The sequence below is a fragment of the Bradyrhizobium sp. CCBAU 45389 genome (genome assembly GCF_028128625.1).
In the GTDB taxonomy this organism is placed as follows: domain Bacteria; phylum Pseudomonadota; class Alphaproteobacteria; order Rhizobiales; family Xanthobacteraceae; genus Bradyrhizobium; species Bradyrhizobium liaoningense_B.
This window is the reverse complement of the sequence record NZ_LBIY01000099.1, coordinates 284,063-339,582: the sequence shown is the minus strand read 5'-3', so window position 1 is coordinate 339,582 and position 55,520 is coordinate 284,063. Positions and strand designations below refer to the sequence as shown.

Annotated in this window: 52 protein-coding genes and 1 other RNA gene (1 of these 53 cut by a window edge); 36 read left to right on the top strand and 17 right to left on the bottom strand. The window is 66.1% G+C overall.

Translation table 11 applies throughout. The features are described 5' to 3' along the window. The 3 genes from XH79_RS40770 to XH79_RS40760 all read right to left on the bottom strand — a co-directional run. On the bottom strand, positions 1–1,471 hold the 5' portion of the coding sequence (locus XH79_RS40770; protein ID WP_271585366.1) for a DUF4403 family protein. It extends 98 nt beyond the left edge of the window; the window shows 1,471 of its 1,569 coding nt (coding positions 1–1,471); it begins with the start codon at positions 1,469–1,471; its stop codon lies off the left edge, out of view. 129 nt (positions 1,472–1,600) lie between these two features. Continuing rightward, a complete protein-coding gene (locus tag XH79_RS40765; protein ID WP_271585365.1) occupies positions 1,601–2,239 on the bottom strand; it encodes a Vgb family protein in 639 nt (212 codons plus the stop codon). A 28-nt stretch (positions 2,240–2,267) separates the two neighbouring features. Next, a complete protein-coding gene (locus XH79_RS40760; RefSeq protein ID WP_271585364.1) occupies positions 2,268–3,488 on the bottom strand; it encodes a helix-turn-helix domain-containing protein in 1,221 nt (406 codons plus the stop codon). A gap of 90 nt (positions 3,489–3,578) precedes the next feature. Here XH79_RS40760 and XH79_RS40755 point away from each other — a divergent pair, with 90 nt between their 5' ends. Beyond that, positions 3,579–4,373, top strand: coding sequence for a DUF899 domain-containing protein (locus XH79_RS40755; RefSeq protein ID WP_271585363.1), 795 nt, complete (start codon positions 3,579–3,581; stop codon positions 4,371–4,373). Then, positions 4,366–4,626, top strand: coding sequence for a hypothetical protein (locus XH79_RS40750; protein ID WP_271585362.1), 261 nt, complete (start codon positions 4,366–4,368; stop codon positions 4,624–4,626). The genes XH79_RS40755 and XH79_RS40750 overlap by 8 nt, the downstream gene beginning before the upstream one ends. Before the next feature lie 32 nt (positions 4,627–4,658). Here the strand turns inward: XH79_RS40750 and XH79_RS40745 are convergent, their stop codons facing one another. Both XH79_RS40745 and XH79_RS40740 read right to left on the bottom strand, forming a co-directional pair. Then, the gene (locus XH79_RS40745; RefSeq protein ID WP_271585361.1) at positions 4,659–5,156 is read right to left on the bottom strand and encodes a GNAT family N-acetyltransferase; all 498 of its coding nucleotides are present in this window, start codon (positions 5,154–5,156) and stop codon (positions 4,659–4,661) included. Further along, positions 5,153–5,638 (bottom strand): Lrp/AsnC family transcriptional regulator, encoded by a 486-nt coding sequence (locus XH79_RS40740; protein ID WP_212339697.1) that lies wholly within the window; start codon positions 5,636–5,638, stop codon positions 5,153–5,155. Before XH79_RS40740 ends, XH79_RS40745 begins: the two co-directional genes overlap by 4 nt. Before the next feature lie 132 nt (positions 5,639–5,770). On the opposite strand from XH79_RS40740, the gene XH79_RS40735 reads away from it, so the two are divergent. Continuing rightward, complete coding sequence (locus XH79_RS40735; protein ID WP_212339696.1) at positions 5,771–6,166, top strand: nuclear transport factor 2 family protein; 396 nt, start codon at positions 5,771–5,773, stop codon at positions 6,164–6,166. Between the two features lie 13 nt (positions 6,167–6,179). On the opposite strand, the gene XH79_RS40730 is transcribed toward XH79_RS40735, so the two are convergent. Both XH79_RS40730 and XH79_RS40725 read right to left on the bottom strand, forming a co-directional pair. Further along, a complete protein-coding gene (locus XH79_RS40730; RefSeq protein WP_271585360.1) occupies positions 6,180–6,599 on the bottom strand; it encodes a c-type cytochrome in 420 nt (139 codons plus the stop codon). 109 nt (positions 6,600–6,708) lie between these two features. Further along, positions 6,709–7,434: a L,D-transpeptidase gene (locus tag XH79_RS40725; protein WP_271585359.1), complete on the bottom strand. Its 726-nt coding sequence runs from the start codon at positions 7,432–7,434 to the stop codon at positions 6,709–6,711. Positions 7,435–7,708: 274 nt separating this feature from the next. Between XH79_RS40725 and XH79_RS40720 the strand changes: the two genes are divergently transcribed. The 3 genes from XH79_RS40720 (at position 7,709) to XH79_RS40710 (ending at position 10,379) form a co-directional block, all read left to right on the top strand. Then, positions 7,709–8,761, top strand: coding sequence for a glycosyltransferase family 4 protein (locus tag XH79_RS40720; protein ID WP_271585358.1), 1,053 nt, complete (start codon positions 7,709–7,711; stop codon positions 8,759–8,761). Positions 8,762–8,793: 32 nt separating this feature from the next. Beyond that, complete coding sequence (locus XH79_RS40715; protein WP_271585357.1) at positions 8,794–9,483, top strand: class I SAM-dependent methyltransferase; 690 nt, start codon at positions 8,794–8,796, stop codon at positions 9,481–9,483. Between the two features lie 236 nt (positions 9,484–9,719). Continuing rightward, the gene (locus tag XH79_RS40710) at positions 9,720–10,379 is read left to right on the top strand and encodes a hypothetical protein (RefSeq protein WP_212339692.1); all 660 of its coding nucleotides are present in this window, start codon (positions 9,720–9,722) and stop codon (positions 10,377–10,379) included. A gap of 257 nt (positions 10,380–10,636) precedes the next feature. Here XH79_RS40710 and XH79_RS40705 read toward each other — a convergent pair whose 3' ends face one another. After that, positions 10,637–12,301 (bottom strand): aminotransferase class III-fold pyridoxal phosphate-dependent enzyme, encoded by a 1,665-nt coding sequence (locus XH79_RS40705; RefSeq protein ID WP_271585356.1) that lies wholly within the window; start codon positions 12,299–12,301, stop codon positions 10,637–10,639. Positions 12,302–12,336: 35 nt separating this feature from the next. On the opposite strand from XH79_RS40705, the gene asd reads away from it, so the two are divergent. Together asd and XH79_RS40695 are read left to right on the top strand one after the other, a co-directional pair. Next, positions 12,337–13,200, top strand: coding sequence for an archaetidylserine decarboxylase (asd, locus tag XH79_RS40700; protein WP_212339690.1), 864 nt, complete (start codon positions 12,337–12,339; stop codon positions 13,198–13,200). 64 nt (positions 13,201–13,264) lie between these two features. Beyond that, complete coding sequence (locus XH79_RS40695; protein WP_271585355.1) at positions 13,265–13,828, top strand: NUDIX hydrolase; 564 nt, start codon at positions 13,265–13,267, stop codon at positions 13,826–13,828. A gap of 212 nt (positions 13,829–14,040) precedes the next feature. On the opposite strand, the gene XH79_RS40690 is transcribed toward XH79_RS40695, so the two are convergent. After that, a complete protein-coding gene (locus tag XH79_RS40690) occupies positions 14,041–15,474 on the bottom strand; it encodes a FecR family protein (protein WP_271585663.1) in 1,434 nt (477 codons plus the stop codon). A gap of 186 nt (positions 15,475–15,660) precedes the next feature. Beyond that, positions 15,661–16,398, bottom strand: a complete 738-nt coding sequence (locus XH79_RS40685; protein WP_271585354.1) for a DUF2147 domain-containing protein — start codon at positions 16,396–16,398, stop codon at positions 15,661–15,663. Between the two features lie 629 nt (positions 16,399–17,027). Between XH79_RS40685 and XH79_RS40680 the strand changes: the two genes are divergently transcribed. Beyond that, positions 17,028–17,495: a DUF2147 domain-containing protein gene (locus tag XH79_RS40680; protein WP_271585353.1), complete on the top strand. Its 468-nt coding sequence runs from the start codon at positions 17,028–17,030 to the stop codon at positions 17,493–17,495. Positions 17,496–17,627: 132 nt separating this feature from the next. Next, complete coding sequence (locus XH79_RS40675) at positions 17,628–17,960, top strand: hypothetical protein (RefSeq protein ID WP_271585352.1); 333 nt, start codon at positions 17,628–17,630, stop codon at positions 17,958–17,960. A gap of 73 nt (positions 17,961–18,033) precedes the next feature. Here XH79_RS40675 and XH79_RS40670 read toward each other — a convergent pair whose 3' ends face one another. After that, positions 18,034–18,267 (bottom strand): hypothetical protein, encoded by a 234-nt coding sequence (locus XH79_RS40670; protein WP_212339685.1) that lies wholly within the window; start codon positions 18,265–18,267, stop codon positions 18,034–18,036. Positions 18,268–18,309: 42 nt separating this feature from the next. Between XH79_RS40670 and XH79_RS40665 the strand changes: the two genes are divergently transcribed. Then, the gene (locus tag XH79_RS40665; protein WP_212339684.1) at positions 18,310–19,512 is read left to right on the top strand and encodes an extensin-like domain-containing protein; all 1,203 of its coding nucleotides are present in this window, start codon (positions 18,310–18,312) and stop codon (positions 19,510–19,512) included. Positions 19,513–19,614: 102 nt separating this feature from the next. After that, entirely contained in the window at positions 19,615–20,196 is a 582-nt protein-coding gene (locus XH79_RS40660; RefSeq protein ID WP_271585351.1) for a histidine phosphatase family protein, read from the top strand. Between the two features lie 6 nt (positions 20,197–20,202). On the opposite strand, the gene XH79_RS40655 is transcribed toward XH79_RS40660, so the two are convergent. Together XH79_RS40655 and XH79_RS40650 are read right to left on the bottom strand one after the other, a co-directional pair. Next, on the bottom strand, positions 20,203–20,544 hold the full coding sequence (locus XH79_RS40655; RefSeq protein WP_212339682.1) for a DUF6665 family protein: 342 nt from the start codon (positions 20,542–20,544) through the stop codon (positions 20,203–20,205). Between the two features lie 54 nt (positions 20,545–20,598). Next, positions 20,599–21,234: a TetR/AcrR family transcriptional regulator gene (locus XH79_RS40650; protein ID WP_271585350.1), complete on the bottom strand. Its 636-nt coding sequence runs from the start codon at positions 21,232–21,234 to the stop codon at positions 20,599–20,601. A 194-nt stretch (positions 21,235–21,428) separates the two neighbouring features. Here XH79_RS40650 and XH79_RS40645 point away from each other — a divergent pair, with 194 nt between their 5' ends. The 4 genes from XH79_RS40645 to XH79_RS40630 all read left to right on the top strand — a co-directional run bounded on the left by XH79_RS40645 (position 21,429) and on the right by XH79_RS40630 (position 28,117). Beyond that, entirely contained in the window at positions 21,429–22,736 is a 1,308-nt protein-coding gene (locus XH79_RS40645) for an HlyD family secretion protein (protein ID WP_271585349.1), read from the top strand. Between the two features lie 29 nt (positions 22,737–22,765). Continuing rightward, positions 22,766–24,349, top strand: a complete 1,584-nt coding sequence (locus XH79_RS40640) for a DHA2 family efflux MFS transporter permease subunit (protein ID WP_271585348.1) — start codon at positions 22,766–22,768, stop codon at positions 24,347–24,349. 508 nt (positions 24,350–24,857) lie between these two features. Further along, positions 24,858–26,657, top strand: a complete 1,800-nt coding sequence (locus tag XH79_RS40635) for an ABC transporter ATP-binding protein (RefSeq protein WP_271585347.1) — start codon at positions 24,858–24,860, stop codon at positions 26,655–26,657. Positions 26,658–26,710: 53 nt separating this feature from the next. Further along, positions 26,711–28,117, top strand: a complete 1,407-nt coding sequence (locus XH79_RS40630) for an MATE family efflux transporter (protein WP_271585346.1) — start codon at positions 26,711–26,713, stop codon at positions 28,115–28,117. A 47-nt stretch (positions 28,118–28,164) separates the two neighbouring features. On the opposite strand, the gene XH79_RS40625 is transcribed toward XH79_RS40630, so the two are convergent. Beyond that, positions 28,165–28,908, bottom strand: coding sequence for a sulfite exporter TauE/SafE family protein (locus XH79_RS40625; RefSeq protein ID WP_212339676.1), 744 nt, complete (start codon positions 28,906–28,908; stop codon positions 28,165–28,167). A 220-nt stretch (positions 28,909–29,128) separates the two neighbouring features. On the opposite strand from XH79_RS40625, the gene XH79_RS40620 reads away from it, so the two are divergent. Beyond that, complete coding sequence (locus XH79_RS40620) at positions 29,129–29,389, top strand: hypothetical protein (protein WP_271585345.1); 261 nt, start codon at positions 29,129–29,131, stop codon at positions 29,387–29,389. A gap of 4 nt (positions 29,390–29,393) precedes the next feature. Here XH79_RS40620 and XH79_RS40615 read toward each other — a convergent pair whose 3' ends face one another. Then, positions 29,394–30,764, bottom strand: coding sequence for an aminotransferase-like domain-containing protein (locus XH79_RS40615; RefSeq protein ID WP_271585344.1), 1,371 nt, complete (start codon positions 30,762–30,764; stop codon positions 29,394–29,396). Positions 30,765–30,813: 49 nt separating this feature from the next. Between XH79_RS40615 and XH79_RS40610 the strand changes: the two genes are divergently transcribed. Together XH79_RS40610 and XH79_RS40605 are read left to right on the top strand one after the other, a co-directional pair. Then, the gene (locus XH79_RS40610) at positions 30,814–31,272 is read left to right on the top strand and encodes a DUF983 domain-containing protein (RefSeq protein WP_271585662.1); all 459 of its coding nucleotides are present in this window, start codon (positions 30,814–30,816) and stop codon (positions 31,270–31,272) included. 70 nt (positions 31,273–31,342) lie between these two features. Further along, positions 31,343–32,056 (top strand): alpha/beta fold hydrolase, encoded by a 714-nt coding sequence (locus XH79_RS40605; protein WP_271585343.1) that lies wholly within the window; start codon positions 31,343–31,345, stop codon positions 32,054–32,056. 168 nt (positions 32,057–32,224) lie between these two features. On the opposite strand, the gene rnpB is transcribed toward XH79_RS40605, so the two are convergent. Next, an RNA gene (rnpB, locus tag XH79_RS40600) (RNase P RNA component class A) lies at positions 32,225–32,703 on the bottom strand. A gap of 150 nt (positions 32,704–32,853) precedes the next feature. Here rnpB and XH79_RS40595 point away from each other — a divergent pair. Both XH79_RS40595 and XH79_RS40590 read left to right on the top strand, forming a co-directional pair. Then, positions 32,854–33,207, top strand: a complete 354-nt coding sequence (locus XH79_RS40595) for a YciI family protein (protein WP_271585342.1) — start codon at positions 32,854–32,856, stop codon at positions 33,205–33,207. Between the two features lie 22 nt (positions 33,208–33,229). Further along, the gene (locus tag XH79_RS40590; protein WP_271585341.1) at positions 33,230–34,462 is read left to right on the top strand and encodes an RNA polymerase sigma factor; all 1,233 of its coding nucleotides are present in this window, start codon (positions 33,230–33,232) and stop codon (positions 34,460–34,462) included. A 179-nt stretch (positions 34,463–34,641) separates the two neighbouring features. On the opposite strand, the gene XH79_RS40585 is transcribed toward XH79_RS40590, so the two are convergent. Further along, entirely contained in the window at positions 34,642–35,424 is a 783-nt protein-coding gene (locus XH79_RS40585) for an N-acetylmuramoyl-L-alanine amidase (RefSeq protein WP_271585340.1), read from the bottom strand. Positions 35,425–35,929: 505 nt separating this feature from the next. Between XH79_RS40585 and rsmH the strand changes: the two genes are divergently transcribed. The 15 genes from rsmH (at position 35,930) to ftsZ (ending at position 55,412) form a co-directional block, all read left to right on the top strand. Beyond that, a complete protein-coding gene (gene rsmH / locus XH79_RS40580) occupies positions 35,930–36,919 on the top strand; it encodes a 16S rRNA (cytosine(1402)-N(4))-methyltransferase RsmH (RefSeq protein ID WP_271585339.1) in 990 nt (329 codons plus the stop codon). A gap of 3 nt (positions 36,920–36,922) precedes the next feature. Further along, positions 36,923–37,315, top strand: coding sequence for a cell division protein FtsL (ftsL, locus tag XH79_RS40575; protein ID WP_018640944.1), 393 nt, complete (start codon positions 36,923–36,925; stop codon positions 37,313–37,315). Next, on the top strand, positions 37,312–39,066 hold the full coding sequence (locus XH79_RS40570) for a peptidoglycan D,D-transpeptidase FtsI family protein (protein WP_271585338.1): 1,755 nt from the start codon (positions 37,312–37,314) through the stop codon (positions 39,064–39,066). The genes ftsL and XH79_RS40570 overlap by 4 nt, the downstream gene beginning before the upstream one ends. A gap of 83 nt (positions 39,067–39,149) precedes the next feature. After that, entirely contained in the window at positions 39,150–40,607 is a 1,458-nt protein-coding gene (locus XH79_RS40565; protein ID WP_271585337.1) for a UDP-N-acetylmuramoyl-L-alanyl-D-glutamate--2,6-diaminopimelate ligase, read from the top strand. Further along, on the top strand, positions 40,604–41,983 hold the full coding sequence (locus XH79_RS40560; RefSeq protein ID WP_271585336.1) for a UDP-N-acetylmuramoyl-tripeptide--D-alanyl-D-alanine ligase: 1,380 nt from the start codon (positions 40,604–40,606) through the stop codon (positions 41,981–41,983). The genes XH79_RS40565 and XH79_RS40560 overlap by 4 nt, the downstream gene beginning before the upstream one ends. A gap of 155 nt (positions 41,984–42,138) precedes the next feature. Continuing rightward, the gene (mraY, locus tag XH79_RS40555) at positions 42,139–43,242 is read left to right on the top strand and encodes a phospho-N-acetylmuramoyl-pentapeptide-transferase (RefSeq protein ID WP_018640940.1); all 1,104 of its coding nucleotides are present in this window, start codon (positions 42,139–42,141) and stop codon (positions 43,240–43,242) included. A 10-nt stretch (positions 43,243–43,252) separates the two neighbouring features. Further along, a complete protein-coding gene (murD, locus tag XH79_RS40550; protein WP_271585335.1) occupies positions 43,253–44,650 on the top strand; it encodes a UDP-N-acetylmuramoyl-L-alanine--D-glutamate ligase in 1,398 nt (465 codons plus the stop codon). Between the two features lie 199 nt (positions 44,651–44,849). Next, positions 44,850–46,001, top strand: a complete 1,152-nt coding sequence (gene ftsW / locus XH79_RS40545; RefSeq protein WP_212339664.1) for a putative lipid II flippase FtsW — start codon at positions 44,850–44,852, stop codon at positions 45,999–46,001. Between the two features lie 193 nt (positions 46,002–46,194). Continuing rightward, a complete protein-coding gene (gene murG, locus XH79_RS40540) occupies positions 46,195–47,295 on the top strand; it encodes an undecaprenyldiphospho-muramoylpentapeptide beta-N-acetylglucosaminyltransferase (protein WP_271585334.1) in 1,101 nt (366 codons plus the stop codon). 122 nt (positions 47,296–47,417) lie between these two features. Continuing rightward, positions 47,418–48,821, top strand: a complete 1,404-nt coding sequence (gene murC / locus XH79_RS40535; RefSeq protein ID WP_271585333.1) for a UDP-N-acetylmuramate--L-alanine ligase — start codon at positions 47,418–47,420, stop codon at positions 48,819–48,821. Positions 48,822–48,825: 4 nt separating this feature from the next. Then, positions 48,826–49,746: a UDP-N-acetylmuramate dehydrogenase gene (murB, locus tag XH79_RS40530; protein WP_271585332.1), complete on the top strand. Its 921-nt coding sequence runs from the start codon at positions 48,826–48,828 to the stop codon at positions 49,744–49,746. A 107-nt stretch (positions 49,747–49,853) separates the two neighbouring features. Then, positions 49,854–50,840 (top strand): D-alanine--D-alanine ligase family protein, encoded by a 987-nt coding sequence (locus XH79_RS40525; protein WP_271585331.1) that lies wholly within the window; start codon positions 49,854–49,856, stop codon positions 50,838–50,840. A 346-nt stretch (positions 50,841–51,186) separates the two neighbouring features. Continuing rightward, complete coding sequence (locus tag XH79_RS40520) at positions 51,187–52,209, top strand: cell division protein FtsQ/DivIB (protein WP_271585330.1); 1,023 nt, start codon at positions 51,187–51,189, stop codon at positions 52,207–52,209. Further along, on the top strand, positions 52,206–53,528 hold the full coding sequence (gene ftsA / locus XH79_RS40515) for a cell division protein FtsA (RefSeq protein WP_212339658.1): 1,323 nt from the start codon (positions 52,206–52,208) through the stop codon (positions 53,526–53,528). The genes XH79_RS40520 and ftsA overlap by 4 nt, the downstream gene beginning before the upstream one ends. 87 nt (positions 53,529–53,615) lie before the next feature. Further along, positions 53,616–55,412: a cell division protein FtsZ gene (gene ftsZ / locus XH79_RS40510; RefSeq protein WP_271585329.1), complete on the top strand. Its 1,797-nt coding sequence runs from the start codon at positions 53,616–53,618 to the stop codon at positions 55,410–55,412. Positions 55,413–55,520 lie beyond the last annotated feature (108 nt).

Below are 55,520 nucleotides of genomic sequence, written 5' to 3'. Positions count from 1 at the left end.
TCAGGCTGTCGATCCTGGCGTCGACCTTGAGCCCGTCCTCGCTCTTCTGGTAGTCGGCGATCGCGGCGGCGATCTTCTCGCGCGCGTTGGCGGCGATCGGCTTCAGGTCGACCGTCGCGTTCTGCACCAGCGCCTGCTGCATCTGTGGCACGACGGCGCGCGCCGCCGCGCCGAGCAGTCCGAAGGCAGCTTCCGACTCGACCGCGAGCTGGATGTCGGCGAGCCGCAGCGTCTGCTGCGCCTGGTCGAGCATCGGCCGGCCCCAGATGTGGACGGTCGCCTCGGCGCCGAGCCCGAGCCAGCTCTTCTTTTCCTTGGCGCGCACCAGGAGCGAGATTAGCAGCCGGTCGCCCGACGGGATCACGTTGACGCTCTTCACGGTGACGTCGACCGGGCCCGAGCCGTCCTCGGGATAGGTGTGGCCGACCATCTGCGCTGCGACGAGCTTGTTGATCTCGGTGAAGGGCACGTCGATCGGCACGGCGATGTTCACGCCGGTGCCGGTCGGCGGCACGATCGAGATTTTTTCAGGGAACGGGCAGTCCGGTTTGGACGGGGCCGAGGTGACGCGCGTCTCGAGCTCGAGGCCGAGCAGCAGCGTCACGTTCTGCGCATCGACGCGTGGTTGCGCCGCGATGGCGCGGGTCGGCTTCATTTCCAGCCAGAGCGGCGGCAGCGCGGCCGATGAGCCCGAGCCTTGCAGCGGGATCGAGCGGCAGGCCTTGGCCCATTGCACCTTGGCGTTCTCGCGCAGCGAGGGATCGTTGCGGATGCGCTCGGAGACGATGTTGATTTGCTCGCCGACATTCTTGTCGATCAGCGGCTTCACCTGCGCCGGCACGTTGACCTTGGCGCCGGAGACGTTGAGGTTGGTGTCGCCGAGATTGACCTGGGCGCCGAGATTGGGCTCCAGATGCCAGTTCGCCGCGAGCTTCGGCCGCGAGGTGACGATGACGTTGCCCTTGATCTCGGCGCTGGCGTTCAGATTCTTGATGTTGACCGCGCCGATCCGCTTTGCGGCGTCACCGCCGAGCACGCTGCCGAGCGCATCGCCGAGCGCGCCGGTGGCCTTCGCCGACAGCGAGCCGGTCACGTTGAGCTTGCCGGAGAGCGGCGTCGAGATCGTCAGCACGTCCTTGTCGCCGGCAGCCGCCATCGGTCCGCGCACCGCGGTCCAGCCGATATCGGCGTTCTCCAGGATCTGCGAGATCGGATTGTCGGCCTTGCCGGCGAAGTTGCGCGGCGCGGCCTTCTCGGCCTGCTCGCGGATCGCCGACAGCGCAATAGCGACCGGCGCGACCACGATCGAGCTCTTTGCGACCGGCGGCAGCGGTGGCAGTTGTGCGACCGGCGGGGCGGAATTCGTCGCGCGTGGCGCGAGCCAGTCCATCGCCTTCAGGCTGATGAAGAACGACGCCGCGAGCACCACGACGGCGATCAGGATAGTCTTCAGATTCAACGTCAGTCGCATCAATCCCCCAAGCCGCCCCGGTGGGGATTTTACAGGGCGGGCGAGGAGGGCGCTAGAGCGCACCAAGGGGGTGGAATTGGGGCAAACAGGTTAACAGTCGCTAACGCGCAATTGCCGCGGATCGCGGGACTAGCCGCGCCGCGGACGGCGGACCGCTCTCACATTGCCGCGATCTCCGCCGCCGCAGTAGAAGCGGTCACCGCCGTCGGACTCCAGGCCCGAGACCATGGTGCCTGCGGGCAGGTCGAGCTGCTCCAGCACCTTGCCCGTGTCAGGATCGACCCTCCTGATGTCGCTGTCCTCGCCTTCCCAGGTGCCGTGCCAGAGCTCGCCATCGACCCAGGTCACGCCCGTGACGAAGCGCTTGCTCTCGATGGTGCGAAGAACCTTCCCTGTGGCCGGATCGATCTGATGGATCCTGCGCTCCCGGTATTGACCGACCCAGAGTGAGCCCTCCGCCCAGGCCAAACCTGAATCGCCACCGCCACCGGGCGCGGGGATGGTGGAGATCACCTTGCCGGTCGCGGCGTCAATCTTCTGGATGCGGTCTTCGGCGATCTGGAACAGGTGGCGGCCGTCGAACGCGGTGCCCGCATGCGCGGCGACGTCGAGCGAGCGGTCGATCCTGCCGCTGGCCGGATCGACCGCGTTCAATCTGTCGCCGGATGCGAACCAGACATGGGTGCCGTCATAGGTGACGCCATGCACGGCTTCGACGCCGTCAAAAGGTCCGTATTCCCTGACGATCTCGGCGGCTGAACGCTTCATGTGCCTGGTCCCTGTGAGGTGTTCCACCTTACGTCTTCAAGAGCGGCGTGGGGAGTAACAAGCCTGTCGGGAAACCCGGGACCGGCGGCGTCATCCAGCGGCGCGCACGTCCGTGCCCGAAGCTCTGGACCTTGTTCGACCGCGCCAGCTCCTCGAGGGCCCGCTGCACGGTGCGCGGGCTGATCCCAAGCGCAAGGGCGAGCGCGGAGCTCGACCACGGCTCGCCGTCGGTGAGAAGGGCGAGGACGGCGGCGTGCTTTTCCTCCATGGGCCGCGCCAGCACGAGGACGTCGCGCGTCTTGCGCGGCGCCAGCACGAAGCCTTGCTTCGTCGCGCTGATGTCGGCCAGCGGCCCGAGCTGGGTGCGGAGCCGGCCGATCTCGACGCGCAATCGCGCGCGGTGCGACTCATCGACGTGCCTTGCTTGAAACGCACCAGCAATCAACCTCTCTCGCGCGACATCCGCGGGCCATGCCTGCGCCAGAAGGCGAGCGAGTGCGAACAGCACCGGCCGCGTTCCGAGCGGCACGGCCACGCCTTGCCTGCGCACGACGTGATGGAAGGTGTCCACCACGAGCGCCGTCGAACTCGCCAGCCGTTCGACCTCTCCGAGCAGCAGCGGGTGTTCGCTGCCGCGTGCGATCAGGCGCGCTGCCGGGGTGTCGAGGATCAGGTTCGCGCTGTCGACCTCGGCCATGAGCGCCGGGATTTTTGCTAGCCGCGCTGCACTGCCTGCGCGGTCGAGCGCTGCCCGGGCATCCCTCGTTTTCAGCCGCCGGATCGCGATGCCGGCAACCACGAGCTCGCGCACGACTTGCGACGCCGGCGGGAGCGGGGAGGCGCGAAGCGCGGCCAACGTGCGCTCGGCCTCGTCGAGCCGCCCGAGGAGAAGAAGACGGCGCGCCTCGATGTGGCCCGCATGGGCCGCATTGGCGAGATCGCCGTGCTTCTCGAGCGTCGCGCGCGCCGCCGCGAGCGTTTTCACCGGCCATCCCAGATCGCGTGAGACCAGCGCGATCTCGGCTTCGGCCACCACGCATCTTGCCCGCGCCACCGCCTCGCGCGGACCGAAGGCGCGCGCGGCGCTGCGCAGCAGCGTCTTGGCCTTGGCGAGATCGCCGAGCTGCGCCATCGCGATGCCGCGCAGCGCCAGCGACGGTGCATCGTTGCGCAGCGCCACGCGGTTCAGCGCGCCAAGGGGATCGCCGGCCTCCAGCGCCCGCGCGGCGGCCGTGATCAGCGACTCCATGTCAATCCCGCCACACTTGTTACTCCCACCGCGCAACCGCTTGGTGCCAGAAATCGTTGGCAGGACGTCAAGCAAACGCTTTGGAGAGTCATGATGACATCAGCAGAAAAAGCCGGAACCAACGGACAGACCGCCATGCAGACCCCGCCGGTGGTGTCGCTGCAGGACTGGGAGGCCGCCCGCCAGCAACTGCTCGTGAAGGAAAAGGCGCATACCCGTGCCCGCGACGCCCTGGCCGCCGAGCGCCGGCGCATGCCATGGATGGAAGTTGCCAAAACCTATGCGTTCGAGGGGCCCGGCGGCAAGGTCAGTCTGGCTGATCTGTTCCAGGGCCGGCGGCAGCTGATCGTCTACCGCGCCTTCTTCGAGCCTGGTGTGTTCGGCTGGCCCGATCATGCCTGCCGCGGCTGCTCCATGGTGGCCGACCAGGTCGCCCATGTCTCGCACCTGAACGCCCGCGATACCACGCTGGTGTTCGCCTCGCGCGCACCGCAGGCCGACATCGCGCGCTTGAAGAAGCGGATGGGCTGGACCATGCCCTGGGTCACCGTCACCGACAGCTTCGATGCCGATTTCGGCGTGGACGAATGGCACGGCACCAACGTGTTCTACCGCGACGGAATGCGCATCTTCCGCACCTATTTCATCAAGAGCCGCGGCGACGAGCAGATGGGCGGCACCTGGAACTATCTCGACATCACCCCGCTCGGCCGCCAGGAGGTCTGGGAGGATTCGCCGAAGGGCTATCCGCAGACGCCGACCTACAAATGGTGGAACTGGCACGACAGCTACGAAGAAGGCGCCGCACCCGACAAGAGATGGGTCGAGGTCACAGACGCCGGCGAGAAGGCGTTTCGCAAGGAGGCCGCGGAAGGCCGTGACTAGTCCCGTCAGCGCAACTGCGCCCGCCGGCCGCGATGGCGCGATGGCCGCACGCCGCCTCGCCAGATGGCTGGCTCTGGCGGCGACGCCGACCTTCGCGGTCATGGCCATGCTGACCGCCGTGATCAGTGGCGGCCCGGCGGACATGCTGTGCGGTGCCGGGCAGGGGTCTCTGCTCGGCGGCATGGTGCCGATGTATCTCCTGATGAGTGCGTTTCATTCGGCGGCTTGGCTGAGGTTGATCGCAGAGCGGTGAGGCGCCATCCGATGAGAACCGGATGGCTTTTGTCACTTGCCGCTTCGGTCGAAGAACAAGGCCATCAGGATTTCATCGAAGTATCGGCCGTCCAGCTTGAGGGCTTCCACCTCGCGGCCGTACTCAACGAACCCGGCGGCCGTGTAGAGCCGGATAGCGGCCGCGTTCTCGCTGACGACGGCAAGCTGGAGCTGTTCGACCCGCTCTGCGGCATGTGCTGCGACCGCGTCGACGAGGCGTCGCGCCATGCCGGATTTTCGCGCATCGGGGCGTACATACATGCCCCAGAGAACGGCCTTGTGCTCGGTCTTGGCGCCTTCTTGCCGCCAGAAGCCGGCGACGCCGACAAGCTCCGCCGCGATAAAGGCGCCGAAGACATCCGACGTCGTGAGACGCTCCTCGAACCAGGCAAGCGGCTTTTCCTGCTCGCGCGCGAACGCACTGGCAAAGGCTTCGGGATGCGCGGCGAGGGCTTCCAGCCTGATCGGGCGATACAGCGCCGCGTCGGCGGATGTCAGCAGTCTGATCATGACGAAGCCAGGTGCGCCAGCGGCAGAGGTGCGCCGGCCTTGAGCGTCTGGAGCGCGATGCTGCTGCGAACCTCCTGCACGATCGGCAGGTTGAGCAGCTTGTCGACGAGGAAGCGCTGGTAATCCTCGAGCTCGGGCACGACGATCTCGAGGAGGTAGTCGGCTTCGCCGGAGACGAGGTGGCAGGCAACGACCTCGGGCATGGCAACGACGGTCCTTTCGAAGCTCAGCGCCTGGTCGTTGGCATGGCCGTTGATCTTGACCCCGAGGAAGGCCGAGAAGCCGAGCCCGAGGCGGCTGCGCCGCAGGGAGGCGCGGTAACCGTCGATATAGCCGTCCCGTTCCAGTCGACGCACCCGACGCAGGCAGGGCGACGGTGACAGTCCGACCTTGTCCGCCAGCTCGATGTTGCTCAGTCGGGCATTGGTCTGGAGTTCGGTGACGATGCGCCGGTCGATCGCATCCAGCTCGCATTTTGGCATGAACCGCATCCTGTTGGATCGAGAAGGGCGCAATATTGCGCCCGAGCCGTCGAGACTAGCCCAGTTCGCAAGGACATGCCTCGGCTTTCCGTGGGATGGGTTGCTCCGATCTTGTTGCTGATGGAGTGAGCCATGACCGAAAGCCCGAACATCGCCCCTCTGCTGGAGGCCGTCGAACGCTACTTCACGCTGATGTACGACAACGACGTTTCGCAGTTCGACCGCGTCTTTGCGCCGACCGCGCAGCTCCACGGATTTCGCGATGGCGAGTTGCGGATATTGCCGGTCCGCGACTACAGGACGATGCTGGCCTCGACCCCGTCGCCCAAGTCGAAGAACGCACCCCGCCTTCAGGAGGTATTGCTCATCGATCTGGCGTCGCCAGTGCAAGCCTTAGTGAAGGTTCGCGTTCGGATCGATCTGCTCCAATACGTTGACTATCTCGCATATCACCGCATCCACGATGTCTGGCTGATCACGGCGAAATCGTTCCATGTCGAGCGACGGCATGAGCCGGTGGCCACCTAGCGCCGCCGCAATCCTATTGCGCACCCGCCGCCTGCAGATACGCAACCACCTTCGCCGCTTCCTCCGCCGAGACACCGCCGTAAGGCTGCATCTTGTTGCCGGATACGACCTCGTCCGGCTTGACCATGAAGCGGGTGAGCTTGTCCTGGTCCCAGACGAAGCCGGCTTCTTTCATCGAGGACGAATAATTGTAGTCCGGCAGCGAACCGGCCTTGCGTCCGACGATCTTGTTGAGGTTGGGACCAAGGCGGTTGTCGCCTTCCTTCACGGAGTGGCAGGTGCGGCAGGCATTGTTGAAGGCCTGCTGAGCCGCCGGATCGCTTGCCGGCTGCTGCGCCACGGAGGAGGGGGCGGAAAGGAGCGACGTCAGGGCTCCCGCACCGACAATCGCGCGCAGCCATGTGCTTGGCGATGTTTGCAGGCGTTGTCGCATCTGCGCCTCCATGGCGAAGCGCGCCGCGAGCGCGCGCCGGAATGTCGAGGGCAAACGAAAACGGCCCCGGTGGGTTCCGGGGCCGTTTGCGTCACAATGTCCTGTCGCTTCAGCGCGTCGCGGCGCCGAGATCCGCGCGGCGTTCCGTCATCGGCAGCACGATCACCTTGGTGCCGACGTTGACGCGGGAATAGAGGTCGGTGACGTCGTCATTGGTCAGGCGGATGCAGCCGGACGAGACGCGCTTGCCGATGGTCTCGGGGGCGTTGGTGCCGTGGATGCGGTAGATGGTGCCGCCGAGATACATGGCGCGGGCCCCTAACGGGTTGCCGGGGCCGCCGGCCATGTGGCGCGGCAGATAGGGCTGGCGGGCGATCATTTCCGGCGGCGGGGTCCAGGCCGGCCACTCGGCCTTCCTGGTCACCGACTGGATGCCCGACCAGGTGAAGCCGTCGCGGCCGACGCCGATGCCGTAACGCAGCGCCTGGCCGTTGCCGAGCACGTAATAGAGATAGGTGTTGGGCGTATCGATGATGATCGTGCCCGGCGCCTCGCGCGTCGCGTAAGCGACGGTCTGGCGGCGGAAGCGGGCCGGCGTCTCGACCACGTCCTGATCATCGGACGGCTCGGTCTGGTAGGTTGGCGCCTGATAGGGCTGATACGGCTGATAGGGTTGCAGCGGCTGCGGCGCGGCCATCGGCGGCAGCGGCTGGAAGAACGGGAAGAGCTGCACCGGCGCGGCCTTGGCCGGACCTGCGAATGCGATCGCGGAGATCGCGACTGCGCCAAAAGCAACGGCGCGCGAATACGTCTTGAACGTGCCCAGATTGAACATTGATCGCCCCTGTTTGCGCGGGTGTTCGTGGTCACCCCGGCACCGTTGCGGTGCTCCGTTGCGTAAATCACTACGGGAAACAAGTTTCGGGACGTTTGCGCGGAAAACCGAAAACGGTTTCATCGCGGCAAGGATTGTTTCATGACAGTTTCGTGGCCGCAGGGCTCCGTTAACAAACAAAACAGCGGGCCGACACTTCTATGACGTCACACGCCTGAAATATCCTTGGTTGATGGTCGAAAGCCGAGAATCATCAAACTCTCGGGATTTCTCCATGCGGGTATTAATCGCGACTGACGCCTGGCATCCGCAGGTCAACGGTGTGGTCCGCACCCTGACCTCTCTGGCGAACGCGGCCAAGGCGCTCGATGTCGAGATCGACTTCCTCACCCCGGACGGCTTTCCGTCCTGGCCGCTGCCGACCTATCCGGGCCTGCGCATCGCGCTGCCGAGCAGCAAGGAGATCGCGCGGCGGATCGAGAAGGCGGCGCCCGAAGCGCTGCACATCGCAACCGAAGGCCCGATCGGCTGGGCCGCGCGGGCCTATTGCCGCCGCAACGGACTCGCCTTCACCACCTCCTATACGACCCGCTTCCCGGAATACGTCTCGGTGCGGACGGGCATCCCCGATGCCGTCGGCTATGCCGTGCTGCGCCATTTCCACGATGCCGCCGCCATGACCATGGTGGCGACGCCCTCGCTGCGGCAGGAGCTGTCGGAGCGCGGCTTCAAGCGGCTCGGCTTCTGGACGCGCGGCGTCAACACAGAGCTGTTCCATCCCGATTATCCCGCCAAGCTCGACCTCCCGGGCCCGATCTTCATGACCATGGGCCGTGTCGCGGTGGAGAAAAACCTCGAAGCGTTCCTGTCGCTCGATCTGCCCGGCACCAAGGTCGTCGTGGGCGACGGCCCGCAGAAGGCGGCGCTGGAGAAGAAGTATCCTGATGCCGTCTTCCTCGGCGAGAAGAAGGGCGCGGATCTCACCGCGCATCTGGCCGCCGCCGACGTGTTCGTGTTCCCGAGCCTGACCGACACCTTTGGCGTGGTGCAGCTCGAGGCGCTCGCCTGCGGCACGCCGGTTGCGGCGTTTCCGGTGACGGGTCCCAAGGACGTCATCGCCGATCATCCGATCGGCGCGATCGACCATGATCTGCGTACCGCGTGCCTGCGCGCACTCACCATGTCGCGCGAGACCTGCCGCAATTTCGCGCTGGAGCGTTCCTGGGAAAACAGCGCGCGCCAGTTCGTCGGAAATCTCACGTCACTTCAGCCCAGCCGCGTCCTGCGCGCCTCGCCTCGCATGGCGCGGCGGCCGGTGCGCGGTTGATCTCAATTCGAACCACAGCGAGAACCTCATCGATGGCTAAGATCATGAACCTTGACGGCACCCAGCAGCTCGACCTCACCCGCGGCACGGTCGAGCAGGCCTACGATCGCTGGGCGCCCGTCTACGATCTCGTGTTCGGCGGCGTGTTCGCCAAGGGCCGGCAGGCGGCGATCGCAGCCACCAACAAGATCGGCGGCCGCGTGCTCGAGGTCGGCGTCGGCACCGGCATCTCGCTGCCGCTCTATGCGCCGCACCTGCGCATCTTCGGCACCGACATCTCGGAAGCGATGCTCGACAAGGCGCGCCAGCGCGTCGCCGAGGGCAAGCTGAAGAACGTCGAGGGGCTCGCGGTGATGGACGCCGAGAAGCTCGAATTCCCCGACAACTCGTTCGACGTGGTGATGGCGCAGTATGTCGTCACCGCCGTGCCGAATCCGGAGAAGGCGCTCGACGAATTCGCCCGCGTGCTGCGTCCCGGCGGCGAGCTGATCATCCTGACGCGCGTCAGCGCGGATGCCGGCATGCGCCGCTTCATCGAGCAGAAGCTGCAGCCGGTGGTGCGTCCGCTCGGCTTCCGCACTGCCGAGTTCGCCTGGTCGCGCTACGCGAAGTGGCTGGCCGGTGCCAAAGGCGTCGAGCTCGCCGAGCGCCGCCTGATCCCGCCGCTCGGTCATTTCTCGCTGGTGCGCTTCCGCAAGGTCGACGTCGCCAAGGCGGCCTGACTGTCGCTCCTCATGGTGAGGAGGCGCGAAGCGCCGTCTCGAACCATGAAGGCCCCCGCTGCTGCAGCTCGGCCTTCATCCTTCGAGACGCGCGTGCCGCGCTCCTCGGGATGAGGAGAGAGAGTAAGACGTGCGTCATCGCGCCGCTGCACATCGTCACATGACAAAATGATGATGTCACACGGCCTACATCGAATCCCTGTAAATCCTGAACCCGAAAGCATTTGGGGGAGAGCATGATCAAGAACTATCTCGAGCAGCTGCGGATCCAGCGCTGGGACGACCATCGCTACTATCACCACAGCCGCATCAATCAGAGCCTGCACTTCGTCAGCGCGCTGAGCTTCCTCTTCGCCTATGTCTGGCTGTTCATCGATCCCGTGGTCTCCGCGCTGGTCGGCTGGCTGGTCTCGATGACCTCGCGCCAGGCCGGTCATTTCTTCTTCGAGCCGCACACCTACGACCACATCAACCAGGCGACGCACGAGTACAAGGAAGAGATCAAGGTCGGCTACAATCTTCAGCGCAAGGTGGTGCTGATGGCGATCTGGGCGCTGTCGCCGCTGGTGCTGGTCGTCGATCCCACGCTGTTCGGCCTGTTCACGCCCTGGGCCAGCGCGACCGACTTCATGCGTCAGGTGGCGAAGATCTGGCTCGTGGTCGGCGGCGGCGGTCTTCTGTTCCGCACCGTGCACCTGTTCTTCATCCGCGACGTCGAGACCGGCCTCGTCTGGATGACCAAGATCCTGACGGATCCCTTCCACGACCTGATGCTCTATCGCGGCGCTCCGCTCGCTTTGATGCGCGGCGAGCTGATGGACCCCGGCCTGCACCTCAACCCCGAGCACACGCTGGGCCTCATCAACGAGCCCGTGCTCGAAGAGCAGCACGCCTGAGCGCGCGGCGCACACAACACACTCCGATGTCTGATGGTTACGTCATGCCCGGCCTCGTGCCGGGCATCCACGTGTTGGTGGCTGCGAATGCGGTGCTTCCTTCGCCTCGCCCCGCTTGCGGGGAAGTGGCATCGAGCGCTGCCACAGATGCCGTCATTCCGCGATGGTCCGAAGGACCAGACCCGGAATCTCGAGATTCCGGGTTCGGCTCTTCGAGCCGCCCCGGAATGACAGTAGTTACGTGGGCAGAGCCAGCCTCAGCGCCCAAACCGCCTGGCCAGCATCTCTCTCAAAATCTGCCGCTTGATGTTCTTGTTGGTCAGCACGCCGTCGTGCCACCAGAAGCCATCCGCCTTCATATTCCCGGCGGCGCGGACGAAGCGTTCGGCGACCTCGGTGAAATCCGCATCGGTGTAGTTGAGGCTGAAGATCAGCCGTCCGGTGCCGACCCAGCTCAGCGCCAGGCCTTCAGCGCGCAAATAATATTGCAGCATCCAGTTGTAGCGGGACGGCGTGGTGTATTTCACCGTCCAGATCGACGAGAAATTGGCGAACCGCACCGGCAGGTCGGCGCCCTCCATCATCTCGTTGAGCTTCCTGATGCGGCCGTTCCAGGTTTCCTCCAGCCCGTCATAGACAGCGCGAAAATTCGGGCTGGCGAGCCGGCTCAGGAACTCGTCCATCGCGGTCATGACGTAGGGATGCGAGTTGAAGGTGCCGCGGGCAAAGCAGATGTCGGCGGGACGATCGTCGCGGAAGCGGCGCATCAGTTCGCGTTTGCCGCAGACGACGCCGACCGGCAGGCCGCCGGCGAGGCTCTTGCCGTAGGTCACCATGTCGGCCTTGACGCCGAAATATTCCTGGGCGCCGCCGGCGGCGAGGCGGAAGCCGACGAAGACCTCGTCGAAGATCAGCACGATGCCGCGCTCGGTGCACACCTCGCGCAGCTTCTTCAGCCATTCCGTGTAGGCCGCGCGATCGAAATTGCCGCCGCGGGAGGAATCGACCAGCGAGGAATCGCCGGGCGCGTTGGCGTTCGGGTGCAGGCCCTGCAGCGGATTGACCAGCACGCAGGCGATGTCTTTGCGCGTGCGCAGGACATGCAGCGTCTTCTCCGACAACTCGGAGAGGGTGTAGGTCTCGTGCGCGGGAATCGGATTGCCGACGCCGGGCTGCACGTCGCCCCACCAGCCGTGATAGGCGCCGGCGAAACGGACGAGATGCGTGCGTTTGGTGTGGTAACGCGCCAGCCGCACCGCCTGCATCACGGCCTCGGTGCCGGACATGTGGAACGAGACCTCGTCGAGGCCCGAGATCTGGCAGAGCCGCTGCACGTTCTCGAGGATGACGGGGTGGTAGGGGCCGAGGACGGGACCCAACGCATGCGCCCGCTTCTCGGAGCCCTCGATGCATTCCTTGTAGAAGTCGTTGCCGAAGATGTTGACGCCGTAGGACCCCGTGAGGTCGTAGGAGGTGTTGCCGTCGACATCAGTGACGGTGACGCCGCTGGACGATTCCATGAAGGTCGAGGTGCCCAGGTGCTCGCGGACGAGGCGCGAGAACTGGAACGGCACGCGGTAGCTCTCGGTGAAGTTGAGGTCGGAGATCGTCTCCGCCGCCTCCTTCGTCATCGCGCGACCCCTGGGGTAGCGCTCGGCGTAGAGCTTGGCGAGGCGGAAGAAGGCATCTTTGCGCTGCTTCACCACGTTGTCAGGCGCACCGTCGCAGCCGAAGTATTTGTCGCCCTCGAACTCGTAGAACGGGAGCAGCTTTGCCACCCGGCGCGACATCTTGGAGTGCCCCGCGAGCGAGCGGTGCTTGGCGCGGGAGAGTTCGACCCGCGCCTTGATCTTCGGGAAGACGGCGGCAGCAGACGCTGCGGCGGCCACGGACATCGAGAGAATCGGGAGTGTCGTTTCCATGACAACAAGCGCTAATACTGTGAGCTGACAGATTCATGACAGTCAAAGCCCTCATCGCCTCTTTCACCCAGCAGGAAGACCTCAACTTCCTGTTGACCAACCGCATCCCCCGCGCGGCGCTGACCCGCTTCATGGGCTGGTTCTCCAAGATCGAGAATCCCCTCGTGCGGGACTTCTCGATCGCGCTGTGGAAGCTGTTCTCCGACCTCGATTTGTCGGAGGCGCGCAAGACCCATTTCAGGAGTCTGCACGATTGCTTCACCCGGGAGCTGAAGCCGGGCCTGCGGCCGTTTGATTCCGACCCATCCATTGTTGCCAGCCCATCCGACGGCATCGTCGGTGCCCATGGGAAGATCGCCGACACCGAGCTGTTCCAGGTCAAGGGCGCGCCCTATTCGCTGCTGGACTTGCTTGGTGACTCAGCGCTGGTCGAGCAGCACCGCAACGGCTCCTTCGTCACGCTGCGGCTGACGTCGAGCATGTATCACCGCTTCCACGCGCCCTATGACGCGCATATCGAGCGCGTCACGCTGATCCATGGCGACGTCTGGAACGTCAACCCGATTGCGCTGAAGCGGGTCGAGCGTCTGTTCTGCAAGAACGAACGCGCGGTGATCCGGACGCATCTTGCGACCGGCGAGGCGGTGACGCTGGTGCCGGTGGCCGCGATCCTGGTTGCGAGCATCCGCCTGCACTTCCTCGACATGGTGCTGAACGCGCAGACCCGCGGGCCAGTCAACTTTCCCTGCGACGTCAAGGTGAGCAAGGGCGAGGAGCTCGGCTGGTTCGAGCATGGCTCGACCATCATCATCCTCGCGCCCGGCGATTTTACCTTCTGCGATGGTATTGGCGAAGGCACGCGCATTCGCGCGGGTCAAGCGCTGCTCAGGAGAAAGTAGCCTTCAATCCGCCGCGCCCGCCACCTATATCGTCTTTCGGGGACGACGATACTGGATGTGAGCGATGGCGCGGGCGCCGGTGATGGCGGCGGGTGGTATTGTGCTGCGGCGGGGAGCGGTGCCGCTGGTTGCGGTCGTGCGTCAGCGCAAGCGCAATGAATGGGTCTTGCCCAAGGGCAAGCTCGACGACGGCGAAACGCCGAAGGAAGCCGCGCATCGCGAGGTGCTGGAGGAGACCGGCCACGACGTCGCCGTGCACGAATTTCTCGGCACGCTGGTCTATCAATCGGGCGGCCGCTCAAAAGTCGTGCATTTTTGGCGGATGGAGGCCGACGGCGGCCCGGTCCGCAAGCTGACGAACGACATCAAGGCGGTCGACTGGCTGACGCTGGACGATGCGATCGCGCGCCTGTCGCGCGAATACGAACGCGCCTTCCTGACTCAGATCGGCCCGATCGCGCTCGCGGCGGCAGGACTGGCGCCATCGCCGGCACTGGAGCCGACGCTGGCGGCGGACGATATTGATGCCGCCATGCAGACGTTGACGCCGGCTGAGGCGGCTTCCGTTGATGAGTTGCGACATGGTTTGCTGCAGAAGGTGAAGGCCTGGCTGCGCGGCGAGGCGTGAGCTGTCGCGCGCTGCTCGCGGATGAATCTGCATCCGCCAGTTGGTGCGCTTGAGATCGTACTCGCTCCTTCCAAATCGTCATTGCGAGCGTAGCGAAGCAATCCAGAATCCCTCCGCGGAAGGATTCTGGGTTGCTTCGCTGCGCTCGCAATGACGGAGGAGAGAGCCGCCGCGTTGATGCTGCACCCTCTCCCGCAAGGAGAGAAGGAATGTCACCGCCGCTCTTTCTCCTTCGGTGGTGGAGCGGGTTTGCGCGGCGCGGCGGGGCGTTGCGTGGCGGGGACGCGCTGCTGGAATCCGCCGGGGCGCTGCACGCTCGGCTGCCGTGCTGCAGGCGGTTGTCCCGGCTGCACGCCGGTGTGCGGCTGTTGCTGCTGCGGGCCGGGTTGCGGCATCGCGCCCGGCTGTGGCAGCACGACTCCTCCAGGCTGCATCTGCCCGCCGCGCGACGGCTGCGTTTGCTGCGTGCCGTTGGGCTGGGTGGCCTGTCCAGGGCGCGATGCACCTGGACGCCCTGCGCCTTGTTGCTGGCCGGGCTGCTGCTGCCCCTGACCCGCGCGCTGGCCACCCGGCTGCACCGCGCCGCCTTGTCCTTGGCCTTGCCGCTGCGGCGGCTGCGCGCCTTGGCGGCCCGGCGTGCCCGGCTGTTGCTGGCCCGGACGGTTGTTCTGGCCGGGCTGGCCGTTCGGCCGCTGCGGCTGTTGGCCAGGTGCGGTCGTCGGCCGCAATTGCTGTTGTTGCGGCGGTTGCGCCGGCCGCGGAATGCGGCTGATCGCGGCCGGGTTGGCGCGGCGGAAGTCGCGCTGCTCGGTCACGATCTGCCGGCCCGTGGTCTGGGCCAGATGCACCTGGCTGACGAAGCCGCGGTCGCGTGCGATCTGCTGCGCGGGAATTGTAATCGGCACGGCCGCAAAGCGCATGCCGGCGCCAGCCGCGCCAGCACGAATGGCAAAGCCGCTCGCGGCTTGCGTCAGCGCGCCGAGCCGCGCGCCGCTAGAGCGGTCGTTGACCTCGATGTGGCCGACCCGGCCGTCGGCGTCGGGATAGAGTTTTATGTTGACGTTATTCGCAGTGTTCGCGGTCGCGTTTTCGGGCACGTCGACGACGCCCGTGGTGCCGCGGATGCCGAGCGTCGCGGTCGGCGTCGCGATCTTCATGTCGCCGGTCTTCGCCACCGCAGCCGCAACGAAGGCGACCGTGCCCTTGCCGATGTCGAAGATCGCCGAGTTCTGCTTGCCGCCGTCCTCATAGACGTAATTGTCGATGGTGATCTTCGCGCTGGCCGAGAGGTTGAACGTCGTCGCATCGTTGAATGTGATGCCGAGCGAGGAGTTCGACGAGGTCTGCACGATATCGTTGAGATAGATGTCGTCGCGAACCCGCAGCGGATAGGAATTCTTGTCGCGGATCACGGTCGCGATCCCCGTGACGGTCGCGACGTTGCCGATCGGCTCGACGGCGGTGGCTTGTGCGTCCCCGGCCGGTGTTGGTGAAGCTGACGGCGCCGGTGAAGGCGCGGGCGTCGGCTGGGCCTGCGGCTGTGCTTGCGCAAGCTCGATTGCATCGGATGCATATGCGGAGTTTGCGCCGGCCAGCGGCAAGGCCAGCAGCGGGAAAGCAAACACGAAGCGGCGCCAAGCCACCATTGAAGTCACGAGGATGTCCCGGTGAGAACGCGAGGCGAGATCGGCCGATATCAGCCACATCAGGCTGAATGGCGGATGAACATTTATCGCACGGGAGGAGCGAACGTTCAAACGCCACGTCCCGGTGTCAGGGACGTGGCGCCATCATAAGAACAAGAAGGCTCGTCAGCCGCAATGCCTTCGGTGTCAGCTCACGCGCTTCCACGTCTGGCCGCCGCAGAACATGCCGCCGAAGGCGCAGCCCTGCACGCGCATCGCGTTCGGGCCCTTCATCGCGATCGTAGAGTCGTAGTTGCGGCCGGAGTCGGGATCGTGGATGCGGCCGCTCCACTTCGCACCATCGGGCTTCATGTTGATCAGGATGCGCTCGTTGGACTTCACAGCGTAGCCGCAGAGATTGGCGCCGCACTGCTCGACACGGACATTGCCCTTGTTCTCTTCGGTCGCCCACACGCCGATCGGCGAGTTCGGGGCGGCCACAGGCGCGGCAGCGACCGGAGCCGGAGCTGCAACAGGCGCGGGCTGCGCCGTCGTATCGACGGATGGCGCGGCGGCGGTCGGCGCGGGCGCGGCGGGAGCAACAACGGAGGCTGCCGGTGCGGTCGCCTGAACCGGCGCCTGCTGCACGGGCTGCTGCTGCACCGGAGCCGGCGCGGGCTGCGTTGTCGTGGCCGGAGCCGGCGTGGTGTCGACGTCATCGTCCTTGGAGCCGCCGAGACCCTTGAGGTTGATGTTGTTCAGCTTGATCGGCTTATCCGACAGGCCAGGGGCGACGATGGTCACGCAGTTGAGCGAGGCGCAGTTGCGCGGCGTCTCGATGCGGATGTGCTGGCCCTCGATCTGGAACGAGATCGAATTGCCGGCATGCGCGGCGGCGGTCGAAGCGAGGAAGAGCGCGGTGGCGGCGATGGTGAGCTTGTTCATGACAACCTCCGAATTGCGCGGTCCCGAGATGGACTGAAGTCGCTGGTGGATGAAGCGTGGTTCGACCCTAAACCGGGCCGGGCCCGCCTTCCGTGACGAACGTCACAACGGTCCGCCGCTGCCGGGGTGAGCCAGCGCACATTCAGCCGCGGTTCGCCCCGCGTAACCTTGCCGCGACACGACAGGAGGCGCCGATGCAGCGGCTTGCGACTTCGCTTGGCCTATTGATCGCACTGACGGCGATTGCGCCGGCGGCCCAGGCCGGCTCCTATTCCTTCTCGATCGGTGGGCACCGGTTCCGGGTCGAGTCGCCCAGGAATTGCCGGTCCACTTCCTGTGTTTCGTTTTCGAGCCGCAGTCTTCGGACGACGGAAGAGGTCAACAGGACACCGCCCGCGCCCCCTGCGCCGATTGTCCAGGCGCCGCAGCCGGTCACTCCGCCCGCTTCGGTCCGGCCGCCGCAGCCGGCTGTGGTCGCGCCACCACCGGCATCGACCGCCCCCGTCCTTGCCGCGACGACCTCGCAGCCCGTTGTGCCGCCGCCGGCGCCAAGACTTGAGCCAGCAAGACTTGAGCCAGCAAGACTTGAAGCGCCGAGTCCCGCCCCGCCGCGGGTTGACCTGCAACGCGTGGATCCGCCGAAGGCCGTCGCGCTCGATCCGCCGCGCGTGGCGCCGCCGGTGGTTGCCCCTGGGGCCGAGAGCACGCAGGGCACAACGATCGCACAGCGCAGCGACGACGAGGCGACCTATTTGCCGCTGGGCGAGTGGGAGAGCGATGGCGCCAAGGGCACGGTCCGCATCGAGCGCTGCGGCCCCGCGCTGTGCGGCTATGCGCTGACCGAGATGTCGAACCGCGGCGAGAGCGTGCTCGTCAACATGAAGCCGAAATCGCACGACGTCTGGACCGGCAGCATCTACAGCCGCGCCAGCGGCAATACCTATTATGCGAAGATGACGCTGAAGAGCTCCGGCAGGCTTTACGTCGAGGCCTGCGCACTCGGCCGCTTCTGGTGCTCCGGCAACGACTGGACGCGCGTCGAGGAGCAGCAGGAGAAGATGGTCACGACGTCGTGGCAGGTGGGTGCGCGGTCGTAGTGTTTGGCTTACCCTCCCCCTCCAGGGGAGGGTGGCAGCGTCGTCCTATCTAATTTGTAATCGTCCTGCACCGAACCTGTGTCTGTCTTGCACGCGACCGATGGCCGACGACACGTGCAAGAGAGAGCCGACATGAAACGCATCAGCCTCATAGCGGCGCTGCTGATCGGCAGCGCGATTTCGGCACACGCCGACACCGACATCTGGAATAATGTGCTGAAGCAGAAGCGCGGCGACGATGCGCTGCATGTCGACAGTGCGTTCTGTGATGCGCAAGTTGGCGCGCCGCAGAACGGCACGGCGACATCGGCACAATACAAGCGCTGCATGCGTTCGCGTGGCTGGCGCTTCAGCCACACGCGTCGCGAGAAGGACAATCGCTATCCCGACCCTGACAATCCCGGCATGATGTGTCGCGACTTCAAGATCGGCGGCATCACGGGGTCGGAGTGCTCGAATTTCTGATGGGCCACGACCACCTGCTGCGGCTGCGCGATGCGTCCAGCCGGGCAAGCCCGCGGTACCGTCGATGAAATCCCTAGATCATGCCGAGCACGATGGCGGCGACAAAGGCCATGGCGAGGTACGCGGTGACTACGCTCAGTCTCCCGGCGAACGTCATGAGGTCGCTTCCTCCATGCGCGCCGTTTGGCGCACAGCCCTTATGGTTAACAGAAAGTCTCTTTTCGAAAAAGTCAGCCTTGCTGTCGCTCGTCTTCGGCAGCAACCGGCGCCGATCGCGCCCGGTATGGTTAAAGAACACTGAAATCAACGTGTTGAAGAGTCTTTAAGTAAATTCACCGAACGTGCGTGCATGACGCGCGGAGTTCGTTTGTATCTCGTCGGCTCCATCGTCCTTGTTTCGCTAGCGGGTTGCGGACGCGGCTTCTTCCAGGCCGAACGTGAACCATGGCGGGCCGAGGCCGAGGCCGCATGCATGAAATCAGGCGCGGTAAAAGAGGGACCGGATCTCGTCCGCATCGACCCGATCTCCGGGCCGGGCAGCTGCGGCGCGGAGTTTCCGCTCAAGGTCGCCGCCATCGGCGAAGCCTCGAGCACCTATGGTTTCGCCGACGAGACGTTGCGCCCGCCCGGCAGCATCGGCAACCAGCCGCGCTGGCCGGTGCAGCCGCAGTCGAACTACCCGCAGAGCCAGAATTATCCGGCATCGTCCTATCCGCAGCGGTCGACCTATCCCGAGAGCGCGGTGCGCCAGCCGTCCGGTTATGGCGCCTCGTCCGGGCCGATGTCGCTGAACGCGCCCGGCGTCGCGCCGCAGGAGGACGAGATCGACCTGCCGCCCGAGGGCACCGATGCCGCGGGTGCGGCGCGCTACATGAATGCGCCGAGCTATCCGGCGCGATCGGCCGCGCCTTATTCGCAGCCGCCGGCCCAGCAGCCGCTGCCGCGCCTTGGTCCCGCGCAGGGCAATCCCGTCACCGCCGTCGGCCCCGTCGCGATCAAGCCGACCGCGACGCTGGCCTGTCCGATCGTCTCCGAGCTCGACCGCTGGCTCGCCGACACCGTGCAGCCGTCGGCGATGCGCTGGTTCGGCGCCCGCGTCGCCGAGATCAAGCAGATCTCCGCCTATTCCTGCCGCGGCATGAACGGCAATCCGCACGCCCACATCTCCGAGCACGCCTTCGGCAACGCGCTCGACATCTCCGCCTTCGTGCTCGCCGACGGCCGCCGCGTCACCGTGAAGGATGGCTGGCGCGGCATGCCGGAAGAGCAGGGTTTTCTGCGCGACGTGCAGTCGGGCGCGTGCGCGCATTTCACCACGGTGCTGGCGCCGGGGTCGAACGTCTATCACTACGATCACATCCACGTCGATCTGATGCGCCGCGCCAGCCGCCGCCTGATCTGCCAGCCCGCCGCGGTGTCGGGCGAAGAGGTCGCCGGCCGCGCTCAGCAGCGCAATCCCTACGCGGGCAGGCGCGATCCCTATGTCACCGGTTCGCTCGGAACGCGCAAGAGCACGCGCAAGCAGGAAGAGGATGACTACGCCGACGATTAGCCGGAGGCAGCTTCTCTTGTAGCCCGGATGAGCGCAGCGATATCCGGGACAGGCTTCCCGCATATCGCTGCGCTCATGCGGGCTACGGTTGCGTCAATCGATATGTCCACCATCCGCTATCTCACTCACCCGCAGGTGCAGATCCAGCCTGATGTGCCCGTGCCGCAATGGGGCCTCAGTCCGATCGGGCGTGCGCGCACCGAAGCTTTGGCGAATGCAAGCTGGCTCGCAAGCATCACGCAGATCGTCGCGAGCGGCGAACGCAAGGCGATCGAGACCGCGGAGATCATCGCCGGCCGGCTCGGCCTCATGATCGAGACCCGCGAAGCCATGCATGAGAACGACCGCTCGGCGACCGGCTTCCTGAAGCCGGCCGAGTTCGAGACGGTCGCCGACCAGTTCTTCGCGGAGGCTCATCTCAGCGTCCGCGGCTGGGAGCGCGCCGTGGATGCGCAGGCGCGCATCGTGCGCGAGGCGGAAACGGTGCTGGCGCGCGACCGTCCCGGCGACGTTCTTTTCGTCGGCCACGGCGCGGTCGGCACGCTGCTGTTCTGCCACTATGCCGGCCATCCCATCGATCGCGCCTACGATCAGCCCGCCGGCGGCGGGCACGTCTTCGCGTTCGCACGCGAGGGGCGGCAGATCTTGCACGGCTGGCGCAGGATGGAAGAGATCGGGGCGTAGCGAGAGTTACGTCGCAGCCGGCTTCGACGGTGCAGGAGCCAGCCCCATGCAGCGCTGCACCTCGGCCGGGACGTTGTAGGTGCGCATGATATGGCGGCTGTCGCGCAGGCCGGTCGCCTCACGTTGCACCACGAACATCCAGAGCGCCTGGCCGGCTTCCATCACCAGCTTGCGCCGCGCCGGCTGCATCGAGGCCGGTGTCCCCGTGGCGGCGTGAGCGGTGTCGAACTCGCGCAACCGCGCTAGCGCCTGTTCGAGCGTGCGGCCCATCCGACCAAGCGCCGAGGCCTGTTCCTGGACGATCTCGTAATGGAGGATATCGACAGGCGGGCGAAGATCACGGGACATGCCGCAAATATAATGCCGCGGAAGCGGCCTGCGCAACGCGTCGGCCGCTCGCTGCTATTTCGCTTGATAGGCCGCCAGGAACATCCGCGTCGCGCTGTCGACCACCTCGGTCATGCGCTCTTCCGACGGCGCGGGCGCGGCCTGGAAGACGAAGGGCAGGAACAGCGAAGCCTTGCACAGTTCCATGAACTGCGACGCCGCAAGGTCGCAATCGTCGATCCTGAGATCGCCGGAGGCGACATGGGTTTTGAGATAATCGGAGAGGCGGTTGATGGTCTTGTCCAGCACCCGCGCATAGTAGCGGCGACCGACATCGGGCATGCGCTCGGCGATCGCCATCACGGTGCGGATCGCTGATCCGCCGCCCGGGCGGCAGAGCAGGTGGATGTAGGCGCGGCCGAAATCCTTCAGCGTTGTTTCGGCATCGCGGGTGGGATCGAAATTGAACACGACCTGGCCGTGCTGGAGCGCTTCCTGCTCGAGGATGGCTTCGAACAGCGCGCATTTGTCGGCGAAGTAGACGTAGAGCGTGCCCTTGGAGACCTGCGCGGCACGCGCGATCTCGCCCATGCTGGCGCCGTCGAACCCGAGATCCATGAACACCTTGCGAGCGCCGTCGAGGATCTGGCGGCGCTTGGAGCTGTCCTCCTCCTGGGTGACGTGGAGACGTTCGCTGGCAGCTACAACCATTGGTTCAGGGTCTCGGAAGGTTTCTGGACGAGGTGCCGAACTATGAAACGCAAATAAAGATTCGGGCCAGTAGGGTCCCGACCCGAGATAATATGTATATTGACCGAACCGTTCGGTCAATGATATCTGAGATGAGCGAAAGGAACCGGCTGAAGGACGGTCGTCCTTGGTCGTGCTTTTTTGGGGAGGCCGTTATGGCCGTATCGAGAGACCAGGCTGCGCGCGTCATTCGCCAGGAAACGGTGGAGACGTCGGCGAACGATGAAGCTGCGGCCGAGACGCCCGCGGCCCTTGCCGACCAGTTGCGCTCCCACGTGGCCGAGGAAACCAAGCGCCGCAGCGAGGCGCCGGAGAAGCCCGTGACCGACAAGCCGGCCGCAGCGCCGGACGCCCCCGCTGCCGGCGCGCCGAAATCCGGCAAGCGCAAATTCGTCCTGATGGGCGTCGGTCTCGTGCTGGCGCTCGCGGCTGCGAGCTATGCCGGCTATTACACGCTGGTCGGCCGCTTCTACATCTCCACCGACGACGCCTATGTCCGCGCCAACAACACCATGCTCGGCGCTCGCGTGTCCGGCCACATCTCCTCGATCCTCGCCGGCGACAACACGACGGTGCGCGCCGGCGACGTCATCCTCCGCATCGACGACGGCGACTACAAGATCGCCGTCGATGCCGCGGCGACGAAGATCGCGACCCAGCAGGCGACCATCGATCGCATCGGCCGCCAGGTCGCAGCCCTCGACAGCCAGGTCGCGCAGGCCAAGGCGCAGCTCGTCTCCGCGGAAGCGGGCCTCAAGCGCGCGGATCTCGACTATGAGCGCCAGCAGGCGCTGAGCAGCAAGGGCTTTGCCTCGCGCGCCACCTTCGAGAGCTCGGAAGCCGGACGCGACCAGGGCGCCGCCGCCGTCAAGGCCGCGCAGGCCGCCTATGACGTCGCGGTCAGCAATGTGGACGTCGCCAAGGCGCAGCAGGCCGAAGCGCAGGCGCAGCTCGCCGAGCTCAAGACCTCGCTCGCCAAGGCCGAGCGCGATCTCGCCTTCACCGCGGTGCGCGCGCCGGTCGATGGCACGTTCTCCAACCGCTTGGTCAACGCCGGCGACTTCGTCGCGGTCGGCCAGCGGCTCGGCAACGTCGTGCCGCTCGATGACGTCTATATCGACGCCAACTTCAAGGAGACGCAGCTCAAGCGCATTCGTCCCGGCCAGCCGGTGACGATCAAGGTCGACGCCTACGGCATGCGCAAGTTCTCCGGCGTGGTCGACAGCATCGCGGCGGGCGCGGGCTCGGTGTTCACGCTGCTGCCGCCCGACAACGCCACCGGCAACTTCACCAAGATCGTGCAGCGCGTGCCGGTCCGCATCCGCGTGCCGAAGTCGATCGCAAAGCAGAACCTGCTCCGCGCCGGCATGTCGGTCTACGCGATCGTCGACACCAACAAGGGCGCCGCCGACGCCGACAGCGAGGGCGATCTCGACGATCCCACCGCGATCCATCCGCAGTAGCCGCAAGCTGAGCGCTGCGAGGTCAGACCATGGCCACCGCCACCACCGCTTCACCCGCCATGATGGCGAACCCCGCTTCGGAGCGCATCGCGCCGAAGCGGCTGTTCGCCTTCATCATCATGGTGTTCGGGATGTTCATGTCGATCCTGGACATCCAGATCGTCTCGGCATCCCTCAGTGAGATCCAGGCCGGATTGTCGGCAAGCTCCAGCGAAGTCGCCTGGGTCCAGACCGCCTATCTGATTGCCGAGGTGATTGCGATCCCGCTATCAGGCTTCCTGTCGCGCGCTTTCGGCACACGGCTGCTGTTCGCGATCTCGGCGGCGGGCTTCACGGCATCAAGCCTGCTCTGCGGCTTTGCCACCACGATCGAGGAGATGATCCTCTGGCGCGCGCTGCAGGGTTTTCTCGGCGCCGGCATGATCCCGACGGTGTTCGCCTCCGCCTACACCGTGTTCCCGCGCTCGAAATTCCACATCGTCGGCCCGATCATCGGTCTCGTCGCGACGCTGGCGCCGACCATCGGACCGACCGTCGGCGGCTACATCACCGATCTGATGTCGTGGAACTGGTTGTTCTTCATCAACGTCGTGCCGGGCATCGGCATCACCGTCGGCGTGCTGGCGCTGGTCGATTTCGACGAGCCGCATTTCGAACTGCTCGACCGCTTCGACTGGTGGGGCCTGTTGTTCATGGCCGGCTTCCTCGGCACGCTGGAATATGTGCTGGAGGAAGGCCCGCAGCATGAATGGATGCAGGACACCTCCGTGGCGATCTGCGCCTGGATCTGCGCGGTCTCCGCGATCGCCTTCTTCTGGCGCGTGTTCACGGCGGCCGAGCCTATCGTCAATCTGCGCACCTTCTCCAACCGCAATTTCGCGATCGGCTGCCTGCTGCAGTTCTGCATCGGCATCGGCCTCTACGGCCTGACCTACATCTATCCGCGCTATCTCGCCGAGGTGCGTGGCTACAGCGCGCTGATGATCGGCGAGACCATGTTCGTCTCCGGCATCACCATGTTCCTGGTCGCGCCGCTGGTCGGCCGGCTCATGGTGAAGATCGACATGCGCTACATGATCGCGTTCGGCCTCATCGTGTTCGCGATCGGCTCCTACCAGATGACCTGGATCACCCGCGACTACGATTTCTACGAGCTGCTGGTGCCGCAGATCCTGCGCGGCATCGGCATGATGTTCGCGATGGTGCCGACCAACAACATCGCGCTCGGCACGCTGGCGCCCGACCGCGTGAAGAACGCGAGCGGCCTGTTCAATTTGATGCGCAATCTCGGCGGCGCGGTGGGCCTCGCCGTCATCAACACCGTGCTCAACGACCGCACTGATTTGCACATCACGCGTCTGCAGGAGCGCGTGACCTGGGGCAATGCCACCGCGACCGAAACGCTGACCATGCTCCAGCAGAAATTCCAGGGGCTCGGCGATTCCACGCTGATGGCGATGAAGCAGCTCAGCCAGATCGTGCACCGCCAGGCCGTGGTGATGAGCTTTGGCGATGCCTTCTTCGTGCTGACGGTGTTCTATCTCGGCCTCAGCCTGCTGGTCACGCTGCTGAACAAGCCGGCCGCAATGACCGGCGGTGGCGACGCGCATTGACGCTCCACAACAGGTGTCGTCGCCCGGCTTGACCGGGCGACCCAGTATTCCAGAGGCAGGCGTTGGAGACCTCGCTCTCACCACATCCGCTGCGGGGTACTGGATGCCCCGGTCAAGCCGGGGCATGACGGCGGAGGTTGGGACGACGATGCGCGCCAAGACCTCGCGCACCAAATTGCAACACTCGTCCGTGATCTCGCGCGGGGACCGTTGCAAATCACCCGCGACACATCTATAAAGCGCACCTCATTCAATCGAACCGGGGAGATTTGCATGATTTCGTCGCATTCGCAGATCGTACGCCCGCGCTCGATGATGCTCTGGCTCGGTATGTACGCGGCCTGTTAGAGGCCTCTTCCGCCAGCTTCGATTGGGCCAAGGTTTCGACCAGGCGTCCCGATCGCTCCGCTTCCCAAGTCAAGATCAGTCTTACGTGACCGTCTCGGCCCTCGTGGCCGGTTTGCGTCCATCGATGGAGCCGGCCCGCGCGCAGCGGCCGGATGATGCCATGACCGCTCTGTCAAAAAAGCCCGCGGCGATATACTTGGTGCTGCCCTTCGTGTTCAGGCACTGGCTGAAGCAGCCGGGGCGGACGCTCGCCATCGTCACCGGCCTGCTGGGGGCAACCGCAGCCGACCTGTTCATGCCGGTGTTCTCGGGCCATCTGGTCGATGCGCTGACGCGCGGGCCGTCCGATCCCGATGCGCGCCACGCCGCGCTGGTCGCATTCGGCGCGATCGTGGCACTCGGCGCGGCCTCGATGGTGCTGCGGCTTGCAGGGCTGCAGGCGATCGTGCCGTTCACGCTGAAGCTCATGTCCGAGATCGCGCAGGATGCCTTCACGCGTGTGCAGCGCTTCTCGACCGACTGGCACGCCAATTCCTTCGCCGGCTCCACCGTGCGCAAGATCACGCGCGGCATGTGGGCGCTCGATCTGCTCAACGACACCATCCTGCTGGCGCTGCTGCCGTCGCTGGTCGTGCTGATCGGGTCGATGATCCTGCTCGGCGTGCACTGGGCCTCGCTCGGCGCGGTGATCGCGCTCGGCGCGCTTGTCTATGTCGCGATGACGGTGCTGTTCTCGACCCGCTACATCGCGCCGGCCGCACGCGTCTCCAATGCCTGGGACACCAAGGTCGGCGGCACGCTGGCGGACGCGCTGACATGCAATGCGGTGGTGAAATCCTTCGGCGCGGAGCTGCGGGAGGATGCGCGGCTCGCCCGTGTCATCAGCCGCTGGCGCGTGCGGGTGCGGCGGACCTGGTTCCGCTACAACTACACGGCCATGGCGCAGCTGTCGCTGCTGCTGTGCCTGCGTGCGTCCGTGATTGGCGGCTCGGTGCTGCTGTGGATGTCCGGGCACGCCTCGCCCGGCGACGTCACCTATGTTCTGACGAGCTACTACGTCATCCACGCCTATTTGCGTGACGTCGGCATGCACATCAACAACCTCCAACGCTCGGTCAACGACATGGAGGAGCTGGTGGCGATCCATGACGAGCCGATCGGGATTGCGGATGCGGCCGCCGCGCGGCCGATCGCGATCGAGGGCGGCGAGATCGTGTTCGACGACGTCACGTTCCACTATGGCGGCCATCGCGCGCCGCTGTACGACGGCTTGTCGGTCAGGATCCGCGCCGGCGAACGTGTCGGCCTGGTCGGCCGCTCCGGCTCCGGCAAGACCACCTTCGTCAAGCTGGTGCAGCGGCTCTACGACGTCACCGGCGGTCGCGTGCTGATCGACGGCCAGGACATCGCGCTGGCGACGCAGCAATCGCTGCGCAGCCAGATCGCGATCGTGCAGCAGGAGCCGATCCTGTTTCACCGCTCGCTCGCCGAGAACATCGCCTATGGCCGGCCCGGCGCCAGCCTCGAGGCAATCGAGCAGGCGGCGCGGCTCGCCAATGCGCACGACTTCATCCTGCGTCTGCCCAAGGGCTACGGCACCCTCGTCGGCGAGCGCGGCGTGAAATTGTCCGGCGGCGAGCGGCAGCGCGTGGCGCTGGCGCGCGCATTCCTGGCGGATGCGCCGGTGCTGATCCTGGACGAGGCGACGTCGAGCCTCGATTCGGAATCGGAGGCGCTGATCCAGCAGGCGATGGAACGGCTGATGAAAGGCCGGACCTCGATCGTGATCGCGCACCGGCTGTCGACGGTGAAGAGTCTCGATCGGATCCTGGTGTTCGACCGCGGCGAGATCGTCGAGCAGGGCACGCATGCTCTGCTCGCGGGCAAGCCGGGGGGCATCTATCGCGGCCTGTTCGAGCGCCAGGTGGTGGAGCTCGGACAGATCGCAGCAGCGGAATGAGGTGTGTGGCAGCGGGCGAATCCCGCTGTCACGAGGCCTAAGGATGGAATGAGATGAAAGACCTGACGCACGGCTCCATCGTGAGACACATCCTGGCCATGGCACCGCCGATCATGGTCGGCATGATCACGATCATGATCTGCCAGCTGGTCGATCTGTACTTCGTCTCCGGCCTCGGCGATGCCGCGGTCGCGGGCGTCGCTGCGGCCGGCAATGCCGGCTTCCTCATCAACGCCCTGATGCAGGTGCTCGGCGTCGGCACGGTGGCGCTGATCGCGCATGCCGTCGGACGCAAGGATCGGCCGGATGCAAACCTGATCTTCAACCAGGCGATCGCGCTGTCGGTGCTGTTCGGTCTGTTGACCCTCGGCATGGGCGCCGCGTTGTCGCGCCTCTATATGCGTTCGATCGCCGCGGACCAGGCCACCGTCGAGGCCGGGACCACCTACCTGTTGTGGTTCATGCCGGCGCTTGCGTTGCAATTCGCGACGCAAGTGATGGGGGCCGCGCTGCGCGCGACCGGCATCGTGCGCCCCGTCATGCTGGTGCAGACGCTTGCGGTCGCGATCAACATCGCGCTGGCGCCGGTGCTGATCTCGGGCTGGGGCACGGGCCGTGCGCTCGGCGTCGCCGGCGCGGGGCTGGCGAGCTCGATCGCGGTCGTCGCGGGCGTGCTGATGCTGCTGGCGTATTTCCGCAAGGTCGAGCGTTATGTCGCCTTCAATCCGGCGCAGTGGCGTCCGCAACCGCACCACTTGAAACGCATCCTCAATGTCGGCCTGCCGGCCGGCGGCGAGTTCGCGATGATGTTCATCTTCATGGCGGTGGTCTATTACGTGCTGCGCGATTTCGGCGCGGCGGCGCAGGCGGGCTTCGGCATCGGGCAGCGCGTGCTCGGCCTGATCCAGATGCCGGCGCTCGCGGTCGCGCTGGCGGCAGGACCCATCGCCGGCCAGAACGTCGGTGCCGGCAACGGCGCGCGGGTGCGGGAAACCTTCGTCAAGTCGGCGCTGATCACCACCATCGTGGCGCTCGGCTTCATGGCACTCGCGCAGTTGAAGCCGGAGCTTCTGCTCGCGGGATTCTCCAACGATCGGGAGACGATGGAGATCGCCTTCCTGTTCCTGCGGATCATCTCGCTCAACATGGTGGCGCAGGGGCTGATCTTCACCTGCTCGAGCATGTTCCAGGGCCTCGGCAACACCAAGCCGGTGCTGCTGAGCTCGGCGACGCGCGTGTTCACCTATTCGCTGCCGGCGATCTGGCTGTCGACACGGCCAGGCTTCCGCATCGAGCACGTCTGGTATCTCTCGATCGCGGCGACCACGCTCCAGGCCGCAATGAGCCTGTGGCTCCTGCGCCGCGAGTTCAGGAGGCGCTTCGCGCCGCTGCCGCAGGACGAGGCTGCGGAGCCGGTGAAAGCTGAGCCCGTCGCGCCTCCTGCGCGTGCGCCCGCGTAGCGGTTGACCTGCGCCCACGGCTCCCGCTCGTTTGCGGCGCCGTGGGGCTAATGCGCGCCAATGCTGTTCCAGACGAGGCCGAGGCCCGACAGGAACAGGAGGCCGAGTACGACATCGCCAAAGTGCTTGTCGCTCAGCGCATGATAGACGCGCGCTCCGGCCCATGCGCCGACCAGCGTGCCGGGAAAGGCGACAGCTGCGAGCCAGACCACCTTGAAGGCGACGAGGCCAGAGGCGGTCTGCAACACCAGCGCGGTGGCGAGCACCGTGAAGTTGAAGAGCTGGAAGATGCCGCGCCGCTCATGCTTGTTCCAGCCGCGGATGTTGGCCCAGAGGATCGGCAGCGGCCCCGACAGTCCGGCAAGTCCGCCCAGAATGCCGCCGGCAAAACCGATCGCGCCGTCGGCGATGCGGCCGCCGAACTTGATCGCGAGCGGCCGCTTGTTCAGATACAGCGCCGTCGAAAAGATCAGCAACAGCACGCCGACGCTCAGCTTGAACACTTTCGGATCGGCGGAGGCGACCATCATGGTCCCGAGCGGCACGCCGATCAGTCCGCCGATCAGGAACGGCCAGACCAGCGAGAGATCAAAACTCTTCCACATCGACGGCAGCGTCGAGGTCTGTGCGATCACCGAGCAGATCAGCACCAGCGGCACCGCGAGCGAGGGCGGCAGGACGTAGAGCCAGATCCCGAGCGCCATCAGCGCCGTGCCAAACCCGGCCAGCCCCGAAACGAAGCCGCCGGCCAGCGCGCCGAACAGCAGCAGCGCGTAAGTAGACGCTTCCACCTGTCATTTCCTGTCGTTAGCGGCGATCTCGAACGGTTGATCGTCATCCGGCGCATAGCACAGATGCGGCCGGGAAGGTCAATTTCAAAACCGCACGCAAGCGTGATCCCCAGGGGCGGGCGTTCGCCGAAGCGGCGCCTACATGACCCGCGTAAGGCAATTCGGGGGACCCGTTGCATGCGACGCAGCACTGTCCCCGATGAGATGATGGAGCATGATCATGATCCGGACGAAGATCGTCGTTGCGGTCGGGCTGCTATCGGCGGCGGCCTTGATGCCGACGATGGCGCAGGCGCAGTTTTCCGAGCCCGCGGCCTTTCAGGCCGCGCATCCGGATCGGGATGTGCTGAACGGCGGCCAGCTGACGCCCGCGGGGCGCGCCGCCCGTGGCGAGGCCGTGGCCCCGAGCGAGGCCTACGCGGCTTATCCCGCAGGCGTTGCACCGGTCGTTCGGCCACGCCACCGTCGTCATCATCGATAAGAGTCTAGACGATCTGCCTGGTGTCGGCGGGCTTGTGCAGCGCGCCGACCAGGATGCGCAGCGCCTCGGTCAACTCCGCCCTGTTACGCGCTGCGCCGAGCGAGACGCGCGCCGCGTGCGGCGGTGTCCCGTCGACTGCAAAGGCATCGCCGGCCACGATCGCGAGTCCGTTCCGCAGCAGATGCGCCGCGACGTCGGGGCGTCCCTCCGGCAGCCGCAGCCATAGATGATGCGCCGCAGGCTTGGCGAGGAATTGAAAGCCTTTCAGTGCGCGCTGCGCAAGCTGTTGGCGGCCGACCGCCTCGTTGCGGATGGCGGTGATGATGCGGTCGGCGATGCCGGTCTCGATCCAGTGCGTCACCAACGCGACCATCAGCGGCGCCGGCATCTGCACGGTGGCCTGCAAATGGCCGCGCATCTGAAGCTGCGTGTCGCCGTCAGGCGTCACCAGATAGGCGATGCGCAGCGCCGGCGCGATGCATTTTGACAGCGTGGTTGCGAGATAAGTCCGCTCCGGAACGAGGTTCGCGATCGGCGATGCCGAGCGATCGAGCAGCCCGTAGGCGTCGTCTTCGATCAGGATCGTATCGGCGTCGCGGATGATCCTGGCGATCGCGCTGCGCCGCTCGGGAGGAAGCGTCGCGGTGGTCGGATTGTGCAGGGTCGGAATGAGATAGACGGCCTTGGGCCTGTGCGTGCGGCAGGCCTTTGCCAGCGCATCGGGCAGGATGCCGTCCTCGTCCATCGCGACGCCGACGAGCTTGACGCCGAGCCGCGCGGCGGCGGCCTTGATGCCGGGGAAGGTGAGCGCTTCCGTCAACACGACGTCACCAGGACGCGCAAGGTGCGCGAGCAGGTTGAACAGGATCGTTTGCGTGCCGGGAAAGATCACGAGCCTGTCGGCGTGCGCATGCGGGACGCGTGCGCGCATCCAGCGCGCCGCGACCTCGCGCTCATGCGCGCTGCCGCCGGGCGGTTGATAGTTCAGGAAGGCGGTCAGGCCCGATTGAGCGCGCAGCGCCTCCAGTCCCGCGACGATGCGCTCGTCGAGCTGGGCCTCGAGCGGATGCGGCGGCACGTTCATCGAGAGGTCGATCGCGACCGGATGCGGCAGGTCGACCGCGCGCCGCGCGCTGGTCTCCGACACGAACGACCCCTGTCCGACCCGGGCCTCCATGATGCCGCGGCGCCGCGCCTCGGTGTAGGCGCGCGTCACGGTGGTGAGGTCGATGCCAAGCGCCTTGGCCAGCGCGCGCTGCGTCGGCAATTGCTGGCCGCGCACCAGCCGGCCTGCGGCGATGTCGGCCTCCATGGCCTCGACGATGCGCTGATACCGCGGCCCGCTCAGCTCCGAGATTGTAGGGGTCCAATCCATGCAATTAGGGTCCGTATCCTTTGAATGTATGGATGCAGGATATTATTGTATGCATCAGCAAAACGGAAGAGGTGCGGTCATGGCAACCGGTTCAGTCTCTCTCACGAAGGCAATGTGGCGCGGCTTCTTGGGCAAGTGCCCGAACTGCGGCGAAGGACATATGTTCGGCCGCTTCCTGAAAGTAGCCGACACCTGCGATCATTGCGGTGAAGAACTGTTTCACCAGCGCGCCGATGATTTTCCGGCCTATCTGGTGATGGTCGTGGTCGGTCACCTCGTCGTGCCTGCGATCCTCGCAATCGAGACCGCCTACGCGCCGCCGATCTGGCTGCAATTGGCCGTGTGGCTGCCGGTAACACTGTTCGCTTCGCTTGCGTTGCTGCAACCGACCAAGGGCGCCATCGTCGGCCTGCAATGGCAGATCGGCATGCATGGCTTTGAGGCGAGCAAGCTCCGGCGCGAGGCCGGTGCGCTCGTCCTCGCAAAAGTGAATACGCGCACCGCCTGAAGCGGCGCGTTTACATCGCGCGTGTGGTCGTTACACTCCGTCGTAGCAAACAAGAACGATGGAAACGCCGATGGCCGCACGCGCAAAGACTTTTCTGCTCTGTCATGGCGCGTGGTCGGGCGGATGGGCCTGGAAGAAGATGCACCCGCTGATGGCGCAGGCGGGCCACCACCTGGTGGCGCCGACTTACACCGGTCTCGGTGAGCGCGCGCATCTCGCCAATGCCGCGATCGATCTCGAGACGCATATCCAGGACATCCTCAACGTCATCGCCTTCGAGGATCTCCGCGACATCGTGCTGCTCGGCCACAGCTATGGCGGCATGGTCGCGACCGGCATCGCAGACCGCGCGCGCGAACGCGTGACGCAGCTGATCTATCTCGATGCCTTCGTGCCGCGCGATGGCCAGTCTCTGTTCGACCTCAACGAGGCCGGCCGCGAGCCGATGCGAAAGGCGGCCGCGTCCGGCGACGGCTATCGCATCCCGCCGAACCCGCCGCCGCCGGATACGCCGCAGGCCGATCTCGACTGGCTCAATGCGCGCCGCATCAACATGCCGCTCAAATGCTTCGAGACGAAGTTGAGGTTGGACCGCGGCGAGCCGGCGATGCCGCGCAGCTACATCTATTGCACGCGCATTCCGCCGGGCGATGTGTTCGGGCAGTTTGCCAAGCGCACGAAGAACGAGGACGGCTGGCGCTATTTCGAGCTCGACGCCAGCCACGCGCCGAACGTCACGGCGCCGGAGGCGTTGATGGGCGTGTTGAACGAGATCGTGGCGTAGCCCACGCTCGTCATTCCGGGGCGTGCGCAGCACGAACCCGGAATCCATTTCTCCTCCGTCTCTGCCGCCCGATGGATTCCGGGTTCTCGCTTCGCGAGCCCCGGAATGACAGCGTGCCCAAAAATGGTGAGGGGTCCGATGCGGTCAGCATCGAACCCCTCGTTGCAAGATATCAGCCGGCCTGTAAGCCGGGTTCTGTAGGGCACCGCCCGCTTGCGCGAACGATACGTGACGGCCATTCCTCTGGGACCATGTTTGCACATGGCCTCGAGCAACCTACCCGGACGGCGGGCCTGACATCGCCCCGCGGCGTTATCGCTTTCGCGAACAGCCCGCTACGCCGTCCCTATTCGGTTTTGCTCCCGGTGGGGTTTACCATGCCGGCCCCGTTGCCGGCGCCGCGGTGCGCTCTTACCGCACCTTTTCACCCTTACCCGTCTACGCAGCTTGCGCTGCTACGACGTGGCAAGCCCGGCGGGCCTGCCTCGCCGAAGCCCAAAGGGCGAAGGCGGGCGGTTCGTTCTCTGTGGCACTTTCCCTGGGGTTGCCCCCGCCGGATGTTATCCGGCACCGCATGTCAAGGGAGCCCGGACTTTCCTCCCCGGCGGCCTTTCGGCACCTGCCGGAGCGGCCGTCCGGCCGACTGACGGGGTTACGCATGGAGCATTTGTGACGGTTCCGTCAAGCCGAGATCGCCGCGCACGCGACCTACAAATAATTTATCCTGAAGATGTCGTTTGGAGCGCCCCCCGTTCGACTGGATGTCGGCGACACAGCCGAACAACAGGAGTGAAGCGATGCAGTATCTGCTGATGATCTACCAGAACGAGGCCGAGTACGCGAAGATCGACACGGGAACCACCCAGAAGATGTCGGCGGAGTATGAGGCCTTTACGCAATCCATCATCCGGAACGGCAATTTCAAGGCCGGCGATCGGCTCCGCCCGACCACGACCGCGACCACGGTGCGCGTGCGTGATGGCAAGACGCTGACCACAGACGGTCCGTTCGCGGAAACGCGTGAGCAGCTCGGTGGCTACTATCTGATCGAGGCCAAGGATCTCAACGCTGCGATCGAGATCGCGGCGCGAATTCCGAGCGCGCGCATCGGCTCGATCGAGGTGCGGCCGATCTGGGTGTACGACAAGTGACGGCGAAGCCGCGCATTGGCGCATGACCCCCGGCGAAATCGAAACCATCTTCCGCGACGAGGCGGGGCGGGCGCTGGCCACGCTGATCCGCCTCGTCGGCGATTTCGATCTCGCCGAGGACGCGCTGCAGGATGCGTTTGCGGTCGCGCTGGAGCGTTGGGCGACGTGCGAAGTTCCCGACAATCCGCGCGCCTGGCTCGTCAACGTCGCCAAGCACAAGGCGATCGACCGCATCCGCCGCCAGGCCGTCTTTCGTGGCAAGCAGCAGGCGCTGGTGCATGAGCTCGAGCTGAACGCGCTGGGCCCCGACGAGCCGCCGGCAACGCTCGACGACGACATGCTGCGGCTGATCTTCACTTGCTGCCATCCCGCGTTCGCGCCCGAAGTCCAGGTCGCGCTGACGCTGCGCACCGTGTGCGGGCTGTCGACGGCGCAGGTCGCGCGCGCCTTCCTCGTCAGCGAGGAGGCGATGGCGCAGCGGCTGGTCCGAGCCAAGCAGAAGATCAGGCTTGCCGGCATTCCCTATGAGGTGCCCGAGCGCGAGGCGCTGGCGCCGCGGCTCGCTGGCGTCCTCGCCGTGATCTACCTCGTCTTCACCGAAGGCTATGTCGCAACCTCGGGCGCGGACCTGATGCGGCCGGATCTCGCGGCTGAGGCCATCCGGCTCGGTGGCTTGCTCGACCGGCTGATGCCGGGGCGCGGCGGCATCAAAGGCTTGCTCGCCCTGATGCTGCTGCACGATGCGCGCCGCGCCGGGCGCGAGACGTCGGCCGGCGACATCGTGCTGCTGGAAGAGCAGGATCGCACGCTCTGGGATCGCGCGCAGATCGAGGAGGGCCTGCGCCTGGTTGACGAGGCGCTGCGCATACCCGGCCGGCCGCAACCCTATGCGGTGCAGGCCGCGATCGCTGCGCTGCATGCGCGAGCGCCGAGCTTCGAGGCGACCGACTGGCCGCAGATTGCCGGACTGTACGAGGTGCTGCTGCGCATCAGTCCGTCGCCGGTGATCGAGCTCAATCACGCCGCGGCGGTGTCGATGGTTGACGGCCCCGCGCGCGCGCTCGATCTCGTCGATGCGACCGCAGCGCGCGGCGGGCTCGACGGTTATGAGCTGCTGCCCGCGGTGCGAGCGGATCTGTTGCGACGGCTCGGGCGGAAGGAAGAGGCGCGCCAGGCCTATCGTACGGCAACGGAGGCGACGCAGCTCGAGCCGTTGCGGCGGCTCTATGCGCGAAGGGTGAGGGAGATGGAGTAGGCCTCTCGTGCCCCGGACGCAGCGCAGCGCCCCTTCGGCGGTGCGCTGCAGAGCCGGGGCCCACCTCTCCGCAGCGAACTCGTGTCGCCAACTGGGTCCCGGCTCTGCGATGCAACGCGATGGCGTTGCATCGCGTCCGGGACACGAGACTGGGCAATGACGCGCTTACGGCACCGCCGTCACTTCGACGCGACCGCCGTTTCTTCCGGCGGCAAGCTCGCCAGCAGCGCCTGCAAGGTCGACAGCGTCGAGTGATCCGCAACACCATCCAGCCGCGCCGGACGGAAATGGCGTTGGAAGGCTGTGACGACCTCCATGGTCGCGGCGTCGTATTTGCCGGTTAGCGGTACGCCGTAGCCGTACTTTGCCAGCGCCTGCTGCATGCTCAGCACCGCATCGCTGATCGTGCCGAGCATCAGGGTCTCGCCGCGCACGACCGGTGCGGGCGTGACCCAGTGACCGACGCCGGAATTGGCCAGCGAATGCCACGGAAACTTTTCGCCGGGATCCTTCTTGCGCGCGGGCGCGACGTCGGAATGACCGAGCACCCGGTGCGCAGGTACCTTGCGGCGGAGCATGATGCCGCGGCATAGCGCGATCACGGCCGCGATCTGGCGCAGCGGAAACTCCGGATAGCCCCAGTCGTGACCGCGATTGACGATCTCGATGCCGATCGAGCAGGAATTGACGTCGTCCTCGCCGGCCCAGGACGAGACGCCGGCGTGCCAGGCGCGCTTGGCCTCGGGCACGCATTGCACGATGCGGCCGTCCTCCAGCACGACATAGTGCGCCGACACTTCCGTCCCCGCCGTGCACAGCCGCGCCAGCGCACCCTCGACGTCGGGCATGCCGGTGTAGTGCAGCACGATCATGTCCGCCTGCCGACCCTTGTTGCGCTCGCCAAAGTTCGGCGAGGGGATGATGTCGGAGACGATCGAGGAATCCGGCTCGAACGAGCGCATGTTCGCCGCGGCTTTGGGAACCGGGAGGACGCGCTGACGCTTCGAATCAGATCCAGACGGCGAACCGGGCGACATAAGCAGCTCAAGTCGGACAGGAGAGTGGGGCAAGCCCTTCTCTTTACTATTCCTTTACCCTCCGCCGTGCGCAATCGCGCGACGAGGTTAACGGATGCATTTTGCGCGGGTGTGTGGATGAGGCATCACCATCGCCTCACCTTTTCCACTTGTAACCAGCCGATCAACGCTTTCTTAACGCTAAGGGCCGTTACTGAGAGATGAAGAGCCGACCCGCGTCCGGAGGCGGCCAAAGCGTATTTTGGCTCGGAATCCCATGGCTGCCCGACAAATTCCACTGGGAACTCTGGGTTTGCCGCCCGGGACGGCCGGGCTCGGTAACCATGTTGGACTGGGGCTTTGTCGTGGAACCGCCGCGACGCGGAATCATTCGAGGCGTTATGGGCTGGTTCGCCCTCGATCTGGCATGGTCGTTCGACAGGCGTGGCGCATGAGCACCGCTCCTCACATTCCCGTGCTTGGCCGCGAGGCGATCGATCATCTCGCGCCGCACGCGGGCGGCATCTATGTCGACGCCACCTTCGGCGCCGGCGGCTACAGCCGCGCCATCCTCGACGTGCCGGGAACCCGGCTGATCGCGATCGACCGTGATCGCACTGCGATCGCAGGCGGGGCCGATCTCGTCGCGCGCTCCGCGGGCCGGCTGACACTGGTCGAGGACCGCTTCTCCAATCTCGCCGAGATCTGTGCCGCGCAAGGCGTCGATGGCGTGAACGGCGTCGTGATGGATGTCGGCGTGTCCTCGATGCAGCTCGATCAGGCCGGTCGCGGCTTCTCCTTCCGTCTCGACGGTCCGCTCGACATGCGCATGGCGCAGACGGGGCCGACCGCGGCCGACGTGGTCGCGCGTGCCTCGGAGAGCGATCTCGCCGACATCATCTATCTCTTCGGTGAGGAGCGGCAGTCGCGCCGCATCGCCCGCGCCATCGTCGCGGACCGGCAGGAGACCCCGTTCACGACCACGCGCGCGCTCGCCGATCTCATCGGCAGGATCGTGCGCTCCAAGCCCGGCGACATCCATCCCGCGACGCGGACGTTCCAGGCCCTGCGCATCTTCGTCAACGAAGAGCTCGACGAGCTCCAGACCGCGCTCGCGGCTGCCGAGCGTGTGCTCAAGCCCGGCGGCCGTCTCGTCGTCGTGTCGTTCCATTCGCTGGAGGACCGTATCGTCAAGAATTTCCTTGGCGAGCGTTCGAAGACCGGCGGCGGCTCGCGCCACCTGCCGGAGGTGTCGCAAGTCCCGCCGAGCTTCCAGCTCCTGACGCGACGGCCCGTGATTGCCGGCGAAGCAGAAGTCGCGAACAATCCGCGCGCGCGTTCCGCCAAGCTGCGCGCCGCGGAGCGCACCAATGCGCCGGCGCATCATGACGATGAGCCATCGTCCTGGCCAAGACTCTCCGACGTGATGAGGGGAGGCTAGCGCATGCGCATCATCCACCTCCTCGTCATCGGCGCGCTGATCTTCGCGGCGGCCTATGTCTACCGGATCAAGATGGACTCCACCGCGCGCACCGAGAAGGTGCTGCGGCTGCATGCGGAGATCCGCGAGCAGCGCGACGCGATCGCCTCGCTGCGCTCCGAATGGGCCAAGCTCGACGCGCCCTTGCGCTTGCAGGGCTTGTCCGAGCGGCATCTGCCGCTCAAGCCGGTCAACGGCACGCAATATGACTCGCTGAAGAATCTGCCCGAGCGTCCGCCGCGGATGTTCAGGCCCGGCGAGCCCGACCCGATCGGCGCCATGCTCAACACCATCGAAGCCGCGAGCGATCCTGACACCGTGACGGGCTCCGTGCCTCAGCCCGAGGACAAGCAATGAGCCCGGCAACGCCTGCAAAGCCCACTGAAAAGCCGACCGAGCCTTGGCGGCAGCGGCTGATCCGCAGCCTGCTCTACGGGCGCAATGTCGATCGTGCCGCCAAGGCGCGGGCGCGCGTCGGCCTCGCCATGCTCGCCTTCGCCTCGGTCTATGCGCTGATCGGCGGCCGGCTCGTGATGTTCGCGATCGGCGCCGACGCGCACAGTGCGCGCCGTGCGGCATCGCAGGAGGTGGTCGCGACTGCGCGGCCCGACATCGTCGACCGCAACGGCGCCATCCTCGCGACCGACGTCAAGGCCGCGAGCCTGTTCGGCGAGCCGCGCCGCATCATCGACAAGGACGAGGCGATCGAGCTTCTGACCGCCACCGTGCCCGACCTCGACGAGGCCGAGGTGCGCGAGCGCCTGAAGACGCGCAAGGGCTTCGTCTGGCTCAAGCGCGAGGTCACGGCGAAGCAGCAGCAGGACATCCACAAGCTCGGCATTCCCGGCATCGGCTTCCTGCGCGAGAACAAGCGCGTCTATCCCACCGGCAACGAGGTCGCCCACCTCATCGGTCTCGTCAACATCGACAACCAGGGCATCGCCGGCATGGAGAAGTGGCTCGACAATCAAGGGCTCGCCGATCTCCACCGCGCGGGCTTTGCCACCGATCGCCTGCAAAAGCCGATCGAGCTGTCGATCGATCTGCGCGTCGAGCACGCGCTGCGCGACGAGCTCCTCAAGGCCAAGGACAAGTTCCACGCTAAGGCGGCCTCCGGCATCGTCTCCAACGTCAAGACCGGCGAGATCGTGGCGATGGTCTCGCTGCCGGACTTCGATCCCAACAATCCGAAGGAAGCGCACGATCCCGACCGCATCAACCGCCTGACCACAGGCGTCTACGAGATGGGCTCGACCTTCAAGGCGTTCACGCTGGCGATGGCGCTCGATTCCGGAAAGATCAATTTGAACTCGTCGTGGGATGCGCGCGGAAACCTGCACTACGGCAAGTTCACCATCCACGACAGCCACCCGCTCGGGCGCTTCATCAACACCAAGGAAGTGTTCACCTACTCGTCCAACATCGGCGCCGCGCGGATCGCGCTCGGCCAGGGCGTCGAGGCGCACAAGGCGTTCCTCGCCAAGATGGGCCAGTTGACGCGGCTGCGCACCGAGCTGCCGGAGAGCGCGGCGCCGCTGATCCCGCGCCGCTGGGGCGAATTGAACACGGTGACCATCGCATTCGGCCAGGGCCTGTCAGTGGCTCCCCTGCAGGCGGTGATGGGCATCAATTCGCTGGTGAATGGCGGCTATCTGATTCCGCCGACCTTTATGAAGCGCAGCGAAGCAGAAGCGGCGGCGATGGCCAAGCGCGTGATCAAGCAGGAAACCAGCGACAAGATGCGGTTTCTGATGCGGCTCAATGCCGAGGTCGGCAGCGCCAAGAAGGCCAATGTTCCCGGTTACTATGTCGGCGGGAAGACCGGTACGTCCGAGAAGGTCATCAACGGCCACTACGCCAAGAAGCGGGTGCTCAACTCCTTCACCGCGATCATGCCCTCCGACGATCCGAAATATCAGATTCTCGTCATGCTGGATGAGCCACAGCCTCTGAAGGAGACGTTTGGCTTCATTACGTCAGGCTTTAATGCTGTGCCGACGGGGGGCAAGGTGATCGAGCGGATCGCGCCGCTCCTGGGCGTCGAGCCGCGGTTCGACCTGCCGCCGTCCGAGCGCCTTATTCTTGCAGCATCCAGGACAACCCAGTAATCAACGGGGTAGGCCATCGCCGGTGCTGATTCGGCTTTTCCTGACGATTCGGCTCTTCGGCGCGGCGTGTCGACTGGAAGACCATGAAGCTGCGCGAACTTCTAGGCAATGATGCCGCACTCGAGCCCGCCGTCGCGGCGCTCGACGTAACCGGCGTTGCGCTCGACAGCCGCGTGGTGAAACCGGGTGATCTCTTCTTCGCGCTCGCGGGCAGCAAGACCGACGGTGCGCGCTTCATCGATGCCGCGATTGCGGCGGGCGCGGTAGCGGTCGTCGGCGACCATGCCCCTGATGCCGGCAAGGTGCCGTTCGTCACGGTCGCCAATCCGCGCCGGGCGCTGGCGCTGGCGGCGGCAAGGTTCTTCCCGGCGCAGCCCGCGACCATTGCCGCGGTGACCGGCACAAGCGGCAAGACCTCGGTGGCCGCGTTTACGCGGCAGATCTGGGAGCGGCTCGGGCATGCGTCCGCCAGCATCGGAACCATCGGCCTCGTCTCGCCGAAACGCACCGTCTACGGCTCGCTGACGACGCCGGATCCGATCGCGCTGCATCGGCAGCTCGATGAGATCGCGCGTGAAGGCGTCACGCATCTCGCCTTCGAGGCGTCCTCGCACGGGCTCGACCAATATCGCCTCGACGGCGTGCGCGTCTCCGCCGGCGGCTTTACCAATCTCTCGCGCGATCACATGGATTACCATCCGACCGTCGCGCATTACCTCGCCGCAAAGCTCCGTCTGTTCCGCGAGCTGATCCCACCGGGCGGCGCGGCCGTGATCTCGGCCGATCACGACTGCTCGGCGGAGGCGATCGATGCCGCGACGTCGCACCGCCTGCGCGTGATGGCGGTCGGGCGCAACGGCGATGGGGCAGGCGAGGGCATTCGTCTCACCGAGGCCGTGGTCGAAGGTTTCTCGCAAAAGCTGACGGTGCAACATCGCGGTAAGAGCTACGCGATCCGGCTGCCGCTGGTCGGCGAGTTCCAGATCGAGAATGCGCTGGTGTCGGCCGGTCTTGCCATCGGCACCGGCAGCGATGCCGCAAACGTGTTTGCCAGCCTCGAGCATCTCGAAGGCGCCAAGGGCCGGCTCGAGCGTGTCGGCGAGCGCAACGGCGCGCCGATCTTCGTCGACTACGCGCACAAGCCCGATGCGCTGGCGAAGGCGCTGCAGGCGCTGCGGCCCTATGCGAAGCGCAGGCTGATCGTCGTGTTCGGCGCCGGCGGCGACCGCGATGCCGGCAAGCGTCCGATCATGGGCGGGATCGCCGCCGAGAATGCCGACGGCGTCATCATCACCGACGACAATCCGCGCAGCGAGAAGCCGGAAGCCATTCGTGCGGAGATCCTCGCCGCGGCCAAGGGCGCGCGCGAGATCGGCGACCGCGCCGAGGCCATTCGCGTCGCGATCGAGGAACTGGAAGACGGCGATGCGCTGCTGATCGCCGGCAAGGGACATGAGACCGGGCAGATCGTCGGCAGCGAAGTGCTGCCCTTCAGTGATCACGAGGCGGTCGCCGCCGCACTAGCGTCGAGGGTTGCATGAGCGCGCCAATATGGACGGTTGCCGAGGTCGCGCGTGCGCTTGGCGTGGTCGGATCATTTCCGGATACGCCGATCGACTTCGTCACCCAGGACAGCCGGCTGGTGAAGCCGGGCAGCCTGTTCGTCGCGCTCAGCGGCACGCCGAGCGGCGGCTTCATCTCGGCCTTCGCCAGCGCGCGCGACGGCTGGGAGTTCGCCGACAAGGCGGAAGCCGCGGGCGCGGTCGCGATGATCGTGCCGCACGAGATCGCGGGCATCCGTGTTCCCCAGATCGTCGTGAAGGACACGCTGATCGACGGTCTCTGGGGCCTCGCGCGCGCCGCGCGCGCGCGCTTCAAGGGGCCGGTGATCGGCCTCACCGGCAGCGCCGGCAAGACCAGCACCAAGGAGTTTCTGGCGGCCTATCCCGACGCCTATGCGAGCCCCTCGAGCTTCAACAATTTCTGGGGCGTGCCGCTGACGCTGTGCAATGCGAAGGCGGATGCCAGCCTGTGGGTCGTCGAGATGGGCATGAACCAGACCGGCGAAATCGCGCGGCTCAGCGAACTCACGCGGCCGACGGTCGCGCTGGTCGTCAACGTCCAGCCCGTGCATCTGGAAAAGCTCGGCTCGCTCGAAGCCATCAGGCGCGAGAAGGTGTCGATCGCCGTCGGCCTGCCCGAGGACGGCGTGCTGGTGCTGCCCGCCGGGATCAAGGCGTCGGAGTGGAAGGGCAAGGTGGTGCGCTTCGGCGAGCATGCCGAGGTGCACGAAGTCGCGCACGCGCCGCACGGCGAGAGCTGGCAGGTCGTGGCCATGATCGGCAAGAAGGAGATCGCCTTCAGCCTGACGCCGGGCGCGCCGCACCGCGTCCAGAATGCGCTTGCCGCGCTTGCCTCGATCCGTGCCGCGAACCTCGATCCGGCGACGCTCGCGATCAAGCTCGACCGGGTCGGCATCATGACCGGCCGCGGCGTAGAGCAGGCGGTCCGCGGCATCACCGTGATCGACGACAGTTTCAACGGCAACCCCGCCAGCGTCGCTGCCGCGCTGCAGAGCCTGCAGGCGCGCCATATGACCGGCGGTCGCCGCATCGCGGTGCTCGGTGACATGCTGGAACTGGGCGATGACGCACCGAGCTACCACACCGGCCTCGCCAAGCATCTCGAAGGCATCGACGGCGTCTATTGCGTCGGCCCCCTGATGCGCAACCTTTATGACGTGCTGCCATCAGGCAAGGGCCTCGGCTGGCATGACGATCCCGCCACGCTGAAGCCGGGCGAGGTCGCGAACCTGCTGCAGGCAGGCGATGTCGTGGTTGTCAAGGGCAGCAAGAAGATGTTCTGGGTCAACAAGTTTGTGCCGGGCCTAGTGGCCGCCTTGCAGGCAAAGGCGTAAACTGCTTGGAAGGCGCAGTTCCCAATCCCATCGTTTGCGGCACCAAGCCGTCCATTGTCCCAGAGGTCGCCCGACCCATGATGAAGCGAATGCGCGTGAGGCAGGTCGGGGCCAGGAACAAGGCCGCGTGCGAAAGGCGCCATAGGACCGTCTGAATGTTTTACTGGCTGATCGAGCTCTCCAATACATTTCCGAGCCTGGGTGCGTTTCGCACCCTCCTGAACGTATTCCGCTACATCACCTTCCGCACCGGCGGCGCGATCGTCACCGGCGCGCTGTTCGTGTTCCTGTTCGGGCCCTGGATCATCGACCATTTGCGCATCCGCCAGGGCAAGGGCCAGCCGATCCGCGCTGACGGCCCGCAATCGCATCTCAGCAAGAAGGGCACGCCCACCATGGGCGGGCTGATGATCCTGTCGGGCCTCACGGTCGGCACGGTGCTGTGGGCCAATCCGCTCAACCCTTACGTCTGGATCGTGCTCGCCGTGACGCTCGGCTTCGGCTTCGTCGGCTTCTACGACGACTACCTCAAGGTGACCAAGCAGACCACGACCGGTTTCGGCGGCAAGCTCCGCCTGCTGATCGAGGCGGCGATCGCGCTGGTCGCCTGCTACGCGCTGGTGCGGCTGAACCGCGATCCTGCATCGACCGCGCTGACGGTTCCCTTCCTGAAGGACACCGTGCTGCATTTCGGCTGGTTCTTCGTCGTCTTCGGCGCCTTCGTCATCGTCGGCGCCGGCAATGCGGTGAACCTCACCGACGGTCTCGACGGCCTCGCCATCGTGCCCGTGATGATTGCGACCGCGAGCTTTGCGATGATCGCCTATCTCGCCGGCAACGCCGTGTTCGCCGACTATCTCCAGATCAAATACGTCGCGGGCACCGGCGAGCTCGCGGTGCTCTGCGGCGCGCTATTGGGCGCCGGTCTCGGCTTCCTCTGGTTCAACGCGCCGCCGGCCTCGATCTTCATGGGCGACACCGGCTCGCTCGCGCTCGGCGGCATGCTCGGCGCGATCGCGGTCGCGGTGAAGCACGAGATCGTGCTCGCGGTGATCGGCGGCCTGTTCGTGCTGGAGGCCGTCTCCGTCATCGTGCAGGTGGTGTCGTTCAAGCTGACGGGCAAGCGTATCTTCCGCATGGCGCCGATCCATCACCATTTCGAGCAGCTCGGCTGGACCGAGCCGCAGATCGTGATCCGCTTCTGGATCATCTCGGTGATGCTGGCGCTCGCCGGCCTCTCCACGCTGAAGCTGCGCTGACGGTACCACGATGATCCCCGTCACATCCTTCGCCGGCAAGACGGTCGCCGTGTTCGGCCTCGGCGGCTCGGGGCTCGCCTCCTGCCATGCATTGAAGGCGGGTGGTGCCGAGGTGGTCGCCGCCGACGACAATGCCGAGAACGTCGCCAAGGCCGCGCAGGCCGGTTTCATTACCGCTGACTTACGCAACGTCTCCTGGGCGAATTTCGCAGCCCTCGTGCTCGCGCCCGGCGTGCCGCTCACCCATCCGGTGCCGCACTGGAGCGTGCTGAAGGCACGCGAGGCAGGCTGTGAGGTGATCGGCGACATCGAGCTGTTCTGCCGCGAGCGCCGGCGCCATGCGCCGAACGCGCCGTTCGTCGCCATCACCGGCACCAACGGCAAGTCGACCACGACGGCGCTGATCGCGCATCTCACGAAAGTCGCCGGCTACGACACCCAGATGGGCGGCAATATCGGCACCGCGATCCTGTCGCTGGAGCCGCCGCGCATGGGCCGCGTCCACGTCATCGAGATGTCGTCCTACCAGATCGACCTCACGCCCTCGCTCGATCCCTCCGTCGGCATCCTGCTCAATGTCAGCGAGGACCACATCGACCGCCACGGCACCGTCGAGCACTATGCCGCGGTGAAGGAGCGCCTCGTCGCGAACGTGCAGGCAGGCGGCACCTCGATCGTCGGCGTCGACGACGGCTATTGCCGCGATGTCGCCGACCGGCTCGATCGCGCCGGCAAGAACGTCGTGCGTATCTCGGTGAAGAACCCGCTCGCCACCGGCATTTATTTCGAGCACGGCAATATCGTGCGCGCCTCGGGCGGCGCCCGCAGCGAGGTCGCCGCGCTCGGCGGCATCGGGTCGCTGCGCGGTCTGCACAACGCGCAGAATGCGGCCTGCGCTGCTGCTGCTGCACTCGCGATGGGTATCAGCCTGGATGTGCTGCAGAACGGCCTGCGCAGCTTTCCCGGCCTTGCGCATCGCATGGAGCAGGTCGGGCGCCGCGGCAACGTGCTGTTCGTCAACGATTCCAAGGGCACCAATGCGGACGCCACCGCGCACGCGTTGTCGTCGTTCGCCGATATCTTCTGGATCGCCGGCGGCAAGCCGAAGGCGGGCGGCATCACCAGCTTGACCGGCTATTTCCCGCGCATCCGAAAGGCCTATCTGATCGGTGAGGCCGCGCAGGAGTTTTCCGGCACGCTCGGCACGGTCGCGCACGAGATCAGCCAGACGCTGGACGTCGCCGTCGAGCACGCCGCGCGCGATGCGGAGGCCTCGGGTCTCACCGACGCCGTCGTGCTGCTGTCGCCGGCCTGCGCGTCCTACGACCAGTACCGCAATTTCGAGATCCGCGGCGCGAAGTTCCGCGAACTGGTGCAGGCGCTGCCGGGTGTGAAGCCGGTGGTGTAGCGAGTTTCTCGTGTCCCGGACGCGCGTAGCGCGAGCCGGGACCCAGAAGTCGCACTGGGCCCCGGCTCTGCAGCGCACCGCAAGGGCGCTGCGCTGCGTCCGGGGCACGAGACTCTCCACAACTTCATCGATCCCATTAACCTCCCGGTAACCAACCTCGGCGACCAATGAACGGACCTCTGTCCGAAAGCGGCCGCCCATGCTCTCCCGTGAAGAACGCACCCCCTTTTCCGAGTGGTGGTGGACCGTCGACAAGCCGCTGATGGGCGCCATCCTGGCGCTGATGCTCACCGGGGTGATCCTGTCGCTGGCGGCGAGCCCGCCGGTTGCGACCCGCATCGGGCTCGATCCGTTCCACTTCTTCAGCCGCCACGTGATGTTCCTCCTCCCGTCCTGCCTGGTGCTGCTCGGGGTGTCCTTCCTGTCGCCGCGGGCGATCCGTCGCTCGGCGTTGCTCATCTTCGCGGCCAGCATCATCCTGATTGTGCTGACGCTCGCGATCGGCCCCGAGGTGAAGGGCTCGCGGCGCTGGATCACGCTGCTCGGCGTCAACATCCAAGCCTCCGAAATCGCAAAGCCGTCCTTCGTCGTCATCGCCGCCTGGCTGTTCGCGGAATCGACCAAGCGGCCGGAGATGCCGGCAACCTCGATGGCGCTGGTGCTGCTGTTGATGCTGGTCTCGCTGCTGGTGATGGAGCCCGACTTCGGCCAGACCATGCTGATCCTGATGGTGTGGGGCTCGCTGTTCTTCATCGCGGGCATGCGCATGATCTGGGTGTTCGGTCTTGCCGGCGCCGCTGCCGCCGGCCTGTTCAGCGCCTATCTGTTCGTCCCGCACGTTGCGGGGCGTATCAAGCGCTTCATGAACCCGGCCTCGGGCGACACTTTCCAGGTCGATACGGCGATGGAGGCCTTCTACAACGGCGGCTGGCTCGGCCTCGGGCCGGGTGAGGGCATTGCAAAGCGCAGCCTGCCGGACAGCCACACCGACTTCGTGTTCGCGGTCGCCGCCGAGGAGTTCGGCATCGTCCTGTGCCTCGCCATGCTGGCGCTGTTCGCCTTCGTCGTCATCCGCACGCTGTCGCGCGCCTATGCCAATGAGGACATGTTCTCGCGCTTCGCCGCTTCCGGCCTTGCGATCCTGTTCGGCGTGCAGGCGGCGATCAACATGTCGGTGAACCTGCAGCTCATCCCCGCCAAGGGCATGACGCTACCGTTCATCTCCTATGGCGGCTCCTCGATCGTCTCGCTCGCCTATGGCGTCGGCATGATGCTGGCGCTGACGCGGCTGCGTCCGCGCACCGAGGTCGAGGCCAGTGGCCACGCCGAGGCGATGCGAAGTTACGCTTGACGGTCTCGTGTCCCGGACGCGGTGCGGCACGAAGTGACGCTCCGCAGAGCCGGGACCCAGAGATGTGGCAGCCACGGGCCCCGGTTCAGCAGCGCACCACGCCGCAAGATGCGGCGCGCTGCGCTGCGCCCGGGGCACGTGCACCGTGTAGCCGGCTCGCAATGACGAAAAAGTCCTTGTAAGACTATTTGCCATGGACACCTCCCCCCTGATTCTTCTCGCCGCGGGCGGCACCGGCGGCCATCTGTTTCCGGCCGAGGCGCTCGGCGTCGAGCTGATCCGGCGCGGCTTTCGCGTCCGCCTTGTCACCGACGAACGCGCGCTGCGCTATAGCGGGCTGTTCAGCAAGGACATGATCGACGTCGTCAGCAGCGAGACCGCGCGCGGCCGCAATCCACTCCAGCTCGCCTATGCCGGCCTCACGCTCGCCGTCGGAACGTTTTCCGCCTATCGCCTCATCAAGCGCTTGAAGCCCGTCGCCGTCGTCGGCTTCGGCGGCTATCCGACGCTGCCGCCGCTGGTCGCGGCGAAGTTCGCAGGCGTCCCCGGCATCATCCACGATGCCAATGCTGTGCTCGGTCGCGCCAACCGGTTCCTGTCGAGCCGCGTCCGCGCCATCGCGACGTCCTTGCCCGGCGTGCTCGATCGCGATCCGGCGCTGTCGGCCAAGACCACGACGGTCGGCACGCCGATGCGGCCGGCGATCCTCGCGGCAGCTACCGTGCAATACACCGCGCCCGAAACCAACGGTCCGCTGCGCCTTCTCGTCGTCGGCGGCAGCCAGGGTGCGCGCATCATGGCCGACATCGTCCCGGGCGCGATCGAGCGGCTCGAGCCTGCGCTGTGGAGCCGTCTCATCCTCACCCAGCAGGTGCGCGACGAGGACATGGCGCGTGTCCGTGCGGTGTACGACAAGCTCAAGATCAAGTTCGAGCTCGCGCCGTTCTTCACCGACTTGCCGGCGCGGCTCGCCTCCAATCATCTGATCGTGTCGCGCTCCGGCGCCGGCACCGTCGCCGAGCTTGCCGCGATCGGACGGCCCTCGATCCTGGTGCCGCTGCCGGGCGCGATCGACCAGGACCAGTTCGCCAATGCCGGCGTGCTGGCCAAGGTCGACGGCGCCATCCGCATCCCGCAGACCGAATTCACCTCCGACCGCCTCGCCGCCGAAATCTCCGGCTTCGCTGCCGAACCGGCGCGTCTCGCCGCCATGGCCGCGGCCGCGAAGGGGGCAGGGCGGCTCGACTCCGCCGAGCGGCTGGCCGATCTGGTGGTCAAGGTCGCTGGAATCTGACGCGAAAAAGCCCTTGTCTTCGTCTTCCAAAGCGGGGCATCCAGTAGGAAGGGCGCGCGGCTGATTTGGCCGTGACCTTCGCCAGATGCCGCCTTTCCGGCGGCAAGGTCAGGGAACAGAGCATGAGACTGCCGCGCGAGATCGGACCCATCCACTTCGTCGGGATCGGCGGGATCGGCATGAGCGGGATCGCCGAGGTGCTGGTCAATCTCGGCTACGCCGTGCAGGGCTCGGACGCCTCCGATAATTACAATCTCGACCGCCTGCGCAAGAAGGGCGCAAAAGTGTCGGTCGGCCACAAGGCCGAGAATGTCGATGGCGCCGAAGTCGTCGTCGTCTCCACCGCGATCAAGCGCGACAATCCGGAACTGATGGCGGCGCGCGAGCGCCGCATTCCCGTGGTGCGCCGTGCCGAGATGCTGGCCGAGCTGATGCGGCTGAAGAGCTGCGTCGCCATCGCCGGCACCCATGGCAAGACCACGACCACGACGATGGTTGCAACGCTGCTCGATGCCGGCGGGCTCGATCCCACCGTCATCAACGGCGGCATCATCAACGCCTACGGCTCCAACGCGCGGTTGGGTGCCGGCGATTGGATGGTGGTCGAGGCCGACGAGAGCGACGGCACGTTCCTGAAGCTGCCGACGGACGTGGCGATCGTCACCAATGTCGACCCCGAGCATCTCGATCACTTCAAGACCTTCGAGGCCGTGCAGGACGCGTTCCGGCATTTCGTCGAGAACCTGCCGTTCTACGGCTTTGCCGTGATGTGCATCGATCATCCCGTGGTGCAGAGCCTCGTCGGCAAGATCGAGGATCGCCGCATCATCACCTATGGCGAGAATCCGCAAGCGGACGCGCGGCTGCTCGACCTCACCCCGATGGGGGGCGGATCGAAATTCAAGGTCGCGTTCCGCGATCGCAAGACAGGCGCCGTGCACGAGATCGCCGATCTCATGCTGCCGATGCCAGGCCGCCACAACGCTTCCAATGCGACGGCCGCGATCGCGGTCGCGCGCGAGCTCGGTGTCTCCGACGAGGCGATCCGCAAGGCGATCGCGGGCTTCGGCGGCGTCAAGCGCCGCTTCACCAAAACGGGTGAATGGAACGGCGTCACCGTGATCGACGATTACGGCCATCATCCCGTCGAGATCGCGGCGGTGCTGAAGGCGGCGCGCGAATTCACCAACGGCAAGATCATCGCCGTGGTGCAGCCGCATCGCTACACCCGCCTGCAATCGCTGTTCGAGGAGTTCTGCACCTGCTTCAACGATGCGGACGCGGTTGTCGTCGCCGACGTCTATGCCGCGGGCGAAGCGCCGATCGAAGGCATCGACCGCGATCATTTCGTCGCCGGCCTGCGCGCCCATGGCCATCGCGAGGTGATCCCGCTGCCGGCCGCATCGGAGCTCGCCGGCATCGTCAAGGGGCTCGCGAAGTCCGGCGATCTCGTCGTGTGCCTGGGCGCCGGCAACATCACGCAATGGGCCTATGCGCTGCCTGGCGAATTGAAGGCGTTGGGGTAGGGCCGTGAGCTTCCCCGACATCACCCCCGCTCTCAAAGCCGCCATGCCCGACCTCCGCGGCCGGCTGCTGGCGAACCAGTCGCTGGCCGAGCTCACCTGGTTTCGCGTCGGCGGTCCGGCGCAGGTGCTGTTCACGCCGGCAGACGAGGACGATCTCGCTTATTTCCTCGCCCATCTTGCCGCCGACATTCCGGTCTATGTCATCGGCGTCGGCTCCAATTTGATCGTGCGCGACGGCGGCATTGCCGGCGTGGTGATCCGTCTTGCGCCGCGCGCCTTCGGCGAGGCGACCGCGAGTGGCGACATCGTCAGCGCAGGCACTGCCGCGCTCGACAAGCGCGTGGCGGAGGTGGCGGCGTCCGCCAATATCGGCGGACTCGAATTCTTTTTCGGCATCCCCGGCACCATCGGCGGCGCGCTGCGCATGAATGCCGGCGCCAATGGCGGCGAGACCAAGGACGTGCTGATCGAGGCGAGGGGCGTTGATCGCGACGGCACCAAGCACACCTTCTCCAACGCCGAGATGAAGTTCGTCTATCGCAATAGCGGCGTCGATCCTTCCATCATCTTCACCTCCGCGCGCTTTCGCGGCGAGATCAGGGATGCTGAGGCGATCCGCGCGCGCATGGCGGAAGTTCAAAGCCATCGCGAGACTGCGCAGCCGATCCGCGAAAAGACCGGCGGCTCGACCTTCAAGAATCCGCCCGGCCATTCCGCCTGGAAGCTGGTCGATGCCGCCGGCTGCCGGGGCTTGCGCGTCGGTGGCGCGCAGGTGTCGGAGATGCACTGCAATTTCCTGATCAACACCGGCGATGCCACCGCGCACGACATCGAGACGCTGGGCGAGACCGTGCGCGAGCGGGTGAGGGCGAATTCCGGAATTGAGCTGCACTGGGAAATCAAGCGGATCGGGATTTTCGCGTGAGTGTCATTCCGGGGGCGCGAAGCGCAACCCGGAATCTCGTCATTCCGGGTTCGATGCTGCGCATCGCCCCGGAATGACTGATACAGACAGGTGACGGACTAGAGAACATGCGCATCACCATCCTCTTCGGCGGCTCCAACCGCGAGCGTCTGGTGTCGGTCGCCTCGGCGCAGGCGCTGCATCAGGCGCTGCCTGAGGCCGATCTCTGGTGGTGGGACATCGAGGACAAGGTGCATGTGGTGCAGTCCAGGCAGCTGCTCGAGCATGCCCGCCCGTTCGAGGACGAGTTCAAGCCCGGCACATCAGGCATTCCGCTCGCGCAGGCGCTCGACCGGGCCAAGGCGGAAGATCGCGTGCTGGTGCTCGGCCTGCATGGCGGACGCGCGGAGAACGGCGAATTGCAGGTGATGTGCGAGGCGCGCGGTGTGCCGTTCACCGGCTCGGGCTCGGCCTCCTCGCATCTCGCCTTCGACAAGATCGCCGCCAAGCATTTCGCCGCGCTCGGCGGCGTCACGCCGCCGGCCAACGTCGCGCTCGACAACATCGACGAGGCCTTCGCCGAATATGGCCGGCTGATCGCAAAGCCTGCGCGCGACGGGTCGAGCTACGGCCTGATCTTCGTCAACGCCAAGCAGGATCTCGTCGCCGTCCGCAATGCGGCCAAGCACGAAGAGTACGTGATCGAGCCCTACATCGCCGGCGTGGAGGCGACCTGCGGCGTGCTGGAGCGCACCGATGGCTCGATCATCGCGCTGCCGCCGATCGAGATCATTCCGGGCGAGGGCAATTTCGACTACGCCGCGAAATATCTGTTGAAGTCGACCCAGGAGATCTGCCCCGGTCGTTTCGCCCCCGAGATCACCGCTGCGCTGAGGGAGCAGGCGATGCTGGCGCACCGGGCGATGTCCTGCACCGGCTATTCCCGGTCGGACTTCATCGTCTCGGAGAGTGGCCTGGTCTATCTCGAAACCAACACGCTGCCCGGGCTGACCAAGTCCTCGCTCTACCCCAAGGCGCTGAAAGCCGAGGGCATCGACTTCGTCGACTTCCTGCGCGGCCTGGTCGAGCTCGCCGGGCGGGGCGTGCGGAAATAATTAGGACTGGTTAACGGCTGGACGGGCGAAACGGCCCGGTTTGGGGCCCAAATCCGGTAAAATGCCGGACATCGCGGCATAAATGCCTCACATGGCTGGGCAAAAAGCGTCCGGCGTTAACGAAGTTTACCTTTTGTTTACCAGGACATCCGAAGGTTAACGCTGGCGGCGCATATGGCGCTTTGGCTGCCGGCGCGTGAGCTGTGGCGGGTGATGTCACCTCCAGCGAACGCTTTGAAGGGGAGAGGCTTCTTCTGCTGAAGACCAGCACCCGGCCCGGCACCGAGACGTCATGTTCGCCAGGATCCGCGCGATGTCGCGGGCAAACTGTTGACGAGCTCGTGCAATGGATGGAGCAGGAAGCCTCACCCGGTCGCTTTTCAGATCGCTGAGGCCCCAAGCTGACCTGAAGGCGGCCGCTATCGGAGCGGTCGTGCTTCTGCGCGAGTGGGTGCAGGACAAGCGCGAGGAGAAGCGCGCTGCCGCCAAGATCAAGTCCAAAGCCAGGGCCAAGGCCGTCGTCGAGCGCGAGCCGCCGCCGCGTGTGGTCGCGCTGGTCGAGCGCTATGCACCGCGCCGGGTCGGGATCGCCATGACTGCGCTGCTCCTGATCGGAAGCTGCGGCTTCGGCATCGTCAGGGGCGGCCATCTCCAGGATTTCATCACGGCGGTCAGCGACGCCCGCAACGCCATGGCCAATTCCGCCGGCTTCCGCATCACCTCCGTGGTGATCAACGGCCGCAAGCAGCTCACCCAGGACGAGATCCTCGCGATCGGCGGCGTCAGCGGCCGCTCCTCGCTGCTGTTCCTCGACGCCGACGTCGTGCGCGAGAAGCTCAAGGCCAATCCCTGGATCGCGGATGCGACTGTGCTGAAGCTCTATCCGGGCCGGCTCATGATCGACATCACCGAGCGCCAGGCCTTCGCGCTGTGGCAGGAGGGCGGCCGCCTCTCCGTCATCGCCGACGACGGCGCCGTGCTCGAACCCTATGTCTCGCGCCGCTTCCTGTCGCTGCCGCTCGTGGTCGGCAAGGGCGCCGATACCCAGGCCCGCGATTTCCTGGCGCTGCTGGCGCGCTATCCGCAGGTCAATGCGGTGACCAAGGCCGCGGTCTATGTCGGCGAGCGGCGCTGGAACCTGAGGCTGAAGGACGGCCTCGACATCCGCCTGCCCGAGCAGGACGTCGGCAACGCGCTTGCGATGCTGTCGAGGCTCGACAAGGAGGACCGGCTGTTCTCCCGCGACATCGTCGCCGTCGACATGCGCCTGCCCGATCGGCTGGTGGTGCAGCTGTCCGACGACGCCGCCAAGGCGCGCGAGGAGCAGTTCAAGGACAAGAAGAAAAAGAAGGCCGGGGACGCTGCATGACCGGTCTTGATCGCACCCAGACGCCGAAGACGCGCCAGATGCCGCACAAGCGTGGCGGCCTCGTCGCCTGCCTCGACATCGGCACCAGCAAGATCGCCTGCATGATCGCGCGGCTGAAGCCGTCGGCGCCGAGCGACGCCTTGCGCGGCCGCACCCACGCGGTGGAATTGATCGGCTACAGCCAGATCCAGGCGCGCGGCATGAAGGCCGGCGCGGTGATCGATCTCGGTGAATGCGAGCAGGCGGTGCGCCAGGCCGTCGCGTTGGCTGAGAAGATGGCCAAGGTGCGGGTCGAGTCCGTGCTGCTGTCGGTCTCGGGCGGCCGTCTCTCCGGCCAGCTGGTCGAAGCCGCCGCCGACATCCGCGGCGGCGCGGTGACTCCGGCCGATGTCAGCCGCGTCACCTCCACCGGCATGCGCCATGCCACCGGCGAGGGCCGCACCGTGCTGCACGCGCTGCCGGTCGGCTACACGCTCGACGGCGTCAAGGGCATCCGCGATCCCCGCGGCATGGTCGCGCATCAGTTCGGCGTCGACATGAACGTCGTCACTTGCGATGCCACCGTGGCGCGGAACCTGATGCTCGCGGTCGAGCGCTGCCACATCAATGTCGAAGCCATGGCGGCGAGCCCTTATGTCGCCGGCTTGTCGGTGTTGACTGACGATGAGGCCGATCTCGGCGCGGCCGTCGTCGAGATGGGCGCCGGCACCACGACGATTGCGGTCTATTCCGGCGGCCGTTTCGTGCATGCGGCGGGTTTTGCGGTCGGCGGGCAACACATCACGATGGATCTTGCGCGCGGACTCTCCGCGACCATTGCCGATGCCGAGCGAATCAAGACTTTATACGGGACGGTCATCACCGGTGGATCGGACTCGCGTGAGCTGATGTCTGTACCGACAGCCGGTGACGAGCAGGATCTGCCGCAGATCGTTTCCCGCGCTACCATCGCCAATATCGTCAAGCACCGTGCCGAGGAAATCTTCGAAATGGTCCGGGACCGGCTGAAGGATTCGCCCTTCGCGTCAGAGCCCAACGGCCGTGTCGTGCTCTCGGGTGGTGCCTCGCAACTGACCGGTCTCGTCGAACTCGGAACACAAATTCTCGGCCGGCCCGTGCGGGTCGGACGTCCCCTTGGCTTTGGCCGGCTGCCCAACGAGGCGAAGAACGCCGCGTTCGCGGTGCCGGCCGGACTCCTCGTCTACCCGCAATATGTTCACCAGGAACATGTCGAACCGCGGCATACGCGGCAGCAGGTCAAGACAGGGACCGGCGGTTATTTTGGAAAGGTTGGACGATGGCTACGCGAGGGCTTCTGATGACTCCTTTCCGCAATTTCCCATTTTCACCAACTCCCGCGGCCGCCGGCCGGGGCGAACCCACGCGCGCGTGATCGAGAGGCAACCATGACCATCAGCATCAATGTTCCTGATATTCACGAACTGAAGCCCCGGATCACCGTGTTCGGCGTCGGCGGCGCCGGCGGCAACGCCGTCAACAACATGATCACGGCGGGCCTGCAGGGCGTCGACTTCGTGGTCGCCAACACCGACGCGCAGGCGCTGACGATGTCGAAGGCGCAGCGCATCGTGCAGATGGGGACGGCGGTCACGCAGGGCCTCGGTGCAGGTTCGCAGCCGAACGTCGGCGCCGCGGCGGCGGAAGAGGTGATCGACGAGCTGCGCGACCATCTCTCGGGCGCCAACATGGTGTTCGTCACCGCCGGCATGGGCGGCGGCACCGGCACCGGTGCTGCTCCCGTGATTGCCAAGACCGCGCGCGACATGGGCATCCTCACCGTGGGCGTCGTCACCAAGCCGTTCCACTTCGAGGGCGGCCGCCGCATGCGCACCGCCGAAGCCGGCATCAACGAGTTGCACAAGGTCGTCGACACGCTCCTGATCATCCCGAACCAGAACCTGTTCCGGGTGGCCAACGAGAAGACCACCTTCGCCGACGCCTTCGCGATGGCCGACCAGGTGCTCTATTCGGGCGTTGCCTGCATCACCGACCTGATGGTCAAGGAAGGCCTGATCAACCTCGACTTCGCCGACGTTCGCGCCGTCATGCGCGAGATGGGCAAGGCGATGATGGGCACCGGCGAAGCCTCCGGCGACAAGCGCGCGCTGACGGCCGCCGAGGCCGCGATCGCCAACCCGCTGATCGACGATAGCTCGATGAAGGGTGCCAAGGGCCTCCTCATCTCCATCACCGGCGGCAAGGACCTCACGCTGTTCGAGGTCGACGAAGCTGCGACCCGCATCCGTGAGGAAGTCGACCAGGACGCCAACATCATCGTCGGCGCCACGTTCGACGAAGCCCTCGACGGTCTGATCCGCGTCTCGGTCGTCGCCACCGGCATCGAGCAGGCCGCAATCGCCCGCAACAGCCAGGCGACCTCCGCTCCGGTCGCGAACGCGGCGCCGCAGGTGCAGCAGGCTCCCGCAGCTCCGGCCGCTGCCGCCGAGAGCCGTCTCGCCGACCTCACCGCGCGTCTGCGCGCCGACAACCAGCGCCTGGCCGAGCGCGCCCAGAAGCTGGAAGCCCAGATCCCGGCGGCCGCGCCGGCTCCGGCTGCTCCGGTCGCGCCGCGGGCGAACGTCGAGCGCGCGGCGCTCGCCGCCATCGCGGCTGCCGTTGCCGAGGTCCCGCAGGCGCCCGCGCCGCACACCTATGGCGACGTCACCGTGCGGCCGATCGCGCAGAAGCCGACCCTGTTCCCGGAGCCTGACATGGCCCCGGTCGCGATGCAGGAGCCGATGACCCCGGAAAACTTCATCCCGCCGCAGGCCGAGCGTCCGCCGGTCCGTGCGCCGCGGATGCCGCGGATCGAGGAACTGCCGATGCCGGCCCAGGCCGAGATTCGTCAGGCCCGCGGCGAGGTGGAGGAAGAAGCCCCGCAGAAGACCCGCCTGTCGCTGCTGCAGCGCCTCGCCAATGTCGGCCTTGGCCGCCGCGAGGAGGAGAGCGAGCCGCCGGTGGCCGCTCGCGCCACCGGCCCCGCCATGCCGCCGCTGCCTGAGCGCCGGCCGCAGAAGACGGTGGCGCAGCAGATCGCGGCCAGCGAGCCGGTATCGGAGTATGCCCGGCGTCCCGCGCCGCAGGGCCTCGACATGCATGGCCGCCCCGCGCCTGTTGCGCCGGCGCCACAGGGTGACGACCATCTTGATATCCCGGCCTTCCTGCGGCGGCAGGCGACCTGAGGATTGTTACAATAAGGCAGACGAAAAAAGGTCCCGGCGACAGGCTTGCCGGGACCTTTCCTTTCCTCTCGGGAATACCCGGATTGCGCAGCCAAGCAACTGATTTTA

Excerpts from the sequence above, each read along its gene's own strand:
- XH79_RS40765 (WP_271585365.1), bottom strand. The coding sequence starts at position 2,239 with ATGAAGCGTTCAGCCGCCGAGATCGTCAGGGAATACGGACCTTTTGAC.
- XH79_RS40760 (WP_271585364.1), bottom strand. The coding sequence starts at position 3,488 with ATGGAGTCGCTGATCACGGCCGCCGCGCGGGCGCTGGAGGCCGGCGAT.
- XH79_RS40755 (WP_271585363.1), top strand. The coding sequence starts at position 3,579 with ATGATGACATCAGCAGAAAAAGCCGGAACCAACGGACAGACCGCCATG.
- XH79_RS40745 (WP_271585361.1), bottom strand. The coding sequence starts at position 5,156 with ATGATCAGACTGCTGACATCCGCCGACGCGGCGCTGTATCGCCCGATC.
- XH79_RS40740 (WP_212339697.1), bottom strand. The coding sequence starts at position 5,638 with ATGCCAAAATGCGAGCTGGATGCGATCGACCGGCGCATCGTCACCGAA.
- XH79_RS40735 (WP_212339696.1), top strand. The coding sequence starts at position 5,771 with ATGACCGAAAGCCCGAACATCGCCCCTCTGCTGGAGGCCGTCGAACGC.
- XH79_RS40730 (WP_271585360.1), bottom strand. The coding sequence starts at position 6,599 with ATGCGACAACGCCTGCAAACATCGCCAAGCACATGGCTGCGCGCGATT.
- XH79_RS40725 (WP_271585359.1), bottom strand. The coding sequence starts at position 7,434 with ATGTTCAATCTGGGCACGTTCAAGACGTATTCGCGCGCCGTTGCTTTT.
- XH79_RS40720 (WP_271585358.1), top strand. The coding sequence starts at position 7,709 with ATGCGGGTATTAATCGCGACTGACGCCTGGCATCCGCAGGTCAACGGT.
- XH79_RS40715 (WP_271585357.1), top strand. The coding sequence starts at position 8,794 with ATGGCTAAGATCATGAACCTTGACGGCACCCAGCAGCTCGACCTCACC.
- XH79_RS40710 (WP_212339692.1), top strand. The coding sequence starts at position 9,720 with ATGATCAAGAACTATCTCGAGCAGCTGCGGATCCAGCGCTGGGACGAC.
- XH79_RS40705 (WP_271585356.1), bottom strand. The coding sequence starts at position 12,301 with ATGGAAACGACACTCCCGATTCTCTCGATGTCCGTGGCCGCCGCAGCG.
- asd (WP_212339690.1), top strand. The coding sequence starts at position 12,337 with ATGACAGTCAAAGCCCTCATCGCCTCTTTCACCCAGCAGGAAGACCTC.
- XH79_RS40695 (WP_271585355.1), top strand. The coding sequence starts at position 13,265 with ATGGCGCGGGCGCCGGTGATGGCGGCGGGTGGTATTGTGCTGCGGCGG.
- XH79_RS40690 (WP_271585663.1), bottom strand. The coding sequence starts at position 15,474 with ATGGTGGCTTGGCGCCGCTTCGTGTTTGCTTTCCCGCTGCTGGCCTTG.
- XH79_RS40685 (WP_271585354.1), bottom strand. The coding sequence starts at position 16,398 with ATGAACAAGCTCACCATCGCCGCCACCGCGCTCTTCCTCGCTTCGACC.
- XH79_RS40675 (WP_271585352.1), top strand. The coding sequence starts at position 17,628 with ATGAAACGCATCAGCCTCATAGCGGCGCTGCTGATCGGCAGCGCGATT.
- XH79_RS40665 (WP_212339684.1), top strand. The coding sequence starts at position 18,310 with ATGACGCGCGGAGTTCGTTTGTATCTCGTCGGCTCCATCGTCCTTGTT.
- XH79_RS40660 (WP_271585351.1), top strand. The coding sequence starts at position 19,615 with ATGTCCACCATCCGCTATCTCACTCACCCGCAGGTGCAGATCCAGCCT.
- XH79_RS40655 (WP_212339682.1), bottom strand. The coding sequence starts at position 20,544 with ATGTCCCGTGATCTTCGCCCGCCTGTCGATATCCTCCATTACGAGATC.
- XH79_RS40650 (WP_271585350.1), bottom strand. The coding sequence starts at position 21,234 with ATGGTTGTAGCTGCCAGCGAACGTCTCCACGTCACCCAGGAGGAGGAC.
- XH79_RS40645 (WP_271585349.1), top strand. The coding sequence starts at position 21,429 with ATGGCCGTATCGAGAGACCAGGCTGCGCGCGTCATTCGCCAGGAAACG.
- XH79_RS40640 (WP_271585348.1), top strand. The coding sequence starts at position 22,766 with ATGGCCACCGCCACCACCGCTTCACCCGCCATGATGGCGAACCCCGCT.
- XH79_RS40635 (WP_271585347.1), top strand. The coding sequence starts at position 24,858 with ATGACCGCTCTGTCAAAAAAGCCCGCGGCGATATACTTGGTGCTGCCC.
- XH79_RS40630 (WP_271585346.1), top strand. The coding sequence starts at position 26,711 with ATGAAAGACCTGACGCACGGCTCCATCGTGAGACACATCCTGGCCATG.
- XH79_RS40620 (WP_271585345.1), top strand. The coding sequence starts at position 29,129 with ATGATCCGGACGAAGATCGTCGTTGCGGTCGGGCTGCTATCGGCGGCG.
- XH79_RS40615 (WP_271585344.1), bottom strand. The coding sequence starts at position 30,764 with ATGGATTGGACCCCTACAATCTCGGAGCTGAGCGGGCCGCGGTATCAG.
- XH79_RS40610 (WP_271585662.1), top strand. The coding sequence starts at position 30,814 with ATGCATCAGCAAAACGGAAGAGGTGCGGTCATGGCAACCGGTTCAGTC.
- XH79_RS40605 (WP_271585343.1), top strand. The coding sequence starts at position 31,343 with ATGGCCGCACGCGCAAAGACTTTTCTGCTCTGTCATGGCGCGTGGTCG.
- XH79_RS40595 (WP_271585342.1), top strand. The coding sequence starts at position 32,854 with ATGCAGTATCTGCTGATGATCTACCAGAACGAGGCCGAGTACGCGAAG.
- XH79_RS40590 (WP_271585341.1), top strand. The coding sequence starts at position 33,230 with ATGACCCCCGGCGAAATCGAAACCATCTTCCGCGACGAGGCGGGGCGG.
- XH79_RS40585 (WP_271585340.1), bottom strand. The coding sequence starts at position 35,424 with ATGCGCTCGTTCGAGCCGGATTCCTCGATCGTCTCCGACATCATCCCC.
- rsmH (WP_271585339.1), top strand. The coding sequence starts at position 35,930 with ATGAGCACCGCTCCTCACATTCCCGTGCTTGGCCGCGAGGCGATCGAT.
- ftsL (WP_018640944.1), top strand. The coding sequence starts at position 36,923 with ATGCGCATCATCCACCTCCTCGTCATCGGCGCGCTGATCTTCGCGGCG.
- XH79_RS40570 (WP_271585338.1), top strand. The coding sequence starts at position 37,312 with ATGAGCCCGGCAACGCCTGCAAAGCCCACTGAAAAGCCGACCGAGCCT.
- XH79_RS40565 (WP_271585337.1), top strand. The coding sequence starts at position 39,150 with ATGAAGCTGCGCGAACTTCTAGGCAATGATGCCGCACTCGAGCCCGCC.
- XH79_RS40560 (WP_271585336.1), top strand. The coding sequence starts at position 40,604 with ATGAGCGCGCCAATATGGACGGTTGCCGAGGTCGCGCGTGCGCTTGGC.
- mraY (WP_018640940.1), top strand. The coding sequence starts at position 42,139 with ATGTTTTACTGGCTGATCGAGCTCTCCAATACATTTCCGAGCCTGGGT.
- murD (WP_271585335.1), top strand. The coding sequence starts at position 43,253 with ATGATCCCCGTCACATCCTTCGCCGGCAAGACGGTCGCCGTGTTCGGC.
- ftsW (WP_212339664.1), top strand. The coding sequence starts at position 44,850 with ATGCTCTCCCGTGAAGAACGCACCCCCTTTTCCGAGTGGTGGTGGACC.
- murG (WP_271585334.1), top strand. The coding sequence starts at position 46,195 with ATGGACACCTCCCCCCTGATTCTTCTCGCCGCGGGCGGCACCGGCGGC.
- murC (WP_271585333.1), top strand. The coding sequence starts at position 47,418 with ATGAGACTGCCGCGCGAGATCGGACCCATCCACTTCGTCGGGATCGGC.
- XH79_RS40525 (WP_271585331.1), top strand. The coding sequence starts at position 49,854 with ATGCGCATCACCATCCTCTTCGGCGGCTCCAACCGCGAGCGTCTGGTG.
- XH79_RS40520 (WP_271585330.1), top strand. The coding sequence starts at position 51,187 with ATGGATGGAGCAGGAAGCCTCACCCGGTCGCTTTTCAGATCGCTGAGG.
- ftsA (WP_212339658.1), top strand. The coding sequence starts at position 52,206 with ATGACCGGTCTTGATCGCACCCAGACGCCGAAGACGCGCCAGATGCCG.
- ftsZ (WP_271585329.1), top strand. The coding sequence starts at position 53,616 with ATGACCATCAGCATCAATGTTCCTGATATTCACGAACTGAAGCCCCGG.